We start from the raw sequence: 57671 nt of genomic DNA on the forward strand, positions 1-57671 counted from the left end.
AAACCAACCGCACTTTTCTACTCAATACGCCACCCAAATTTTTTCTAACTTCATTTTATCGGGGTGATAGCGGTAAACATTGATACCGCCGTGAACCGCTTGTCCGGTAACTAAGATATTTGCCTTAGGAGCTGAATCAACACTATTTGCCTTTTCAAAACCATCGGTTGAAATAACCGGCACATTACCGATTTCGACATAACCAATAATCCAAGGACTGCCAACTCTGTATATTGAGGCAATATTCTGACCTGAGCCATCGTGAGGATAGGATTGTTTAAGTTGGATAAAATCCGTATCATTCAAAAATGCGTAAGTGACTGTATTTGAGTTTTCATACAGGGATTTATTTTTAAATTTATCCGGAATCGGAAGTAACTGACTTGTATCATACATTTCTGTTTCAGGGTTATAGATACCACTCTCTGCATTAGCCAATTTCAACCTACGTTGTAAATTACTAACCTCCCACATATAATCTCTTCTATTCTCCCCTCCTCCGACAATCCATTTTTCATCGGGGCTAAATAATGCATCTGAACGCCCACCAAAGCCTCCAAGACGAGCCACCGGTTTTAGCGTTTCTCTATCCCACAAGGTAACGCCATTATAGCTACTTTTTTTATAAACACTGGGTTGAACCGGATCTTCTTTCGGATTGAACTCCACCGCCGAATCGGGAGAGTAAGGTCCATCACTTGTTGCGGTCAAAAAATATTTACCCGACAAATCAAAGTTATAATGCCGCCAAAGTGGGGTATCCGTATAAATCGGTACTATATTCTCCCCATATCCTTTATAAATTTCACCGGTTTGATCGGCGCTCGCATAAAAGGTTCTGTCCGCACTCATAATATGACGGGTGATTTTAAAATGTTTAAAACTTGCTAATTCCCTGCCGTCAATATTCTGAATGTGTACGACATTGTCGCTTTTACTCTGCCACATAAAATCATGACTATTCGGAATAAAATAAGCACTGTCCGTATTCACATCTTCGGCAATCACTTTTTTCTCCCGTTTCTCAATATCCCAAAGGACCAGTTTGGTCTCATACCAAGTTTTGTCCGTTTTCCCCCGATGGGCGCTAATCACATATTTTCCATCACTGGAAACCCCAACCGTTCGTGCCACGCCCGTCTCTGAAATTAAATCCCTCCAATGGAAAACAACATAAATCACAATAAAAAGTACAACAATACCCAGAAACGAAAATGCAATATGTTTATTTTTCATAATTAATACCGCCCGAATTTTGAATATAGTTTGATTTTTTTATCCATGATTTCACGTTTATAACTGTATTCGTAAATCAATGGAAAAAAGTGCGGTTGGTTTTTTCATTAAATTCCCTCACAAACCAACCGCACTTTTCTACTCAATACGCCACCCAAATTTTTTCTAACTTCATTTTATCGGGGTGATAGCGGTAAACATTGATACCGCCGTGATACGCCTGTCCTGTTACTAAAATATGGGCTTTTGGGGCGGAGGCGACACTATTGGATAGCTCGTAGAAGCGAGTTGAAATGGCAGGATCATCACCAATTTCAACAAAGGCCTTTATCCAAGGATCGCCCACCGTATAGAGCGGACTATATTTTTCCCCCCTGCCGTCTCTTGAAGGGGCCAGTCTAAATTCTATAAATTCCGTGTCTGTTACAAAGGCATAAGTCACCGGGTTATTTAACCCAAGCTCAACACCCGGTACGCGTAGAAGATGGCTGTCATCAAAACCGCCTTCTTCTTTCTTTATGCCATATTCGGGGTTAGCCATATTCAAACGGTTGGTTAAATTGGCAGTTTCCCACATATAATGTCTTAAATTTTCGCCCCCCCCGACAATCCATTTTCCATCCGGGCTAAATAACGCATCTGAACGCCCCCCGAATCCAAAAAGTTCAGCTACCGGTTTTAGCGTATTTCTATCCCATAAAACAACACCGTCATAGCTGCTTTTTTTATAAACACTGGGTTGAACCGGATCGGCGATCGGATTCAAGCCTACAACTGCGCCATCCTCACGAGTTCCTCTACCAGATGAGGCTGTTAAAAAATACTTATCCGACAAATCAAAGTTATAATGCCGCCAAAGTGGGGTATCCGTATAAATCGGCACCATATTCTCCCCATACCCTTTAAAAATTTTGCCAGTTTGGTTGGCGCTCGCATAAAAGGTTCTGTCCGCACTCATAATATGACGGGCTATTTCAAAATGTTTAAAACTCTTCAACTCTTTGCCTTCCACATTTTGAATATGTACGATGTTGTCTCTTCCCTGCCACATAAAATCATAACTATCCGGAATAAAATAAGCGGTATTGCTATTCACATTTTCAGCAATCACCTTTTTCTCCCGTTTCTCAATATCCCAAAGTACCAGCTTTGTATCATGCAAAGTTTTTTCCGTTTTCCCCCGATGGGCGCTAATCACATATTTCCCATCGCTTGAGATACTTAATGTCATAACCTCTCCGGTCTCGGAAAGTAAATCCTGCCAGTTGGTAAATAAATAAAACATGCCATAGCCCACTAAAGCAATAATGCCCGCAATCCAGAATTTCTTTTTCATAATTAATACCGCCCGAATTTTGAGTACTCTTGGATTTTTCTCTTCATAATCCATTCCCTGTAGCTATATTTATAAATCGCTCGGAAAACATCATGAATATCAATATCTTTCCATTCCCACTCCCGCATTGCCGAATGGGAAATAAAGTAGTAAAACATTTTTTCATTTCGAATTTCAAATTGACTAAAATAGTCAAGTTTGGTTTGGGGTTGAGCGGCAATGAAATTATCATGCCAACGCGCTTTTTCTTTTGCCGAGACCGAATCCCCCCATTTGTCTTGCCCCAATACGGTTTGCCGATTGCCCCGATGCCCTAAAGCGCCCCGCACCGCTGAACCTTTCCCTTTCCAATTCGATACCACATTATCAATTAACACCTCAATAATATGTTCCAACACCTCTTTCGGAAACCGTCTAAAATGGCTCCAAGGTTTAAGGTAGTTCAGTTCGGCAATCTCACCATGAGCGGCAACCTGTTGCGCCTCCCGCTCAAGCAATTCTCTAATTCTGTAGCGACAATTTGCCACTGACTTGGGCAACTTACGTTGAATATGATAAGGGCTATCGAAAAGGATTGTGTTATGAATCGCCTCACGAAATTGCCCAATCTCCGTTCCCTGATAATAATCCTCAAACGCCCATTTCGGCCCACCGATTGCCCAATATTTCTTCGGATATGCACCACCGAGAATACCTAAAAACTCATCGTCTTCGGATTTTTTATCCCTATCCAATACCCCATCTTCCTGTGAGTACAACACGGTGATATGTTTCGGTACCTTATAGGCATAAGGGAAAATTTCCATCGCAACCGGATTGTAGGCTTTCTTTTTCTCGTAATTATCAAGATTTGTAATGGCATTATCCGCCACCGCCGCTTCCCACATTATCAGGTTATCGATTTTGTCATCATATTCCCTATCAAAATCACCCAACACATTCATCGCAGAAAGCGCCACCCTTGCCCCTAAAGAATGCGTGATAATATTTATTCGGATACCTCTATCAATCAGCTGCCTCAACACCCCCGCCAGCCGTCTGCCCGATTCGTTAGCGTACATTTCCGACCGGAAAAAATTCATATCCGGGTCCACACTGCCCGACCAAGTCACCCCCACAATACGGCTATATTTATCCCATTGGTCAAAATCACTTAACTCATCCTTACCTGAGGCGGCAAGGTTAAGATAGTATTCGACATTCGGTATCCACGCCAATGCCTTAAAACCGTTATAGGTGTCTTCCAGTTCTTCATAACGGTTGCTTAAATAATGTTTGCTGTAAACGGGGCGCTGCTGAAACTTTTTCAGATTGATTACATAAGTCGCTCTGTTTGTTGTTCCAACCACTTCCCCTCGTTTTTCCGAAATTACATCGAATAGCCGTTTCATCAACTTTTCATGTTGATGTAAGAACGGTTTTTGCATCTCTTCAGGATTTAAACGATAACGGTATTGAACCTGTTCGCCAAGCTCTTCATCCGTGGCAAAACGCCCCATATGTCCGAGCGGTACGCTATAGCCATGGATAAATAACGTGGCATAACCGCCGTCATCAAGGATTTGTTGGATTTGTTTTTCGTTTAAATAAACGGTTTCATTCTGCCGTAATCGTAAATTCACCAAAATCGGCGGGGGTAAATATACCGCTTCTACTTTATTTTTATCATTGCTGACTTTCACTTTTAATGGGTCGGCTAGTTGTTTTAACGGTTCTTTTGATAGGCTAAATCCACTATCCGACTGATTTCGGGCTTTTATCAGTACATACCCGTCCGAGGCTTTAAACGGGGTATGTTCGGATTGCTCGGTTAAGTGGCGGTTATCCTTCTTCGTATAGGTTGAAGACGCCGCTTCACCGCCCGATAGCTGCCAAGAGATTTCACCGCAAAGTACGCCGTTATGCACGCTTTCCCCGCTCTCAATCTTAGCCGGATACGCCTTGCCGGAGCGGTCAAACACCGTTACCACAATACCATTCGGCAGCTTACGGTATTCAGCTAAGCTGTCATGATGATAAATCGTTACATCGGTACGACACATATTTGCCGCTTGGTCGATTTGCTCCGGTTGATGGTTTGGCATCATACCATTTAATACGGATTCTACACTAGACATGCTGTGCTCGTTGATTGTAATTGATGATGAATACGCCCTTGTTTTTCGAGTTCGTCAAAGCGCTTTTCTAAATAAAACTGTTTCTCTTGCTCGGTTAAATCGCTCATTAAAATCTCATTCAATTTATTTTCGGGATCCAGATAATTGACCGAATCCCCGTAAATAAGATTTGCCAATGCCAACTGCAAAATACTAATGGTTCCTTTCATATTTCCGGCTTTTGCCAAACGATAAGCATGATTAACCGTTTTTTCTACGATGTCCTGACCATAAGCATTAGCAAATTCGGGGTGTTGCGCCATAATTTCCCCAATAATTCTTTCACGTAATGAGCGATCGTGCAGTTCGATAAAGGCTTCGATTTCAAATTTATCAAATTGTTTTTTTGCTTGTTTCACTGCCGATAAATCAATGTTCGGCACATATTCCACCAATTCGTCACCGTTTTTGATACAAAAAACTTTTTCTATCATATCGCCGTTAAAAAAGGCAGCCAGTTTGCTCGGGTAAGTTTGTAGGCGGTCAAGATACTTTTCTAAGCCCGCCGGGTCAAAAAAGCGCAGGTAGTACCAATGCCCGGTATTATCCTGCAACATCAGCCACTTGCGGAAATGATTAAGCAGCGTGTCGAAATCCGCCGACGAGCGGAAGAACGTGCCGATATTGCATTCACCGTAATTAATGCCTTCGACATGATTGTCTCCGTTACGACAAAACAAACGGGGCAAAACGGGATGATTTTTGGGCAATTCGACTAAATAGGGCGCCGCTTTGGCATAAGTTTCGGCTTTTTCATCTTGAAATAAGCAGGCGTAGCGCAATCTTTCCTGTCGAAACAAATCGGGAAAAATCCAAGCGCTTGCCGCCAAAATAACGGCATAACATTTATCATCGGGTTGCTCATCCCATAAGCAAGACTCAATGACAGACGGTAGTTCAAAGCGGGCAAATGTTGAAACGGCACATTGTTCTTGCCAAGAGGGAATCGCATAAATCTATTTTTTAAGATTGGGCGTATTTGTTTGAGGAAGAAGATCGCGATCAGGATAAAACAAAAAGAGCGGTTGATTTTTCGAGAGTTTTTGAGTTTCCGAATAAAGTATTTCTCTCAACTCTTCATCCGCATGATACTGTGTGTAGGTGTCTAAAGGTAAGATATTGAATGAGAAAGAAAAACGAAGTCGGTGATTCATCTGATAATACTGAATATGACTTTTTGCAATATTCTCATTTTCGCCGAGAACCAAAATCAATACTTTCTCTTGGCTTTTATCTGTAATTTGGAAGGCATCTTGAACCCAAATAGAAAGTGAATTATCGAGCATAAATTGATCCCCAATAGTATAAAAAATCCTCTCCATTATACCGAAAAATAAGTATGTAAAAAGAAGAGTATAAAAAAAGAGCAGTCAAATTGACCGCTCTTTTGCATATTGGTTATTTTCTTGGTAAATAACGAATAGGATCGACAGATTTCCCTTTATAACGAATTTCAAAGTGAAGTTTTACGCTATTGGTACCTGTGCTACCCATTTTGGCAATTTCTTGTCCGGCTCTGATTTCTTGCTGATCGCTAACAAGAATTCTGTCGTTGTGTGCATAGGCACTTAAGAAATCATCGTCGTGTTTGATAATGATGAGGTTACCATAACCGCGCAATGCGTTACCCGCATACACCACCCGACCAGCTGCCGCGGCTTTAACCGATTGTCCGCGAGAACCTGAAATATCAATCCCTTTATTACCGCCGTCAGAGCTTGAGAAACCTTGGATAATATTTCCGTTTGCCGGCCATATCCATCTTGTATTGGACGCAATAGGCGCCACAACATTCGCGTTCACCGGTGTTGTATTTCCCGTTGCAACCGGAGTGGTCGAAGTCGTGTAAGTCGGTGTGGCGGAAGGCACTCCCGCACCCGATTTCACCGGCCCGATAATCGTACCGTCAGAACCAATTTGCGTACCGTTGGCACCCGCTCTATAAGTAACGCTCGGTTCCGTCGGTTTCGCCGGCGCGGCACTTGGATTTACCGGCACTGTCGTCGTTACCGTTTTAGTGACACACTTACCTATTTTTAATGTTTGACCAACACTTAAACTGTAAGGCTCGGACATATTATTCATTGCCGCAAGTTCTTTTACATCCATCCCCGCCAAGTAAGCGATTAAAAACATCGTATCGCCTTTATTGACTTTATAAGTCTCCCCTTTGTACGAGCCTTTTTGAATTTGGCTGTAATCCGGTGCGTTAGTGTTTGGATTGCGCGGCACATTAATAACCGTCGGATTTGTACAATCAGATACCGTTTTAGTTACGGTTTTTGTTTGAGGTTGTATCGGTGTGGCAGGCTGTACCGGTTGATAAGTCGGTTGAAAATTCGGTTGCGGTGTTTGAGTGCCGACAGGTACATTACCTGTTGCATTGGCTCCCATATTATTTGGCATGGTATTTTGTTGAATCTCAGGCTGCCAAGTACCGCCGCCGTGATTATCTACCGGTTGCATGATGCCCGGTGAAAGCGTACCGTCGGCATTTTCAATAGGTGCCTGAGTATTGGACGAACAGGCAGTCAAAATTGCCACACTCAAGGGTAACAATAAAAACGATTTTTTCATTTATTTTTCCTTCTTATTTCATTGTATTCGGCATAGCTTGTCGTTCTATTTCAGGCATAAAACCGCCTTCGGCAATCGCTCCCGTCCCTTCCACAGGTTGCATAATGCCATTCGGTAAGGCATCGGGATCGCTCACTTCAACTTCAGGTGAAGAACACGCAGCTAAAACTACCGACATAGACAACGCAAATAAATATTTATTCATAATATATCCTATTATTTCAAAATAAAGTAAGCCGCTACTGCAAGTGCAACGACCGACCAACCAATAATTTCAATAGATTTACGTAATTTGGCTGCAAATTTTTCTCCGCCCCATGCCGCTAATTTGGCGACAAGCAAGAAACGTGCCGCACGGGAAATAAATGCCGTCAGTACAAACGGGAAAAATACCATTTGCATCACGCCGGCACAAATCGTAAACACTTTATAAGGAATCGGGCTGAAACCTGCAACAAAAACGACGAGTATGCCCCATTGTTCAAACCATTTCATCGCCGTTGCCCAATGATCCCCATAACCCCATTGTTGCATGATACCCTGTACCCAGTCCGTAGCAAAATAACCAACGGCATACCCCACCATACCGCCGAGAACGGAGGCGATTGCAGTATAAAGCGCAAATTTGACCGCACTTTTCGGCTTCGACATCGACATTGGAACCAACATTACATCCGGCGGAACAGGGAAAAAAATCGCTTCAATAAAACTCACCAAACACAGCCAAAACGTTGCAAAACGATGTTTTGACCATTCCATGGTTTTATCATACATTACCCCAAAAATATTCATTCTATTCACCTTTTGATTGTCGTTGAGACAAAACGCCGCATTATTCACGTTCCAGCCAATCTTGTAAAGCCTGAATCGAATGGTGGGCTGTCATATCGGCTTGAATAGGCGTAATCGAAACATAACCGCTTTTTACCGCATGGAAATCCGTACCCTCTTGCTCGTTTTCCGGTAAACCGGCAGGACCAATCCAATAGATCGCTTCACCACGGGGATCTTCTTGTTTAATCACTTCTGCCGCAGAAGAACGATAACCTAAACGGCAAACTTTATAGCCTTTGAGCTCGTCATAAGGTAAATCAGGAACATTAATATTAATAATTTCACGGGGATTGACTAACTGATTATGCAATTTAGGGATTAAATCCGCCACGACCCGAGCTGCCGTTTCATAATGTTGGCGACCGTCTAAGGATACGGCAATTGAAGGTAGCCCCAAATGACGCCCTTCTAATGCCGCCGCCACCGTGCCGGAATAAATCGTATCATCACCCATATTGCAGCCAGCGTTAATGCCCGATACGACCAAATCCACTTGACCGGATAAAAAACCGTTTAATGCCAAATGTACGCAATCTGCCGGCGTTCCGTTAATACAGTAATCGCCGTTATCTAAATGACGAGGACGTAACGGTTCAACCAAAGTTAAGGCACTTGATGCCGCACTTCGATTACGATCCGGCGCAACTATCACCACATCGGCAAACTTGCGTAATTCCGTCGCTAAAACTTGAATGCCTTCCGCGTGAAAACCATCGTCATTACTTAATAAAATTCGCATTATGTTTCCTTATAATTCACTAATTCTCGAATAAGTGCCGTGGCATAGCTGCCTGACGGCAAATAAAAAGAGAGTTTTAATCCTTCCTCAATAAACTGCCATTGGAAATCCTGCGCCCGCATTAACAGCGGACGGCGCGCCGCTTTTATTTTTTCTTGTTTCATCAAAGGTGAAAAGGCATTATGTTGTTCCACAATGGCATTTTCAATATTTGAGCTCACAAGATTTTCTTCCCCGATCAGCGGCGCAGTGAGTAAAATATCCTGCCTATCTAACCGCACTTGTAATGCGGCTAAATCTTCCGACTCATCCGCTTTAAACCAACTGTGCGAACCGTTTAATTGCACAATGTCATTTGGCAAAATTTGTTGGGCAAGCCCCTGCTGAATGCGTGCTGCGACCACTAAATTAAAAATTTCACTCCGTGCGGCAGAAAGGTAAAAGCTGCGTTTTTGGCGATCTTTCACCTTAATTTCGCCTTGCGCCCAACGTAATGCTTGTGTGAGGTTATGACCGTCACGTCCAAAGCGTTGTTCCGTAAAATAATTAGGAAAACCAAAATTTGCCACAAAATTTAGCCGTGCGTTTAATTCATCGCTTTCCAGTACCTCACGCAGCAAAATTTCAAAATAATTACCTTGTAAACTTCCCGTGCGAATTTTGCGATTGTGGCGGGTAACCGCTAAAATCTCTACGCCGTCCAATTCAAATTGAGTAAAATCCGGCGTTTCCTGCCCGGGCATTTGCAAACAGAACCATTGTTCCGTTATCGCTTGACGATCCTTTAAACCGGCATAGCCCATATTACGTACCGATACGCCGGCAAATTTTGCCAGTTTTTCGCCGACAAATAAGGTATTACAACCGGTTTTTCGTACTTTTAACGCCACAAATTCCCCATCCCCCGACATTTCATAGCCAAGGTTTTCCTTCACAACAAAATCGGCACATTTTTGCTTTAAAAGTGCGGTGGATTTTGGCGGCGTTTTTAAGGTGAGGTAAGGGAGTTGTTTAAGCATGGTTTTGATGTGTATTGTTAGGCTCTGCGAGATTTTATGCGACTTTTGTAGATTTATCCACTAAAATAACCGCACTTTTCACGCCAACTAAGGAATTTACTATGACTGATTTTGCCGCACTTCAAGCGGAAACACGGGAAATTATCGCCGATTTATTAAATGACGGTAGTGATCCTTCCGCTCTTTATATCATTGAACATCACGTGTCACACTACGATTTTGATTTATTGGAAAAAATTGCCGTGGATGCGTTTAAAGCCGGCTATGAAGTATCGGAAGCGGAAGAATTTGAAGATGATAATGGAAAAGCCGTTTTCTGTTTTGACATCATCAGCGAAGTGGAATTAAAAGCGGAAATTATTGATGCCCAGCAAAAAGAAATTTTGCCATTAATTGAAAAGCATAAAGGAATTTATGACGGTTGGGGAACCTACTTTGAAGACCCGAATGACGAGGAGGACGAATACGGCAGCGATGGTGAATTTTTTGATGAAGATGAGGTCGAAGAATCGCGTTTACACTAATTTACTGTACTGACCGCATCAATCAAGTGCGGTCACAAAAAACAACGTTTTTTGAACGTTGGCTTTGCCAACGGCGCCAAAGGCGTGAATAAATCACTTTAGTGATTTATGAGTAATTTTTGGAGAAATTTATGAAACTAAAATCCTTCGGTCTCATATTATTAGCTTTACCCTTTAGCACCTCAGTCTTGGCAGAAAATGCCATAGCCCGGCAAACCAATATTGTTTCGTTTAATGCCGAGGCGGAAAAAAGCATTGAACGTGATTTATTAAATGTGCGTTTATTTTATCAAGTTGACGGAAAAGATTTAGCGGACTTAAATAAGACTATTTCAGAGCGTTTAAACAAAGCGGTCGGGATTGTGCAAAAACAAAGTGCGGTGGAAATTAAAGGTAATTCCCGTAATACTTCCGTTCGTTACAATGATGAAGGGAAGAAAACAGGGTGGATCGCCCGTGCCGATCTTGTGTTGGAAAGTAAAGATTTCCAAGCCTTATCGGAGGTACTCAATTCACTTGACGGTATTCTTGCTATTGAAGATGTGAATGCCACTATTTCGCCGGAAAAATTAATGAGCGTAGAAAGCGAATTAACACAGGCCGTTATTGAAAAATTTAAAAATAAAGCGGTATTAATTCAACATTCATTACAAATGAACCGGTATCGGATTCTAAATTTAGACATTTCATCAGTCAATGAATCGGTACCAATCCGTCCTTATGTTTCACCACGTGCCGCTAAAGCGGCAATGTTGTCCTACGAGGCGGCGCCGAATGCTTTTTTAGAAAACGGCAAAGAAGAAGTGCGGGTTCGGGCGACAGCGCAAATTGAACTACTTAAAGATTAATTTTCTATACAATTATTTTTTCTTCTATACAATGGCAACAATTTTCAAACAATAAGGAAACCCTCATGAATGTAGCAAAAAATGTAGTGGTGGGCATTGCTTACCAAGTAAGAACCCAAGACGGCGTATTAGTGGATGAAGCGCCGGCAAATCAACCTTTAGAATATTTACAAGGTCACAATAACTTAGTGATTGGTTTAGAAAAAGCCCTAGAAGGCAAAGCGGTAGGCGATAAATTTGAGGTGCGTGTTCAACCGGAAGAAGGTTACGGCGAGTACAATGAAAATATGGTTCAACGCGTACCGAAAGATGTTTTCCAAGGTGTCGATGAGTTAGTAGTGGGAATGCGCTTCTTAGCCGATACGGATATTGGGCCTGTTCCGGTAGTCATTACCGAGGTGGACGGCGATGAAGTCGTGGTGGACGGTAACCATATGTTAGCCGGCCAAGAACTACATTTCACCGTTGAAGTTGTCAGTACACGCGAAGCTACGTTGGAAGAAATTGCGCACGGCCACGTTCACGGCGCTCACGGCCATCATCATGATAGCGATGAAGAAGGTCACGGCTGCGGTTGCGGCGGTCATCATCATGACCACGATCACGGACACGGCGGTTGTTGTGGCGGTGGTCATAAGCACGATCATCACGGACATGGCGGTTGTGGCTGCGGTGGTCATTAATATTTAACGTAAAAATCCGGAAGACAGAGACGGTTTACAAAAATCCTCAGTATTATGCTTAATTATTAGGGACGCACTGCGTGGCGTCCCTATATACTTTGTGCATTTGCAAAATAATTGCTGAAACTGACCGCTCTTTATAAAAATGCACTACGAGCGAGCCGTTTTCCATTGCTTAATCTGTGCCAATCTCACTTTGCTTTTCCCTTCATTCCCCTTTTCCATAGAAAAACAATAGCTTCTTCCGACTAGATTATCAGGCATTGTTTGCATTGAGGGGAGTTTATCTTCATAGACGGGCTAATTGATAGCCTTTGCCGTAGCCGAGATTTTTCAATAGAGCCCATAAAATAGCCCTTACCTTATTTCGCAAAAGCTTTCGTATTTATATTTTACTTCTTCGTCACCACACTCGGAATTAATTTTTCCGCACCTTTTAATTTACCATACACCTCTTCGCTTAAACCGTGTTTTTTGCCGATGTCGTCTGCGCTATTGAGCGTGACGAAAACCGCACCTTTGCCATCTTCCCAAACTAAGGCTTTAAGCGGGAGATCGATAGCGAGGGTAGGAGCTTTAATCATCATTGGCGTGCCTACGGCAGGCATGCCAAAGATTACCACGCTCGCAAACGGCATCGTTAAACCCGTATCTTTCGCAGCGGCTTGGTGATCGATCACGGTAAAAACCTTCATACCTTTTTCGGTGACGGCATTTTTGATTTTTTCTACCGTTTCCACGGCAGTGTATTCACTTTTGACAGTTTTCATAGAATTGTTCTCTGCATGAGCTACAAATACGGTAGTGATGAAAGGAATCGCTAAAAGTAAGGTTTTGAGTTTCATATTTGCTCCTGTTTGATTGATGAGAATCGCTTACAATTGTAAAAGATTTGCTACTGATTTTTCAGTGGTTGTTTGTAAAACTCGCTGTATATGAAAAAAACATTCCCTCCTATAATAGGATAGTGTAAAAAAGGCAACATTCCGTTGCCTTTTCTTGTTGATTTTTATTCCGTCGCCTCTTTCAAAGGAACTTCCGGATCCGGTTGACCGGTAATTCGATTGCGTAAGTCACGACGAATAATTTCAATCGTCCAGAACCAGAAAATATGACCGACTAATTCGGAAATATGTTCGTATAACGGCCATTCCGCAACCGGAGGCGTTAAATCTAATACCGGGAAAGCAATATAATGTACGCAAATATTTGCGATAATACCCGCCCCGATACCTTGCCAGAATTTGATTTTTGGGAAACGTTCCGCCACTAAGCAGTAACCGATAGCAAACACTAATGAAAAAATGATGTGTGTCACACCAATCCAGTTAAAGGCATGATCTGCAAAAGTGAACGCCGCTTCCGTCGGGTCAATACCTAAATAATCACGTAAGAAAACGTGCGGCGGATTTAAGAAAGCACGCGAACAAATTTGCAATACTTGATCTTGAGTCAAACCCGTGATGTCCACTTTACAAGCCGCGGCAAAGAAATCAATCGGGCTGCGTGGCGGAAACGGATGCTCCGCTCCCCATTTTACAAACGCAGAGATAATACCTGCGATGATACCGACCAAAATCGCCACGCCATAACGGCGGCGATTTGGCGGAGTTTGAGTAAAAATACCTGACATATTTTGCTCCGAAAATGTAAGAAAAAATTAACCGCACTTTTCATTAAATATCACCAAAAAGTGTGGTACAAAATTTCACCGTTTAAATTACCGTACATTCATTTTTGTTATCCCAAAAATAAATCATCAATAATTAATGGCAAAATGTGGTTGCAAATTTTTCACCAATTTAAATAAACAGTCAAGATTTAAAGCTATTTCCTACTCAAAAAAGAGTATTTAAGCCCCAAATTTACCATCTTCTCGCTTTCACTCCATTTTTTGACATCAAAACATCTAATTCAAATTAGTTACAAAAGAGATGAAGATACGCTTAGTAATCTCTGTTATAAAAATGCGCCCGTTACTTTCAAAGTAACGGACGCAGGAATTAATCTTGATTCAGCAAAAATTATAATTTTGCCGCAAGCATCGCCTCTAGTTTCTCTTGATCAACGGCAAATTTACGAATACCTTCAGCCAATTTTTCCACCGCCATTGCATCGCTGTTATGTTGCCAATAAAATTCGGCTTCAGTGAGCGGTTGAGGTTTTGCTTTCACTTCACCTTTGAAGTCAAGTTTACGCTCAAGTGCGGTCGGATTTTCTTGCAATTCTTTGAGTAACGGCGGAGCGATGGTTAAACGATCACATCCGGCTAATTCGATAATCTCACCCACATTACGGAAACTAGCCCCCATCACCACGGTGTTATAACCGTATTCTTTATAGTAATTATAAATTTTGGTAACGGAAATCACGCCCGGATCTTCCGCAGACGCATAGTCTTTTTTATCACTGTTCGCTTTATACCAGTCTAAAATACGCCCTACAAACGGTGAAATTAAATATACTCCCGCTTCGGCACAGGCACGCGCTTGCGCTTCGGAGAATAATAAGGTTAGGTTACAGTTAATCCCCTCTTTTTCTAGAATTTCTGCTGCACGGATACCTTGCCATGTTGAAGCGATTTTAATCAAAATACGATCATTTGAAATACCTGCCGCATTATAAAGAGCGATCAGTTTACGGGCTTTTTCAACGGTGGCTTGTGTGTTGTAAGAAAAACGGGCATCCACTTCTGTCGAAATACGTCCCGGAACAATTTTTAAGATTTCTAAACCAATATTTATCGCTAATTTATCTTCTGCATCAATCAGTTGTTGTGTTTTATCATTGCTTTGTGATTTTGCATAACTCACGGCTTCATCAATTAACGGCGCATATTGCGGTAATGCCGATGCGCTTAAAATTAAAGAAGGATTAGTTGTGGCATCTTGCGGTTGGTATTTTTTGATGGCTTCAATATCGCCGGTATCCGCCACGACCACAGTCATACTACGAAGTGAATCTAATTGAGTTGTCATTTGTCTTCTCCTTATTTTGATCGATGGGCGTTACGATAGCATAAATTGAATTTAAAGTGATAGTAAGAAATCGCAATAGATCGAATAGTTTTACAGGAGAAAAAGAAAGATTTTTAATTTTTTATCAAAACTGTGATCGATATCACCTTTGTTCGGGAATAAAACCTTTACAAATTTAAACATTTAAGATAAACCAATAAATTCAATGATTTTAACAAAAATTAACCCCAAAGGAGTATCTATGCAACATAACCTACTCACCAAATTTGTTTTTTCATCCCTTACTTTAGCCCTTTCCAGCAGCCTTTATGCGGCAAAAGTGCCGACAGGGACGGAACTTGCGCCCGTACAAAATATTGTCATTAATAACGGTTCGGAACTACAAAGTTTCGATCCGCATAAAACCGAAGGAGTACCCGAATCACAAGTTGCCTATCAACTTTTTGAAGGTTTAGTCAGTACCGATCCAAACGGTGAACTGGTACCGGGTGTGGCAGAAAGTTGGGAAAGCTCGCCGGACTATAAAACTTGGACGTTCCATCTTCGCAAAGATGCTAAATGGTCAAACGGTGATCCTGTTACAGCACAAGATTTTGTGTATTCTTGGCGTCGTTTAGTCACCCCTAGTACAGCTTCGCCTTACGCCAGCTTTTTAGATTATATGCAAGTAGTAAATGCGCAAGATATTATTAACGGCAAGAAAAAACCGGAAGAATTAGGCGTGGAAGCCAAAGACGATTACACCTTTGTAGTTTACTCTTCCAATCCCGTACCTTATGCTGCCGGTTTAACCACTCACCAATCTTTATTACCCGTACCGCCAAAAATCATTGAAAAATTTGGCGATGCTTGGGTGAAAAAAGAAAATATTGTGAGCAACGGTGCTTACAAACTAAAAGATCATGTTATCAACGAAAAAATTGAGTTTGAACGTAACCCGCTTTATTGGAATGATAAAGAAACCGTGATCAACACGGCGACTTTCTTAGCAATCGAAAACCCGAGTACCGATGTTTCCCGTTATCGTGCCGGGGACTTAGATATTACCAGCTACGCTCTTCCTCCGGAGCAATTTGCCAAGTTGAAAAAAGAATTGCCCGATCAAGTATTCACTGCCCGCACTTTGGCGACTTATACCTATGAAATCAACAATCTGAAAGCGCCTTTCAATGATAAACGGGTACGCCAGGCCCTAAACTATGCCCTTGATCGTAATGTGATTACGGATAAAGTACTGGCGCAAGGTCAAACACCGACTTACGTTTTCACGCCACCTTATATTGCAGAGGGAGAACAAATCCAACAACCGGCTTATTCCCAAGAGCCAATGGCAAAACGTAACGAAGAGGCGATTAAATTATTGGAAGAAGCGGGTTTCAGCAAATCCAATCCGTTGAAATTTACCATTCTTTACAACACCAACGAGAACCATAAAAAAGTGGCAATCGCTGCCGCTTCTATGTGGAAAGCCAATACCAAAGGCTTAATTGAGGTGAAATTAGAAAACCAAGAATGGAAAACTTACATTGATAGTCGCCGTGCCGGTCGTTACGATGTGGCTCGTGCCGGCTGGAATGCCGATTACAACCAAGCGACAACTTTCGGTAATTATTTCTTATCAACCTCCAGTAACAATACGGCAAAATACGCCAATGCGGAATATGATAAGGCAATGGCGGAATCTTATTTGGCCACCGATGCGAAAGGTCGTGCGCAAGCCTATGCCAAAGCGGAAGCGATTTTGGCGAAAGATTTCGCCATTGTGCCGGTTTACAATTACGTTAATCCGCGCCTGGTAAAACCTTACGTGGGCGGTTATACCGCTAAAGATCCGCAAGATCATATTCTCTTGCGCAATCTTTATATCATTAAACATTAAGAAAAAGTGCGGTTGGAAAAACGATTATTTTTTTGACCGCACTTTTATTTTCTATACAAAAATCTAACCTCCGCTACAAATGGAGGACGCCTAGGAAATATTATTTTGATATTTTTCGGCCGGAGTGATCATGTTCAAATTCATTCTTAAACGTGTGTTGGAAGCGATTCCGACCCTGTTTATTTTAATTACTTTTTCTTTTTTTCTTATGCGTTTGGCACCGGGTAGCCCTTTTACTTCAGAACGTGCCTATCCGCCTGAGGTAATGGCAAACATTGAGGCAAAATATCACCTAAACGAACCGCTTCACAAACAGTATCTGCTCTATTTAGAAAACCTTACTAAAGGGGATTTTGGCCCCTCATTTAAATATAAAGATCAGTCTGTGAACGATTTAATCGGCGCGGCATTTCCGGTGTCCCTTAAACTCGGCAGCATTGCTTTTTTGTTTGCGCTCACGCTTGGTATTTCTGCCGGAACCATCGCCGCATTAAAACAAAACAGTAGGTGGGATTACATTTTGATGAGTATGTCGATGACAGGGGTGATTATGCCTAGTTTTGTATTCGCACCGCTCCTTGTATTGTTTTTTGCTATTTGGCTTGGTTGGTTGCCTGCCGGAGGTTGGAATGAAGGTAGCCTGCCTTATTTAATTTTACCGGTTGCCTCACTCACTATCGGTTATGTAGCGGGGATCGCCCGAATTATGCGTGGTTCAATGATTGAAGTGCTTCATTCCAATTTTATTCGCACCGCCAAAGCCAAAGGGCTTTCTACCCGTCGAATTATTTTAAAACACGCACTGCGCCCTGCACTTTTGCCCGTCATCACTTATCTCGGTCCCGCATTTGTGGGCATTATCACGGGCTCAATGGTGATCGAAAGCGTATTCGGTTTACCGGGTATGGGAAAATTATTTGTAAATGGTGCGCTAAACCGTGATTATTCTTTAGTATTGAGTTTAACCATTCTGGTTGGCTCGCTCACTATTTTGTTTAATATGATTGTCGATATTTTATATGCAGTCATTGACCCGAAAATTCGTTATTAGGAGTGTGCAATGACCCAACCTATTAATCAAAAAAATACCGAATTTGTCGAACAGCTTGCAGAACGTACGAATGAAATGCAGCTTGAAGGACGCAGTCTCTGGCAAGATGCAAAACGCCGTTTCTTCCGCAACAAAGCGGCCGTAACCAGTTTAATTTTATTGGCATTCATTGTGTTATTTATCACTTTTGCACCGCTCTGTTTCCCCTTTACTTATGAAGATACGGATTGGAATATGATGGGCGTTGCTCCAACTACGGAGGGATTGCATTTCTTCGGCACGGACTCATCGGGTCGCGATCTTCTGGTTCGCGTTGCTATTGGCGGACGGGTTTCCCTTATGGTGGGCATTGCCGGTGCGCTAATCTCTGTGATGATCGGGACAATTTATGGGGCGATTTCAGGCTACTTTGGCGGCAAAGTTGATATGGTGATGATGCGTTTCTTAGAAATTCTCAGCTCATTCCCTTTTATGTTTTTTGTAATTTTGCTCGTCACCCTTTTCGGACAGAATATTTTACTCATCTTCATTGCCATTGGTGCGATTGCATGGCTGGGTTTAGCTCGGATTGTACGCGGTCAAACCCTTAGCCTCAAAAATAAAGAATTTGTCGAAGCCGCCATTGTATGCGGTGTACCGCGTCGTCAAATTATTCTCAAACATATTATTCCTAATGTCTTGGGTTTAGTCGCAGTCTATGCCTCTCTTGAAGTACCGGGGCTGATTTTGTTTGAGTCTTTCTTGAGCTTTTTAGGTTTGGGTACACAAGAGCCTATGAGCAGTTGGGGTGCATTATTAAGTGATGGAGCGGCACAAATGGAAGTCACCCCTTGGCTTTTAATTTTCCCCGCATTTTTCCTCTGTTTAACACTATTTTGTTTTAACTTTATCGGCGATGGCTTGCGCGATGCGCTTGATCCGAAAGATCGCTAGGAGAGGTTTATGGAAAAACAATATAAAAATCAACCGCACTTACTGAATGTACAAAACCTCTATGTCAATTTCCATACGCCTGACGGCATTGTCACGGCAGTGAATGATCTCAATTTCACCTTAGACGAAGGACAAACTCTCGGCATTGTAGGGGAATCCGGTTCCGGTAAATCCCAAACTGCTTTTGCCTTAATGGGCTTGCTCGCACCAAACGGGAAAGTTTCCGGTTCGGCCCTATTTAACAGTACGCAACTGCTCAATTTACCGACTGCACAACTAAATAAAATCCGAGCAGAACAAATTGCAATGATTTTCCAAGATCCGATGACATCATTGAACCCCTATATGAAAATAGGTGAGCAATTAATGGAAGTCCTGATATTGCACAAAGGTTACGACAAACAGACGGCACTTAACGAATCGGTGAAAATGTTGGAGGCGGTGAAAATGCCCGAGGCGAAAAAACGTATGGGAATGTATCCGCACGAATTTTCCGGTGGAATGCGCTAACGGGTGATGATTGCCATGGCATTACTTTGCCGCCCGAAATTACTGATCGCCGATGAGCCGACCACGGCCCTTGATGTGACGGTACAGGCTCAAATTATGACTTTGTTAAACGAGCTTAAGCGGGAATTTAACACAGCGATTATTATGATCACCCACGATCTTGGCGTAGTAGCGGGTATTTGCGATCAAGTACTCGTAATGTATGCTGGTCGGACGATGGAATACGGCACGGCGGAACAAATTTTCTATCACCCGACCCATCCGTATTCCCTCGGGCTGATGGAGGCGATTCCTCGTCTTGATGGTAAAAACGAAACGCTCGTGACGATTCCGGGAAATCCGCCAAATTTATTACATTTACCGCCGGGCTGCCCGTTTTCACCCCGTTGTCATTATGCCGGCGAGCAATGTAAAACCGCACCAAAACTCACCGCGCTTTGCAAAGGACATTTACGAAATTGCTGGCTTCCGCCGGAACAATTTGAAGGACAAACCTTATGATTAAAGAGAAAAATTTGTTATTAGAGGTTAAAAATCTGGGCGTATCCTTCAAAATCAAAAATGATAAAGCCCTCTTTTTTGCCAAACCGCAAACCTTAAAGGCAGTAAAAAATGTGTCTTTTCAACTTTATGCCGGTGAAACCTTAGGCGTCGTGGGAGAATCGGGCTGTGGAAAATCCACCCTTGCCCGAGCCATTATTGGCTTAGTGGAAGCGAACGAAGGCGAAATTATTTGGCTGGGAAAAGATTTACGCAAACAATCCCCCAAACAATGGCGCGATACACGCAAAGATATCCAAATGATTTTCCAAGATCCGCTCGCGTCGCTCAATCCCCGAATGAATATTGGTGAAATTATTGCGGAGCCGCTTAAAATTTATCAGCCTCACTTAAACGCAGAACAAGTGAAAGAAAAAGTGCGGGCGATGATGTTAAAAGTGGGTTTATTGCCAAATTTAATCAATCGTTATCCCCATGAGTTTTCCGGGGGACAATGCCAACGTATCGGCATTGCCCGAGCATTAATTATTGAACCGAAAATAATTATTTGCGATGAACCGGTTTCCGCACTGGATGTTTCCATTCAGGCCCAAGTAGTGAATTTATTGAAATCATTACAAGCAGAAATGGGGCTGTCACTTATTTTTATTGCCCATGATCTTGCGGTAGTAAAACATATTTCCGACCGGGTACTTGTAATGTATTTAGGCAATGCCATGGAATTGGGAAGTGACGATGAGGTGTATAATCACACCAAACACCCTTACACTAAAGCGTTGATGTCCGCCGTACCTATTCCCGATCCTAAATTGGAGCGAAATAAAAATATTCAGCTGTTAGAGGGCGATCTTCCCTCACCGATTAATCCGCCTTCAGGTTGTGTATTTCGTACCCGCTGTCCGCTTGCAGACGAAAATTGTCGTTTACAAAAACCCTCCTTTAATAGCGACAACGGGACACATTTTGTGGCGTGTTTAAAAACTTAGCGATAAAAGTGCGGTAGAAAAATCTATTATTTTTTAATTTGTTTTTACCCTAAGACAGAAAATAAAAAAGTTGGCATAAGCCAACTTTTTTATTCTGTTCTAAGATAAATTATTTTTTCAACAAATCACGAATTTCAGTCAGTAATTTTTCTTCGTTTGAGGGTTCCGCCGGGGCCGCTTCAACTGGTTTTTTCAATTTGTTGATCGCTCTTACCATTAAGAAGATTGCAAATGCAATAATGACGAAATCGAAGACGTTTTGAATAAACATACCGTAGTTTAATGTTACTGCCGGAATGTCACCTTTTGCTGGTTCTAAAATAAATTTTAAATCTTTAAAATCTACTCCGCCGGTTAAGATACCCAATACAGGCATCACGACATCACCCACAAGTGAACTTACAATTTTGCCAAACGCACCGCCGATGATTACACCGACAGCCATATCAACAACATTGCCACGCATCGCGAATTCACGAAATTCCTTTATAAAGCTCATAAGTTTTTCCTTTTACTTACAGTTAAAAACATGGCGTATTATATGTTCTTCGGTTAAAAAGTAAACCCTTTAAATAAAGAATGAACTTGGTTGGAATAATTTTTCGATTTCAGAAACCGCTTTTTTATCACCTAAATATACGATGACATGATCACCGTCCCGAATCTCAACATTTTTATGCCCGATAATCACTTCATTATTGCGTAAAATCGCACCGATAATGCAACCGGCAGGCAAACGGATATGACGAATCGTTTTTCCCACGATATTGGAAGTATTCAAATCACCGTGGGCAACAATTTCAATTGCTTCGGAAGCGCCGTGATGTAAGCTCGCTACATTTTTCACATCACCTTTACGCACATACCCCAACAAAGCGGAAATTGTCGCTTGCTGCGGAGAAACGGCAATATCAATCGTGCCGCCTTGAATTAGGCCGATATACGCCATACGCTGAATCAGCACCATGGCTTTTTTCGCCCCTAAGCGTTTTGCCAACAATGCCGACATAATATTGGCTTCATCATCACTACTTAATGATAAAAACACATCAACATTCTCAATATGTTCTTCAAACAACAAATTTTGATCGGAAGCATCACCGTGAAAAACCAAAGTTTTCGCTAATTTTTCCGCTAAGGCTTGCGCACGTTCCGCATTACGCTCAATTAATTTTACCGTACAATGCTCTTCCAATTGTTTTGCTACGCCGGCGGCAATATTTCCCCCACCTACAATCATCACGCGTTTGTAAGGCTTTTCGAGACGTTGTAATTCGCTAATTACCGCTTTAATATGCTCTGTCGCACAAATAAATGTAATTTCATCACCGGCTTCAATAATCGTCGAACCTTGAGGGCGAATTGTTTTGTCACTGCGTAAAATCGAAACAATACGAAATTCAATATGCGGCATATGCTCTTTGAAAGCGGACAAGGCATGCCCCACCAATGCGCCGCCGTAATACGCTTTTACTACCACAACGCTGATACGGTTTTTGGCAAAATGCGCCACTTGCAATGCCCCCGGATAAGCAATCAGACGGGTAATTTCATCCGTCACCAAATTTTCCGGTGAAATCAAATGGCTAATAGGCACATTTTCATCATTGAATAACTTGTCTTTTTCCCGTAAATATTCCGAATTACGAATACGTGCAATACGGGTCGGCGTATTAAATAACGTATAGCCGATTTGGCAAGCCACCATATTGATTTCATCCGACGATGTCACCGCCACCATTAAATCCGCATCTACCGCACCGGCATCACGCAAGATTTTCGGTGAAGCAGGCGAACCCTGCACGACTTTTAAATCATGTTTTTCCTGTAAAGCCTGAAGTCGTGGTGATTCGTTATCCACCAAAGTAATATCATTATCTTCGCTGACCAGACTTTCCGCTAATGTCGTTCCCACTTGTCCGGCACCCAGGATCATTATTTTCATGCCTCGCTCCTTGTTAAGATAAGAGGTTGAATACCGATTTTCACCGAATTTAGACCGCACTTTAACACGTTCACTTGGCGACAGATTTCATCGGTTATTGCATTGGCTTGCGCCATTTTCTCTTCGGTTACCTGTTCATCGATTTTTTGAAATAAAATCGCATCCAATAACCGCTCCGCATGCATACCGTCGCGGCAATAATGTAGCACGCCCGCCTCATCAAATAGGGTTGCCACTTTCGCGATTTTTGTGGTTGCAATACCCAATGCGCCGTCTTCACCGCCTAATTCTCGAAACAACGCATTCTGTGGAAATCCGCCGCAAGCCAAGAAAAAAGCACGGCGAAACACTACATTTCCACCACAGGTCATTCTCATATGCTGCCAGGCAAAATCAAAATTAGGGTGTTCGGCATAACGAACCGCCAACCCTATCGGTTTTAAGGCTAAGCGCACCAACGAAGTATCCGGCTGAAAATGAAAGGTTGCCGCCGCCACTTCCAATGCGCCTTGCTCATAGGCATCATCCGCATCCAAAAAAGCGATTAGTTCGTTAGCAGATTGTAATGCGCCCCAATTTCGTGCCTTTGCGACCCCGCCGTTTTTATTCATTGACTCGACAAAAATCCGCTCCGGATACTGTGCGGCAAAGTAATTCGCCAATGCAAGCGTACCATCGGTCGAGGCATCATCAATCAGCCAAATTTTTCCTAAACAAGGTTGATTCAAAACAGATTCCACCGCCCGTGTTAATGTTTTTTCTACGTTATAGCAAGGAATAATCACATCTATATGAGGAAACATTTTCTCCCCCTTGGTTTATGCCCGTTTACGCAATTTTGCGTAATAAAACCCGTCACCGCCATTTTGTTGCGGAATAAACTGAAAACCGACCGCACTTTTATCATCGGTGAAGGGTAACGCCAGTAATTCGGCATCACGTTGTTCCTCGAGAAAAGCAGCGATTTGCTCACGATTTTCTTCAGCTAAAACGGAACAGGTAGCGTATAATAAAATGCCATTCGGCTTCAATTTCGCCCAAAGGGCTTTTAAGATACTTTTTTGTAATGCCACAAGTTGTACAATGTCCGTTTCTTGGCGTAACCATTTGATATCAGGGTGACGGCGGATAACACCGGTGGCGGAACAGGGCGCATCAAGTAAAATTCGGTCAAATTCCACCGCACTTTGTCCGATTTCCGCCAGCCATTGATCCGGTTTAGTCGCATCACCGCAAACTACAATTGCCCGTTGGTTTAAACGTGCCAAGTTTTCTTCCACCCGGCTCAAACGCTGTGCTTCAATATCCAACGCGATCACTTTGGCTTGCGGAGCAAGTTCTAAAATATGTGTCGTTTTCCCTCCCGGGGCGGCACAAGCATCTAAAATCCACTCATTATTTTTCGGCTCAAGCAAGGTTGCCGCCCATTGTGCGCTGACATCCTGTACCGTTACCGCGCCCTCTACAAAGCGAGGTAATTTTTGCACGGCAATAGGCGAGCTGAGGCGTAGCGCATTGGGATGAATCCCATTTTCTGCCTCAATTTCCGATTCTGCCAATAAAGTGCGGTAATTTTCCGTGCTGTTTTGTTGTGAATTAACCCGTAACCACATTGGCGGTTTTTGATTATTCGCCTCAATGATTTCACGCCAATTCGGATAAGCCTTTTTCAATTTATTGACAAACCATTCCGGATGTAGGGTGTGCCAATGTTTATCCGCTTGTGCCAAAATAGTGTCTTGTTCACGTAAAAAACGACGTAGTACGCCATTCACCAACCCTCTAAAACTATCCGATTTTAACGTTTTTGTTGCATTCACCACCTCATCCACCGCAGCATGTGCAGGGATACGCATATAGAGTAGTTGATACAGCCCGACCAGCAACAAACAATGCACAATGCGGGTTTTGCCTTTGAGCGGTTTATCCACAAGACGTTGGATAATTTGCTCCAAACGAGGCAGCACTCGGCATACGCCAAAACAAATTTCTTGCAGGAGCGGTAGATCTTGTATTTTTACGCTGTTCTGTACGGCAGGAATTAAGCCGGAAAGGGATTTCCCTTCATCAAGCACTTGTAAAATAACCTGTGCGGCAACCGCTCTTGTGGAAAGTGCGGTTGATTTTTCCCGTGTTTTTTTCATCGGCTGATTTTTTCTCGGTTTTTGAGATGAACGTTGAGCTTTCATTAGGCTAGCACCTTACCGACAGGAAACCAATCTGCCCGTCCGTTTAACAAATCTTGCACCGCCATCTGCTTTTTACCTGTCGGTTGTAATTGCAGAATATTCAACACGCCCTCAGCCGTGGCAATTTGAATGCCGGTTTTATCCGCACGTAAAATCATACCCGCCGGTTTATCTTGATGAGCTAACACTTCCGCTTGATACACTTTTAAGGTTTGCGAATTGCCTTCTTGATCTTCCGTGCCGAAATAAGCCATCGGCCACGGGTTGAACGCTCGAATATTACGTTCAAGTTGTGCAGCGGAAAGAGACCAATCCAATTCGGCTTCCTGTTTGGAAAGTTTATCCGCATAATTGCTTTGACTATCATCTTGTTTTTCTGCGCTGAATTTTCCGTTCTCAAGATTATCCAACACATCAATTAATGCCGGCGGAGCAAGTTCGGCGAGTTTATGATAAAGGCTGGTTGATGTTTCCGTTGGCAAAATATCACAATAAACTTTATGTAACATATCGCCGGTGTCTAAACCTTCATCCATTTGCATAATGGTTACACCGGTCTGAACATCGCCCGCCCAAATCGCACGCTGAATCGGTGCGGCACCACGCCAACGCGGCAAAATAGAACCGTGCACATTTAAACAGCCTAAACGCGGTGCGTCCAGAACCGCTTTCGGCAAAATTAAGCCATACGCCACGACCATCATTACATCGGCATTTAATGCCTTTAATTCAAGTTGCGCCTCTTCTTTGCGTAAGGATTTAGGTTGATAAACAGGAATGTTATGTTGCAATGCCAACTGTTTCACCGGACTGGCTTGCAATTTTTTGCCACGACCTGCCGGTTTATCAGGCTGCGTATAAACGGCGATCACATTATGTCGAGAATTGATTAAGGCTTGTAAATGTTGTGCGGCAAAATCAGGCGTGCCTGCAAAGATAATATTGAGTGGTTTCATCATGTTCTGCGTTATGTTTAAGAATATTCCCGATAATACGAAAGAGAAAGTAAAATGCGGTCAAAATTAACCGCATTTTTCGTTATTGTTTTGCCAATTGCTTTTTGTATTTTACTAATTTTTCTTTAATACGTTGGCGTTTAAGAGGAGAAAGATAATCCACAAACAAAATCCCGTTGAGGTGATCAATTTCGTGTTGAATACAAATGGCAAGTAAGCCGTCCGCATTTAAGGTAAATTCGTTACCGTCGCGATCAAGGGCTTTCACCGTCACTTTTTCTTTCCGCGACACAAGCGCACGCACGCCCGGAATGGATAAACAACCTTCTTCAATACCGGTTTCGCCTTCCGACGCCAAAATTTCCGGATTAATTAAGACCAATTGATTTTGTTTATCTCCCTCAATATCAATGGTAATAATACGTTGTAAGATATCCACTTGTGGTGCGGCTAACCCAATGCCTTCCTGTTGATACATGGTATCAAACATATCATCTACAATTTTGCGAATAGTGTCATTGACTTCGGAAACAGGCTCACAAACGACTTTTAAGTGTTCGTCAGGATAAATTAATACATTAAGTGCGGTCATAATTTCTCTTATTTTTTAAATTGCAATTCGTTGCGCGATTGTAGCACAGGAAGCCCTGTCTGTCCTTAATTTGGATGATTGATACAAGTTCCGTTATCCGAACTCCAATTCAACCGCACTTTCGCCCAACATATTGGCTAATTCCGTTAAAATTTCATCGGTCGGGGTAATCGACCACTGAACACCAAGGCGTAACAGCGCTCTGCCTTTTGAGCTTTGATAATACACATTAATCGGTAAGGTTCCGCCGCTAACCGGCTCAAGCATTTGTTTCAGTTGTTTAATAAACACCGGCGTGATTTGTTCGTCCGATAAACTAATGGCAAGCGATTTTGCATAGCGGGAACGGGCTTCATCTAACGTCATCATATCCCGTACGGTCATTTTTAAACCACCGGAAAAATCATCAAAACTCACTTGCCCCGATACCACCACTACCGTGTCTTTTTGCAGTTTTTCGCCAAACTGCTCCAAACTTTCGCCAAATAACGTAATATCTAAACGCCCCGAGCGATCATCTAATGTCGCAATACCCAGTCGATTCCCCTTTTTGGTAATCGCAATGCGCGATGAGACAACTAAGCCGGCTGCCGTACTAATTTGTCCGCGGCGATTCGGTGTCAGTTCTTTTAAACGGGTTGAGCTGTAATGAGAAAGCTCTTTTAAATAACGACTAACTGGATGACTGCTTAAATAAAGCCCTAGGGTTTCACGTTCGCCGTCTAAAATTTGTTTTTCCGTGTAAGGCGGCGTATTGGCATAGGCATTTTCAACTTCTTCATGGCTTTCCGTCAGCACCCCGAACATATCAGACTGCCCCATCGCTTCATCTTTGGCATGCTGATCGGACGCTTTAAGGGCATCTTCCAAATTTTTAGCCAGTGCGGCGCGATGCGGCCCCAATTTATCAAATGCACCGGACATAATCAGGCTTTCAAAGGTGCGCCGATTGATTTTTTTCAAATCGACACGGGCACACAAATCAAATAAATCCTTAAAGAACCCGCCCTCATTTCGTGCGTTAACCAATGCCTCGATCGGGCCTTCTCCCACACCTTTAATCGCACCGATACCATACACGATTTCACCGTTTTCATTCACACTGAAATGATGTTTACCCACATTAATATCTGGTGGGGTAACTTTTAATCCCATACGCAAACATTCATCGTACAAACCAACAATTTTATCGGTATTGTCCATTTCCGATGTCATCACCGCCGCCATAAATTCCGCAGGAAAATGGGTTTTCAGCCAAAGTGTTTGGTAGGAAACCAATGCATAGGCTGCCGAGTGGGATTTATTAAAACCATAACCGGCGAATTTTTCCACCAAATCGAAAATCTTCATGGCAAGTTCACCGTCAACGCCGTTTTTGATCGCGCCTTGTTCAAAGACAGAACGTTGTTTCGCCATTTCTTCCGGTTTTTTCTTACCCATTGCCCGTCGCAATAAATCCGCCCCGCCTAACGTATAGCCTGCAAGAACCTGGGCAATTTGCATTACTTGCTCTTGATACAAAATAATGCCATAGGTAGGCTCTAAAATCGGTTTCAGGCTTTCGTGCTGATAATTCACATCGGGATAAGAAACTTCTTCACGTCCGTGCTTACGATCGATAAAGTTATCCACCATTCCCGATTGCAGCGGGCCGGGGCGGAATAGAGCCACCAACGCAATAATATCTTCAAAACAGTCCGGTTGTAGGCGTTTAATCAAATCTTTCATACCGCGCGATTCCAACTGGAATACGGCTGTCGTTTCGGAGCGTTTGAGCAATTCAAAAGAATCCGGATCATCCAATGGAATTGAAGCAATATCCACCATTGGTTTTCCTTCTCTCGCCATACGTGCATTGACCATATCCAACGCCCATTTGATAATAGTGAGGGTGCGTAATCCCAAGAAGTCAAATTTTACTAAGCCGGCATATTCCACATCATTTTTATCAAAATGGGTAACCGGGTGAAGCCCCTCACTATCACAATAAAGCGGCGCAAAATCGGTAATTAAAGTCGGTGAAATTACCACACCGCCGGCGTGCTTACCGGCATTTCGGGTCACCCCCTCCAGCTTGCGTGCCATATCAATAAGCGCTTGTACTTCTTCATCGGTATCATAAGCTGCTTGTAATTGAGGCTCAACTTCAAAGGCCTTGGCAAGTGTCATTCCCGGATCAAGAGGAATCAATTTAGAAATGCGATCCACAAAACCGTAGGGATGCCCCAATACCCGCCCGACATCGCGAATCACCGCCTTCGCCGCCATCGTACCGAAAGTAATAATTTGTGATACCGCACCACGCCCGTAGGTTTCCGCTACGTGCTCAATCACGCGATCCCGTCCGTCCATACAGAAATCCACGTCAAAATCCGGCATTGATACACGTTCGGGGTTTAAGAAACGTTCAAAAAGTAAATCGAATTCTAAGGGATCGAGATCAGTAATTTTTAACGCATACGCCACCAATGACCCCGCACCGGAACCCCGTCCCGGCCCCACGGGAATATCGTTATCTTTCGACCATTGAATAAACTCCATCACGATCAAAAAGTAACCAGGGAACCCCATTTGGTTAATCACGTCGAGTTCCACTTGCAAACGCTCATCATATTCCGCGCGTTTTTCCGACCGCACTTTTTCATCGGGAAACAAAAACGCCAAGCGTTCTTCCAAGCCCTCTTTCGATTTCATGACCAAATAATCTTCCGTACTCAGCTCTCCCGTTGGAAATTGCGGTAAGAAATATTGACCAAGACGCAAGGTAACACTACAACGCTGTGCGATTAATAGGGTGTTTTCAAGGGCGGAAGGAATATCGGCAAATAACGCACACATTTCCTGTTCGGTACGGAAATACTGCTGTGCGGTGTAAAGTTTAGGGCGTTTGGGATCATCCAACGTATAACCGTCATGAATCGCCACGCGAATTTCATGGGCTTCCGCATCATCCGGCTTTAAAAAGACAACATCATTGGTTGCCACAAGAGGTAAATTTTGAGTCTCCGCAAGGATGCAAGCGGCTTTGATATAACGTTCTTCATCAAGTTTACCGGTTCGCGCTAAAGCCAGATAAAAATGATCAGGAAAAAATTCTTGGTAAAAACCAACCGCACTTTGTGTTTCTAGCGCATTTTCTTTCAATAATTTTTTACCCACATCACCTTTTGTCCCGCCAGATAAAATAATAACGCCCTCACGGTGTTCGATTAACCAATCTTGGTCAATATAGGGCAAATCGTCATAACCCCGTTGGTAAGCCTTCGACAATAGCAATGTGATATTTTTATAGCCCGTATTATTTTTTGCAAGCAAGGTCAGCTCGAATAATTCGTCACCGCATAACTCGCTGCGCACCCGCACATCCGCACCAATAATCGGTTTAATGCCGGCAGACAATGCTTCCCCATAAAAACGTACGACACCACAAAAATTGGTAAAATCCGTCAATGCCATCGCCACCATATTATTTTCTGCACAGGTTTTGACCAAAGGTTTCACCTTGGCAATCCCATCAATCATGGAAAAATCACTGTGTGTACGGAGATGGACGAAACGAGGTTGTATCATTTAGAATCCTTGAAAGTGCAGTTGATTTGAATACGTTTTATGTGCGTGTATTATACGGAAATTTAAGATGAAGGGAAAATAAAGGGCTGAATGACCAATGCCAATTCAGCCCTTTGTTTTATACCTTATTGTTTTTTATACCTCATAATATAGAAAACCGCTTTTGCCATTGTTTTGGACTGATGTGATGTTTGGCTTTAAAGTGTTGGCGGAATGCCGTTGTGGAATGAAAGCCAATTTGGTGAGCAATCTCGTCAATCGTCAATTTGGTACTTTCTAATAATTCCCGCCCTTTTTGGAGGCGGACTTCAATCAGCCATTCGGTGAATGCCATCCCTGTTGCTTGACGAAAATGTCGAGTAAATGTGCTACGACTCATCGTTAATTGCTTGGCTAGTTGATTAATCGAATAGTCTCCTTTTAGGTTAGTTCGTATAATATCTAACCATTCATTGATATTTTCATTAGCAGTTTTACGTGCGATAGGCTGCTCGATAAACTGAGCTTGTCCTCCTTCCCGATGAGGAGGAAGTACTAATAGTCGCGCCAATTGATTCGCAATCTTTACCCCATATTGTCGACGAACAATTGCAAGACAGCAATCCAGCCCTGCTGACGTTCCTGCGGAAGTAATAATATTTTCATCTTCAATATAAATCGCATCGCAATCCAATTTTACTTGTGGGAAACGTTGTCTAAAATCGGCTTCACCTAACCAATGGGTTGTGGCTTTTTTACCATTCAATAATCCGGCATAAGCAAGTGGATATGCGCCATAACACAATCCTACAATCATTGCTCCACGTTTTGCTGCTTGCTGTAATGCTTGTATAACGGCATCAGAGGGGATTTTCAATACATTATCCCAACCGGGGATAACAACAAAATCGGCTTGATCTAACAAACTCAAATCACCGTCAGCCACAATCGTAGCAGGGTAAGATTGTGTAGCCGTTGAGTCTTCCGCCGCAATCTTGACCTTAAATAAAGGAGCTTCCTCAATTTCTGTTGAAAACACCATATAGGGCACAGAAAACTGAAAAAAGTTAAACTGGGGATAAACTACAATTGCAACAGTTGGAATTGACATTTTTTCTCAATCTAATAAATTTGACCTAATCATTTCTATTTTTGAATAATAAGTCAATATTTTTCATTTTATTTCTCTTTCATAATGACTGTATCCCGCATAGGCGATTTAATTCATTCTATTTTTTATAGGAGGACACAAAATGAAATTAAAATCTACTTTTACACTTATGGCGGCAACCTTTGCCACGACAGCTAATGCCGAAATCAGCTATCAGCATATCCGTAATGCAACCGCAAAAATTGAAATGGCAGACAGCACTTTTTTAGTCGATCCATACCTTGCTCCTAAAGGCTCTTATGCAGGTTTTGAAGGGACAATCCATAGTCAGAAACGCAACCCTTTGATTGATATGGCAGAGCCGGTTGAGAAGATATTACAAGGCATCGATGCAGTGATCGTAACTCATACACACGCAGATCATTGGGACGAATATGCACAAAAAGTACTACCTAAAAACTTACCGGTTTTTGTACAAAATGCTGGTGATGCCCAAATTATCCGTTCACAAGGTTTTAAAGATGTTCGCGTAGTCGGTAAAAATACCGAATTTAACAAGGTAAAATTAAGTAAAACCGGTGGACAGCATGGTACGGATCAAATGTATTCTAACCCACAATTTGCCGAACTGGCAGGTGAAGCAATGGGCGTCGTAATGCAAGCAAATGGTGAGAAAACCCTATATATCGTGGGTGATACCATTTGGAATTATGAAGTGGATTTTGCACTCAATCACTATAAACCTGACGTCATTGTCATGAATACGGGTTATGCCCAGATGGAAGGCAACCCAGATAGCATCATTATGGGTAAAGCTGATGTCGCCAAAGCCCGTCAAGTTGCACCAAATGCGAATATTATTACAGTACATATGGATGCAGTAAATCATGCTTCGGTGACTTCAGATGAAATGCGAAAATTTGTGAAGGAAAATAACTTGACAAAAGTTGCCGTACCAAAAGAAAGTGAAATATTGAAATATTAGTGCACGACAAGAAATGAGTTAGACGAATCTATTATCCTCAAATTGAAACTTGTCTGTGTAAATGCGGTTGTAAAATCTTAGAGATTTTCAACCGCTCTTTTATTTAACAGTCTTATTTTCTTGCGAGGGGAGGAACGAACGTTAAACCTAAATCCCAAGGTTGTTCAATCCATGTATTTTGTGGGATATCAATGACATAATCGTCCACTAATTTTGCTCCTGCCGGTTTGGCAAAAACCGTGACAAATTTAGCATTCGGATACATTTCGCGAATCGCACGGGCTGTATTGCCGGTATCCACTAAATCATCTACAACGATAAAACCTTCACCGCCGTTTGGTACTTCCGCAGCGTGTAAAACTTGAAGCTCGCCTTGATTTTTATGATCGTGATAACTGGCGATACAAACGGTTTCTACGTGGCGAATATTGAGTTCGCGTGACAACACGGCTGCCGGAAATAAACCGCCCCGACTCACTGCAATGATACCTTTCCATTGGGAAGCCGGAAGTAAACGCTCTGATAATTTGCGGGCGTGCATTTGGAACATATCCCAAGTCACCACATATTTTTCGCTCATCATTACACCTATATCAATAAATAAAAATTGCGTAAGGATAACCTGAAACAAGGTTTTATGCTATTATTTCGTGAAATTTTTCGTAAAAAGGAGAAAATATGTCTGAAATTACTACCCTACAACCACAATTATTATGGAAATGGTTTGATCAAATTTGTGCTATCCCTCATCCGTCTCATCATGAGGACGAATTGGCAAATCTCATTGTCAATTGGGCGAAAGAAAAACAATTTTTTGTGGAACGTGATGAAGCGGGCAATGTGTTGATTCGTAAACCGGCAACGGCAGGAATGGAAAACCGCATGCCGGTAGCATTGCAAGCCCATTTGGATATGGTGCCGCAAGCCAACGAAGGCAATCCGCACGATTTCACCCAAGATCCAATCCGTCCGTATATTGATGGAGATTGGGTGAAAGCACAAGGTACAACCTTAGGTGCGGACAATGGAATTGGTTTAGCCTCCGCCCTTGCAGTGTTAGAAAGTGATGATGTGGCGCATCCGCCTCTTGAAGTTTTACTCACGATGACCGAAGAAACAGGTATGGATGGTGCATTAAATCTTCGCCGTAATTGGTTACAGTCAGACATTCTCATTAATACGGATACCGAGGAAATCGGTGAAATTTATATCGGTTGTGCCGGCGGCATTAATGCCAATTTGGAACTAACCATAGAACGAGAAACCAACTCTTTTGAGCATTGTGTTCAACTCACGTTAAAAGGCTTGCGCGGTGGGCATTCCGGTTGTGATATTCATACTGGCAGAGCTAACGCGATTAAAGTGTTAGCACGCGTATTAGCAAAACTGACACAAAGTCAACCGCACTTTGATTTAGCGGAAATTCGTGGCGGCTCAATTCGTAATGCAATTCCCCGTGAAGCCGCTGCCGTACTAGCGTTCAATGGTGATCTTAATGCCCTTGAAAGTGCGGTTAAAAATCTTGAAGTTTTACTCAAAGAAGAATTAGCGATTGCCGAACCAAATTTAGCCCTCTTTATTGAACCGACAGCCAAAGCCGAAACCGTATTCACCGCACAAAGCACAAAAACGGTGATTCATTTGTTAAACGCTTTACCAAACGGTGTGATTCGCAATAGTGACGTGATTAAAAACGTAGTGGAAAGCTCGCTCAGTATCGGCGTGTTAAAAACAGAAGGTGATAAGGTGAAAAGCACGATTTTAGTGCGCTCATTGATTGAAAGCGGTAAAGCTTATGTGACCGAGCTATTAAGTTCCGTTGCCGCTTTAGCCGGTGCGAAAACCGAATTCTCCGCCCCGTACCCAGGTTGGAAACCGGTGAACGATTCCGCCATTCTCAACTTAACGAAAAAACATTATACCGAAGTATTAGGCAAAGAGCCTAAAATCAAAGTGATCCACGCAGGTCTTGAATGCGGTTTATTGAAAGAACATTATCCGCATATTGATATGGTGTCTTTAGGCCCTACGATTCGCAACGCTCACTCACCGGATGAGAAAGTACAGATCTCGGCGGTGCAGACTTATTGGGAGGTGTTGGGGAAAGTGTTGGGGGATATTTGAGTAAATAGCTATATCATATAACAAAGTGCGGTTCACTATCCTAAAATTAACCGCACTTATATATCATAGTTTCTTATCTAATTTAAGAAAGTATCCTTTGCCATATTTTCTTATAAATCTTTTCTTTAAAATTGGTTCAATATGAAAGGAGAATGCAAGCTCTCCTTTTAATTTTTTAATTTTATCTTCCTTAAGATACCCTAATAAATAATGTTGTATTTTAGAAGATAATACCCTTTTTTATATCTTCCAATAGAGAGTTTACTATCATTTGATAACCTTATCCCTGTTACATGTCTATTATGAACCTTAGAAAAAAATACTGTTTTTTCTTTATTTAAAGATATATCACCTTGATAAATATCATGAAGAAGACTCTCCACTATTTTCGGTATATTAAATAATATGTTTACAGAATTTGTAGAAAATATAATATCATCAGCATACCTTGTGTAGGTTATACTCATAGAATTACATTTTTCTGATATAGCTTTATCAAAATATTACAAAACAGATAAAAAAACGCTATTTGTTTATTAAAACGACAGTTTTGTAAAGAAAACTATTCAGACCGAGGCTAGAATAATGATTGTTAGTAATCTTAAAAAGGGCTTATAGAGATAGGCTAAAAAATAGAGGCTTAGATAGCCTCTAAATTAAAATGATCAATTAATATTCAGCCCCGTCACTCACCACGAAACTGCAAATAAACCACTTGAGTTTGTAAATATTCCTCCAAGCCGTGTTTGCCGTCTGCACCGCCAATGCCGGATTTTCGCCAGCCGGCGTGGTAGCCTTGCATTGCTTCAAAATTCTCCCGATTGACGTACGTTTCACCAAATTTGAGTCGGGAAATCAGGGTCATTGCGCTATTGAGGTTTTGAGTATAGATAGATGAGGTCAAGCCGTATTCACAATCGTTAGCCAGCGCAATCGCTTCACCAAGCGTCTCGAAAGTCGCCACCGGAATTACCGGCCCAAAAATTTCACTACGCATAATCTCCATTGCATTATGCACGTTATCTATAATCGTCGGTTCAAAATAATAGCCGGTTTGCTCAACCGCTTTTCCACCGAGAACAAGGTTTCCGCCCTGCGCGACGGCATTTTCCACGATTGCCTGAACTTTCTGTAACCCTTTTTCATTCACCAAAGGCCCCATATCAATATCCGTTTTTGCAAGAGGATCGCCGTAACTGACCGCTTGCATTTTCTCAACCAGCTTCGCCAAGAAGGCCGCTTTGACGCTACTCTGCACATACACCCGCTCGGCACAGTTACACACTTGCCCCGAATTAATCACACGGGAATTGACCACCGCCGTTGCCGCCAAGTCCAAATCGGCGTCTGCCAACACAATCGCCGGCGCTTTACCGCCGAGTTCCAAATTCACCTTAATGATATGTTTACTCGCCGCCGCCATCACTTTTTGACCGGTCAGCTGGCTGCCGGTAAACGACACCATTCCGACTTTTTCATTGGAAGAGAGCGCTTCGCCGATTTCATTTCCAAAACCGGTTACGACATTAAAGACGCCCTTAGGCAAGCCGATTTGATGGACAATCTCCGCAAATAGCGCCGCATTATTGGGCGATTCTTCACTCGGTTTAATCACAATCGTATTACCGGTCACCAGCGCGGGCGCCGCTTTGCGGGCAATTAAAAAGAACGGAAAATTCCACGGCAAAATACCGGTTACCACGCCGATAGCTTTTTTATAGAGCAAAATATGTTCATTGCGGCGATCGCTCTGGATAATTTCACCTTCATAACGCCGTGCCCATTCCGCCATATAATCCAAATAATCGGCGGTAAAATTCACTTCTACGGTCGCTAAACTCAGGGTTTTACCCATTTCCGCCGAAATAGTTTCGGCAATTTCGCCCGCTCTGGCACGAATACCGTCAGCTATCCGGTGCAAATATTGGCCACGCTCCACCGCCGGCCACTGCTCCCAATCCGGCTGAGCCTGAGCCGCGGCGTCAATCGCTCGGGTAACGTCGTCCACATTGGCTCTCGGCACTTCGGATAAAATTTGCTCGGTCGCCGGGTTATATACGGCAAAAGTGCGGTTTGAGACCGACGGCACGAATGCCCCGTCAATATACATTTGGTATTGCTTAACCATTTATGACTCCTTTTACATTTGTACTCACGCCGTAAGATTACGCTGAAACCGCACGGTCGAGTATAAAAAGGTGATAAAAAGGTTAATTTTGTTAAAGTTATGTGAACAAAATCACAAAAAATTCGCCTTTCTTTTCTGTCAGAATGCCCGTTTCTGACAAAAAAGCGGTTTATCGGGCAGCGTGGGTATTTTGCACTCTTTCGCAAGCAACCGACCGCTTGTCGCGCTCAATAAAAAACCGATCCGCGATGGATCGGTTTCTTTGTGTTTTCAAGGTTATTTCAATACTTTCCAGCATCGGTAACCGTAAATGCCGATAACCACAAAACAGATTAGCGGCAGATTAGGATCGTCAGAAATTTTTCTAACGCAACCTAAATCTAATCAATAAGTTTGTGTCTAGCGAAACGCCCAACAAAGCCAAAAGACTTCTTTATACGCTAAAGAGTTATCAAATTTTAAGAAAGGGAGAAGGTACACTTCTTTTACTTTATCCAAAACTCCCTCTTCACCAACTTCCACAACGTCATCAACACAAGCGATCCTATCATTAAATTAGAAAAAATAAAGGCAAACATGGCAATGCCGGATAGGACATTATGATGATAAAAAACAACCGCACTATTTGCCATGGATGCCAATCCGAATGAGAATGCCCATAAGCCGATATTTAAGCCTTTCTCTATAATCCAAGGGAAAATACGTAACAAAAAGAACAGCTGTAAAAAGCCATAACCCCACAAGATTTTGACGAAAATATCCACTTCCCCTTGATTAACCGCTAAATAGGCGGATGCACCGACAAATGACGGAGCGAGAATAATTCCCATCGTGGCACGGAAAGGCGGCTCTAAGGAAGAAATACGTAAATGCTGGAGCAATACCGGCTCAAAAATAATCCACGAGATGAAACCTGCGCCGAAAAATAGGTAGCCAAGATCATGATACCCGAGTAAAGCAAGTGAGCTTGCACTGGTGAAATTCGCAGCCACAGAGGGTAAATAAAAAGGCGGGCGCGTTGATTTTTGCTCAAACACACCGCCTTTCCAAAGTTCACTGATTCTCAAAGAAGAAAACAATAATTGAGTAATCGTACCAAGCCAAATCATCACTTCCGCAATAACAGGATTCCAGCGATAAGCAATATCTCCGATTAGCATAGTTGTAATGGGAATTAATGCAATAAAAGAAAAGCGAACGGGACAGTGATATTCTTCTCTCACTTCGTGGAAGTAATAACGTAATTTATAACCATACATGGCAATAAAGAGCGACCAGACAAAGATAGCCGTAATGCCGATTACATCACTAATAGTTTGTACCCAAGGGAAGAAATTCTCCAAATGCCACCATGCCAAGGATAGCGCCGCTAATCCGAGAGGAATACCAAAATAGCCGGTAGGTAAAGGGAAAGGTTTTGTTGTATTCATTAAATCATCCTCATAAAAATCGTTGAGTAAGTCTAACAATAAATAGTATGGTTTCTTAAAATCTCAAATTCTTGTAAAAAAATGACCGCACTTTAAATTCCCATTGCTAAGTCATTAATCCGATCATCATCAACAAAAAAGCCCCTTTCGGGGCTTTTTTATCTACCTTGCAAAATTAATCTTCCATTTCGGAATTTAATAATGCCGCTAGGCTTTGCGTTGCATCGTCAGCGATAAATTCAAATTCCGCTTCGATATCCGCATCGCTTGCAAAAGCAGAGATAGGTTGTTCAATTGCTTCCACCGCTAATTCAGCTGCTTTTTGGCGGTTTTTAATGCGGTTTTGGTGATAGGCAAAACCGGTACCAGCCGGAATCAAGCGACCAACGATAACGTTTTCTTTCAAACCACGTAATTCATCACGTTTACCTGCCACCGCCGCTTCGGTCAGAACACGCGTAGTTTCTTGGAATGAAGCCGCAGAGATGAAGGATTCCGTCGCAAGAGACGCTTTGGTGATACCCAATAATTCGCGCTCAAATTCAACCGGTGGTTTGCCTTCCGCTTCACGTTTACGGTTTACGATTTTCACGCGTGCCACTTCTACCTGCTCTCCTTCTAGGAACTCAGAGTCGTAAGCATTTGTGACAATCGCTTTACGCAACATCTGGCGAACGATAACTTCAATGTGTTTATCATTGATTTTTACCCCTTGTAAGCGGTAAACATCTTGAACTTCGTTCACAATGTATTCGGTTACGGCACGTATGCCACGTAAACGCAAAATATCGTGTGGTGTTTCCGCACCATCGGAGATCACATCACCACGTTGTACCATTTCACCTTCAAATACGTTGAGCTGACGCCATTTCGGAATCATTTCTTCGTACACTTCACCTTCAGTCGGCGTGATTAATAAGCGACGCTTACCTTTGGTTTCTTTACCGAAGGATACAATACCAGAAATCTCCGCCAAAATTGCCGGCTCTTTCGGTTTACGGGCTTCAAACAAGTCTGCAACGCGCGGAAGACCGCCGGTAATATCCTTCGTTCCCACAGATTCTTGCGGAATACGGGCTAAAGGTTCGCCCACTTTCACCGCTGCACCATCGTCTAAACTTACGATTGCTTTACCCGGTAAGAAGTATTGTGCAATAACATCGGTTTCCGGTAAGAAAACGTCATTACCGTTTGCGTCAACCAATTTAATGGTTGGACGCAAATCTTTACCCGCCGTTGCACGTTCACCCACATCTTGTACCACAATGGAGGATAAACCGGTTAATTCATCGGTTTGGCGTGTTACGGTTAAGCCGTCCACGATATCCACAAATTTTACGAAACCGGTCACTTCAGATATAACCGGCATGGTATGAGGATCCCAGTTCGCGACGGTTTCACCCGCCGTTACTTCTTGACCGTCCCCTTTACTTAATACCGCACCATAAGGCACTTTATAGTGTTCTTTGGTTCGACCGAATGCGTCAGTAACGGTTAATTCCGTATTACGGGAAGTTAACACTAATTTACCTTCATCATTCGTTACAAATTTCGCATTGGCTAAGTGTAATGTACCGGTATTTTTCGCTTGTACGCTGGATTCTTTCGCTGCCGCAGACGCCGCACCACCGATATGGAACGTACGCATGGTTAACTGCGTTCCCGGTTCACCGATAGATTGCGCCGCAATAACGCCTACCGCTTCACCTTGATTGATTAAGTGACCGCGCGCTAAGTCACGACCGTAGCATTTAGCACAGACGCCATAATTGGTATCACAGGTTACCACAGAGCGTACTTTCACACTATCTACCGAATTTGCATCTAACACATCACACAGTTTTTCATCTAATAACGTATTACGTGCAATTAAGACTTCTTCCGTTCCCGGTTTATAGATATCTTCCGCAGCTACACGACCTAATACTAACTCGCGAAGTGGGACTTTTTCATAGCCACCCTCAATTAATGGGGTCATCACTAGGCCTTCATGCGTACCACAGTCATCCTCAATGATCACTAAGTCTTGTGCTACATCAACTAAACGACGGGTCAAATAACCGGAGTTTGCCGTTTTCAATGCAGTATCCGCCAAACCTTTACGCGCACCGTGGGTTGAAATAAAGTACTGAAGTACGTTCAACCCTTCACGGAAGTTCGCAGTGATTGGCGTTTCAATAATCGAACCGTCCGGACGCGCCATCAAACCACGCATACCCGCCAGCTGACGAATCTGTGCCGCAGAACCACGCGCACCGGAATCCGCCATCATAAAAATACTATTAAACGATGCTTGTTTTTCCGGTTTACCTTCACGGTTCAGCACTTCTTCCGTAGAAAGATTTTCCATCATCGCTTTTGCAACACGTTCGTTCGCAGCAGCCCAAATATCAATCACTTTATTGTAACGTTCGCCCGCTGTAACAAGACCGGATTGGAATTGCTCTTGGATTTCCGCTACTTCGTCTTCCGCCGCCGAAATAATTTCATATTTCTTCTCAGGGATTACCATGTCATCAATACCGACAGATGAGCCGGAACGAGCCGCATAAGCAAAACCAGTATACATAATCTGGTCGGCAAACATCACCGATTCTTTTAAGCCTAAACGACGGTATGCTTCATTAATTAATTTAGAGATCGCTTTTTTGCCTAATGTTTGATTAAACAACGCATAAGGCATACCTTTCGGAGCAATCATCCATAAAATCGCACGGCCAATCGTTGTATCCGTTAATGTTGTTACGGCATCAAGTTCACCAGCTTCATTTTTTACATATTCGGTGATCCGCACTTTTACACGAGAATGCAATTCTGCCTGACCGGTAGAATAAGCTCTTTCCGCCTCACGCGGATCCTGCAATAACATTCCTTCGCCTTTACCGTTCACTTTTTCTCGGGTCATATAATAAAGCCCCAATACAACGTCTTGTGACGGTACGATGATAGGATCACCGTTCGCAGGTGAAAGAACGTTATTGGTTGACATCATCAACGCACGGGCTTCTAATTGAGCCTCAAGGGTTAATGGAACGTGAACCGCCATTTGGTCACCGTCGAAGTCCGCATTGAACGCCGCACACACGAGCGGATGTAATTGAATCGCTTTACCTTCGATTAAGATTGGTTCAAACGCTTGAATACCCAAACGGTGAAGTGTTGGAGCACGGTTCAACAGAATCGGATGTTCGCGAATCACTTCTGCAAGAATATCCCAAACAATCGCCTCTTCACGCTCAACCATTTTCTTCGCTGCTTTAATGGTTGTGGCATAACCGCGACTTTCCAATTTCGCATAGATAAACGGACGGAATAATTCCAATGCCATTTTCTTCGGTAAACCGCATTGATGTAGGTGTAAATACGGACCTACGGTGATTACGGAACGGCCCGAATAGTCAACACGTTTACCTAATAGGTTTTGACGGAAACGACCTTGTTTACCCTTAATCATATCCGCTAAGGATTTTAACGGGCGACGATTAGAACCGGTAATTGCACGACCGCGACGACCGTTATCCAATAACGCATCGACCGATTCTTGTAACATCCGTTTTTCATTACGCACGATAATATCTGGCGCAATAAGATCCAATAAACGTTTTAAACGGTTGTTACGGTTAATTACTCGACGGTATAAATCGTTCAAATCGGAGGTCGCAAAACGTCCGCCGTCTAACGGTACTAACGGACGAAGATCCGGTGGGAGTACGGGTAATACGGTCATCACCATCCATTCCGGTTTATTGCCGGATTGAATAAATGCTTCTAACAATTTTAGACGTTTAGTAATTTTCTTACGTTTTGTTTCAGAATTGGTTTCCTGTAACTCTTCACGTAATTTTTCGCATTCCACATCAAGATCCATACCTTTTAATAGATCTTGGATCGCTTCCGCCCCCATTTTTGCTTCAAATTCGTCTTGCCAACGATCTTCGGCATCAAGATATTGTTCTTCCGTTAATAATTGACCGCGCTCTAAATCCGTCATGCCCGGTTCGGTGACGATGTACATTTCAAAATAAAGTACGCGTTCAATGTCACGCAACGGCATATCCAATAATAAACCGATACGGGACGGAAGGGATTTTAAAAACCAAATATGTGCAACCGGTGAGGCTAATTCAATATGCCCCATGCGTTCGCGGCGAACTTTGGTTTGGGTGACTTCAACGCCACATTTTTCACAAATAACGCCCCGGTGTTTCAAACGTTTATATTTACCGCATAAACATTCGTAATCTTTTACCGGCCCGAAAATACGTGCACAGAAAAGACCGTCACGCTCAGGCTTGAAGGTGCGATAATTAATGGTTTCCGGTTTTTTCACTTCACCAAATGACCAAGAACGGATCATATCCGGTGAGGCTAACCCAATTTTAATCACATCAAAATCTTCGCTGGTTTTTGACTGTGCTTTTAAAAACTTAACTAAGTCTTTCACAAATATTCTCCTGTCGGAGTTAAAGGTTTAAAGTGCGGTTAAAAATTACCGAGAATTTTGACCGCACTTCGGCGATTTCATTTTTCTTTCCTTCCCCATCATTTGGAGAAAGAAAGTTTCCTAATTACTCTTCGTCTAACTCGATATTTAAACCAAGCGAACGGATTTCTTTCATAATTACGTTGAAAGATTCCGGCGTACCCGGATCCATTTGTTGGTTGCCGCTGACGATGTTTTTATACATCTTCGTACGACCGTTCACGTCATCGGATTTCACGGTTAACATTTCTTGTAAAGTATAAGCTGCGCCGTATGCCTCAAGCGCCCATACTTCCATCTCACCGAAACGTTGTCCCCCGAATTGCGCTTTACCGCCTAACGGTTGTTGCGTAACGAGACTGTAAGAACCGGTTGAACGGGCATGCATTTTGTCATCAACCAAGTGGTTCAACTTGAGCATATACATATAACCCACGGTTACCGGACGCTCAAATTTTTCTCCGGTACGCCCATCGTATAGGATAATTTGACCGGAAGTCGGTAAACCGCCGAGTTTTAATAACTCCTTGATTTCCGTTTCGTCCGCACCATCGAACACAGGTGTCGCAACCGGTAAACCTTTACGTAGATTGTCAGCCAAACGCAGCACTTCTTCATCGGTGAAAGTGCTTAAATCCACTTTTTGTGAACCTTGCCCTAAATCATAGGCTTTTTGCATATAGTTACGTAATTTTTCCACTTCTTGTTTTTGTTTGAGCATGGCATTGATTTGATCACCAATACCTTTCGCCGCCAAACCTAAGTGGGTTTCAAGAATCTGCCCGATATTCATACGGGACGGAACGCCCAGCGGGTTTAACACAATCTCAACCGGCTGACCGTTTTCATCGTATGGCATATCTTCCACAGGGTTGATTTTTGAGATAACCCCTTTGTTCCCGTGGCGACCCGCCATTTTATCACCCGGCTGGATTTGACGTTTCACCGCCAGATAAACTTTCACCACTTTCAATACGCCCGGTGCAAGATCGTCACCTTTGATGATTTTCTTACGTTTCGCTTCTAGTTTATGTTCAAACTCTTTGCGAAGTTCTTCGTATTGCTCGGCAAGCTGTTCCAACTGATTTTGTTTATCTTCATCCGCAATGGTTTGTTCTAACCATTTAGTACGATCCAACTTATCTAATTGTGCCGTATTTACACCGCCTGCGATAAGAAGATTACGAACCCGTGCAAATAAACCGGCTTCTAAGATTTCCAACTCATCGGAAAGGTCTTTCTTCGCCTCTTTTAATTGCATTTCTTCAATTTCTAGCGCACGTTTGTCTTTTTCTACGCCATCACGGGTAAATACTTGTACGTCTATAACGGTACCGCTGACGCTATTTGGTACGCGCAATGAAGAATCTTTCACATCAGAGGCTTTTTCACCGAAAATCGCACGCAACAATTTTTCTTCCGGCGTTAATTGAGTTTCACCTTTCGGGGTGACTTTACCCACTAAGATGTCGCCGCCTTTTACTTCCGCCCCGACATAAACGATACCGGACTCATCCAATTTGCTGAGTGCGGATTCACCCACATTCGGAATATCGGCGGTAATTTCTTCTGCGCCTAATTTCGTATCGCGAGCCACACAAGAAAGCTCTTGAATATGAATCGTCGTGAAACGATCTTGTTGAACGACACGTTCAGAAACTAGCATAGAGTCTTCAAAGTTATAACCATTCCACGGCATAAACGCCACACGAATATTTTGACCTAACGCCAGTTCCCCTAAATCGGTTGAAGGACCATCGGCCAAGACTTCACCGCGATTAATCGGATCGCCTAAATTCACACAAGGAATTTGGTTGATACAGGTATTTTGATTAGAACGGGTGTATTTGATTAGGTTATAAATATCAATACCCGCTTCACCTGCTACGGTTTCATCTTCATTGACTTTAATTACGATACGTGAAGCATCCACATATTGAACGGTACCTCCACGCTTAGCAACAACCGCTACCCCGGAATCAAGCGCAATTGGTTTTTCCATGCCCGTTCCCACCAACGGTTTATCCGCCCGCAAAGTCGGAACCGCCTGACGTTGCATGTTTGCCCCCATCAAGGCACGGTTCGCATCATCATGCTCAAGGAATGGAATCAACGCCGCCGCAACAGACACCACTTGCTGTGTTGAAACGTCCATATAGTGGATGTCTTCCGGTTTATATAAACCGGACTCACCACGCTCACCACGCGCCGTAACAAAAGCATCGGTAAAACGATTGTTTTCATCGAGATTTGAGTTTGCCTGTGCAATGATATAATTTGCTTCATCAATTGCCGATAAATATTCGATTTCTTCCGTTACTTGACCATCAATAACTTTACGATACGGGGTTTCTAAGAAACCGTAGTCATTAGTACGGGCAAATGCAGAAAGGGAGTTGATCAAACCAATGTTCGGACCTTCCGGCGTTTCGATTGGACACAAACGACCATAATGGGTGTTATGTACGTCACGCACCTCAAAACCAGCACGTTCACGTGTTAAACCGCCCGGACCTAACGCAGAAATACGGCGTTTATGAGTCACTTCCGACAATGGATTGTTCTGATCCATAAATTGTGAAAGTTGTGAAGAACCAAAGAATTCTTTCACTGCTGCAGAAATCGGTTTCGGATTAATTAGGTCTTGTGGCGTAATCGCATCTAAATCGCCTAAAGATAAGCGCTCTTTGACCGCTCTTTCCACCCGCACTAAACCGATGCGGAATTGGTTTTCAGCCATTTCACCGACAGAACGAATACGACGATTCCCTAAGTGGTCAATGTCATCCACTTCACCACGACCGTTACGGATATCAATGAGTTTTTCCATAACACGAATAATATCTTCGTTGCTTAAAATTCCCGTACCTTCACCTTCAGGAACACCCAAAGAGCGGTTAAATTTCATACGACCTACTGCCGATAAATCATAACGTTCCGCAGAGAAAAATAAGTTATGGAATAAGGCTTCCGATGATTCCGGTGTCGGTGGTTCGCCCGGACGCATCATACGATAAATTTCGTAAAGCGCACTGGTTTTATCGTAGGTTGGATCAACACGTAGGGTTTCTGAAATATAAGGACCGTAGTCCAAGTCATTGGTGAACAAGGTTTCGATGACGTTGTAGCCGGCTTGCGCTAATTTCGCTAAGACTTCTAAAGAAAGCTCACCGTTTGCCGGACAAATAATTTCACCGGACTCCAAATCGACATAATCTTTTGCTACCACTTTGCCTACAATATATTCGGTAGGCACAACAACTTGGCTTACATTATCTTTCTCTAACGCTTTAATGTGACGGGCAGTAATACGACGGCCACGCTCGACATAGACTTTACCGTTCGCTTCAATATCAAATGACGCCGTTTCACCACGTAAACGATCGGGCACTAGGGTCATTAATAATTTATTATCAACGATTTCAAAGGTTACTTTATCAAAGAATAAATTTAAAATTTCTTCGGTGGTGTACCCTAATGCACGAAGAATAATGGTTGCCGGTAACTTACGACGACGGTCAATACGTGCATAAAGATTATCTTTCGGATCAAATTCAAAATCCAACCAAGAACCGCGATAAGGAATAATACGTGCGTTATAAAGCACTTTACCCGACGAATGGGTTTTACCTTTATCGGAATCAAAGAACACGCCCGGGCTACGGTGTAATTGTGAAACGATAACACGCTCGGTACCATTGATGACAAAAGTACCGTTATCCGTCATTAATGGGATTTCCCCCATATACACTTCATTTTCTTTAATATCTTTAACGGCGCGTGAAGATGACTCTTTATCGTAACTTACAAGACGTAATTTAACACGTAAACCAGCAGCGTAAGTCGAACCACGAATTTGGCACTCACGTACATCAAATTCCGGTTCTTCTAAACGGTAGTCGACATATTGTAATTCGGTATAACCATTGTTGCTAACAATTGGAAAGACTGAACGGAAAGCAGCTTCTAAACTTTGCTGACCTTCAGGATCTTTTTGAATAAATTTATCAAACGAATCTAATTGAATAGTTAATAAATAAGGTACATTTAAAACTTGCGGACGTTTGCCGAAGTCTTTACGAATTCGTTTTTTCTCAGAATAGGAGAGACCCATTGGTTGGTTTTCCTCTATCAATTTTAGTGAGACTGAGCTGATACAAGAAAAAGTGCGGTCAATTTTGACCGGATTTTAACTCATATCAAGGTATGGACACCGTTTTCAGGAACCGCACTCTGAACCTTACTTCTGTAGTGGGCTACTCAAATTAAAACGTCTATAATTAACTTGAGTGGGAAACAGATAAGATTAAACGGAAAATTATTATCTGTTTTTTGTGCCTATTTTGATAGCACAAAATGGCTGATGGTAACCCACCAGCCATTAAGCCTGAGAAACAGGGCATAAGAGAATCAAAAATTATTTGATTTCTACTTTTGCACCGGCTTCTTCTAATTCTTTCTTAAGCGCTTCAGCTTCTTCTTTAGAGATGCCTTCTTTTAACGCTGCAGGTGCAGATTCAACTAAGTCTTTAGCTTCTTTTAAGCCTAAACCTGTTGCACCGCGTACTGCTTTGATTACTGCTACTTTATTTGCACCAGCTTCAGCAAGTACTACGTCGAATTCAGTTTTCTCTTCAGCTGCCGCCGCACCGCCAGCTGCAGGTGCTGCCGCTACCGCTGCCGCTGCTGAAACGCCGAATTTTTCTTCCATCGCTGCGATTAATTCAACGATTTCTGTTACAGTTTTAGAAGCAATCGCTTCAATGATTTGTTCGTTAGTTAATGACATAACAATCAATTCCTAAAATAAATAAAGTTAAATGAAGTAAAAAACGCTTAGAAATTAAGCCGCTTCTTGTAATTTGTCGCGTAATGCTGCAAAAGTGCGGGCAAGTTTGCCTGCTGCCGCTTCTTTCATTGTGCCCATTAAACGTGCAATTGCTTCTTCGTAAGTTGGTAATGTTGCTAAGAATTCAACATCCTGAATCTTACCTTCAAAGGCGGCACCTTTAATTTCAAACTTATCGTTTGCTTTAGCAAACTCTTTGAACAAACGCGCAGCTGCGCCCGGGTGTTCATTAGAGAACGCGATAAGTGTTGGACCTACAAACGTATCTTTTAAGCATTCGTAATCTGTGCCTTCAACCGCACGGCGTAATAAAGTATTACGAACCACACGCATTGTTACACCCGATTCACGAGCCGCTTTACGTAATTCAGTCATTTTCTCAACAGTCACACCGCGTGAATCCGCGATAACCGCTGAAAGTGCACCTTTGGCTGCTTCATTTACTTCAGCAACAATTGCTTGTTTGTCTTGAAGATTTAATGCCATTGGCTTTTAGCTCCTGAATACACTCCGATTTCTCGGAATTAATTTACCTAATCTAAGATTAGGACGACTTCGGTGCCCAGAAGCAAGAAAAATTCTTATTCTGTACACCATCTACGTAGGATGATTAAGATTGCTCCCCTACGGTCTTGGACGGGGCTTGAATAGGTCAAGCACCAACCAGAAATTGGGTTATAGCCTAAAGCCATAACAAAGGTGCAAGATTATAAGGTGAATCCTTTTTCTTGTAAAGCTATTTGGCGAAAAAAGATCCAAAACTACACCTTATATTATTTTCTTACTGCGATAGCTTCGATTTCCAGCCCCACATCTTTTGGTAAACGTGCCACTTCTACACAAGAGCGGGCAGGAAAAGTCGGATGATTATTCTCTTTAAAGAAACGCTCATACTCCGCATTCACCACGGCAAAATCATTTAAATCTTTCACGAATACGGTGGTTTTTACAATATCCGCTACGCTTAAACCGGCTTGCTCCACGATAGCTTTTACATTTTCTAAAGATTGGCGGGCTTGTGCCACAATATCGGTCGGTACTTCACCCGTTGCCGGATTCACCGGAATTTGACCTGAAGTCAAAACCAAATTCCCTAAATCTACCGCCTGAACATAAGGGCCAATTGCCGCAGGGGCTTTCTCGGTATGAATAATTTTTGTCATAGTCTGTTCTCCTTTCCTTGCTTTTCATAGAGAAAAATGCGGTGAAATCAACCGCACTTTTTATTAATCAATTTCTTTCAACACATCATCAGAAAGCTCTTTCTGCGAACCTTCTTTTACTTTTCCGTCATTGACTTTAAATTCCAAATTTTGGAAATAAGCTTCACGGAAAGTGACATAAGGATCTTGCGCTTGATTTAACAATTCCGTATTATCCAAATTCTTCGCACGGGAGTCCAATACTTGAACACCATATTTAACCAGTGAAAAAGGACCGTCCACCGCCCACTCCCAGAACGGATACATATAGGCGGCATCCACAATTGCACCGGTTAATTGACGCGGGGTTGTCGCATTATAAAGCGGCAGTACCATATAGGCACCGGCATCAACCCCATAACTCCCTAATGTTTCACCAAATCCGCGTTGTTCATAGACTTGTAATTCTTTGCTCGCACTGGCGAAATCAAATAAACCGCCGATACCGAATACGGTATTAATCCAAAAACGATTAAAATGCACAAAGGCTTTTTTAGGCTCGCCTTCAATCATACGGTTTACAAAACTCACCGGTTCATCCAAATTATTCGCAACGTTAGTAAGCCCTTTTGTTAGCGGTTTAGGTAAATAATCACGCCAACCTTTTGCCGCCGGTTCTAACACGTAGCGATCCACTACTTTATAGTTAAAATCCCACATTGTGCGGTTAAACCCTTCCATTGGATCATTACGCTCTCCATTTGGCTTGGTTGCACAGCCGGTTAATACCATCGCACCCAAAAGTGCGGTCAATATTAGTTGTTTTTTCATAAAATATCCTTTGAGCAAAAACCTCATTCCGAAGATAATTTAGGGCGAGCCTACGCCTACAAACTATAGGCTTTAATATACGGCAATTTACCTTTTTTCAACATATCTTGAATACCGCTTTGGTGATCATTGGTGCCTAAACCGCGTAATTCAAAGATCACGCCGATACTGTTATCATACAGCACTTCATCTTGCCCTTGATTTTGACGGCTGGTGACATAGCGTCTCGCCCCGACACCTATCGCCCAGCAACAGCTGTTATACTGCACGCCAAGATACTGTTCTACCGGTTTTTTCAGAGCTAAGTCTTGATAATATTTTCCGACCACCGCCCAATTGTCCGTCACTTCCCAAGCTGCGACCAAGCCTAATTGTTTAATATCTTGATTATAGGCATTGGCGGATCGCCCTAAGTTTTGGTCTATATAAGCTTGGCTCGCATAACGATAATTTAACTGAATTAAATTATTTCTTTCCGGATTATATTCAATACTGGTATTGACTAATGAGGTTTTCTTCAACTGGGTATCATATTGATAGCTACCATGCCAGTTCCAATTATCATTGAGTTTCCAATTTGATTCCAACGCCCAAGAGGAAGAAGAACGCTGCGTACTGTTTGCCGGATTGCTGTCAATTCGGGAATCGGTTAAGTGATAAGTTTGTCCGACAGAGAAATTGAAACGTTCTTTTGAATGTCTGTCATAAAAACGGGTTGTCCCCCCCAAAGTCACTTGGTTGGCCGAAGCAATACGGTCTAACCCGCTATAACGGCGATCACGGAATAAAGAATAATAATCTTGTTGAACCAACGAGGAATCATAGCCATACCCCAAATAATCATTGGTACGGCTTGAGCCGATATTGCTTTGATTGCGATACGGGCGATATAAATACTGCACGCGCGGTTCAAAGGTTTGCGTATAATCTTTTAAAAATGTGGTATCCCGTGCTAAAACGGTCTGTAAATCCACTTTAATTTGTGGAATAACCCGATTTACCCGGCTTTCCACCTCTTCTGCACCAGCTCCTTTTCCTTTTTTCTGTTGGTAATGGGTGGCATAAAGTTTAGTTTCAATATTCAAGCTACCGTATTTATTCGACATTGCCGTGGCTAAACTAGGCTCAAGGTGAAAACGCCAAGCCGTTGGCATAAGGCTACTATCATTATCAAAACGTACTGCCTGTGAGAATAACTTAAAGTCTAACCAACCATTCGCTAAATCATTTTTATAATAGTTAAAATCAATTTGCGGCATTGCACGATAAGGCCCGATATCCACCTCATCAAAGATTTGGAATTGGCGTGCAGAAATGGCGAAATTGTAATTTGGCTGGTAATAAGCAATACGTGCATATTGGTTGGCATAACCGTCCGTGCTACTCCCATAGTCGGAAGTAAAATCCGTGAAATAGCGTTTATCGCTTACTCGCGTATAGTCGATATTCAAACGCCAATTTTCAAGAAAAGATGAGCTATGGTTCCAATAAAACAAATGACGTTTACGATTATCGCCATAATATTCACGATAGCGATCACGCGCTAAATACTCGCCGGCAATTTTGCCTTCTCCAACCGGCGTTAAATAGCGGAATTCACCGTTTAATTGCCAACCTCGGTGCGACATATATTTTGGTATAACGGTCACATCATAATTCGGTGCTATATTCCAATAAATCGGTTGGGAATACCAATAACCGTCACGGCTAGAACTTCCTACATTCGGCATTAACAAACCCGAACGGCGGCGATCACCGATAGGGAGTTGCAAATATGGCGTATAAAATACCGGCACCCCCAGTATCTTAAAACGTGCATGCCACATTTCCGCATATTCTTCTTTAATGTACTGACGAATTTCCGAAGCATCCACCGCCCATGCGTTATCATTCGGTAAACAGGAAGTAAAGGTGGCATTTTTCATCACACGGGTATTATTGCGCAATTCAATTTCCTGTGCTTTCCCCCGGCCTTGACGTCCTACCAATTGATAATCGGCTTCCGTCACATTACCGTCTTTCGAGTCTAAATTAAAATCCGCATTTTGCCCCAACATATTGATTTGATCGTCTTTATAATCAAATCCGCCACGCACATAAGCGAAACGCTGCAATGCCGTCCCTTCACCGATTTGCTTTACCTCTACGGAATGGGCTATCAAACGTCGATTACCTTGCTTTAAATCGGCGTTGCCTTTATAAATCGCATTCGTTGGTTGATTAATTTCCGCATCATCCGCTTCAATATAAACGGGTAAATCATTCGGATTCCCCGATACCACCTCACCGGAAAACGTTGGCACGCCCAGCAAACATTGCGAGCGTAAATCCGCCAAAGCCGTTTGGCTATAAAGTGCGGTCAAAATAGAAAGCGAAATTAAAGTATATTTTTTATTCATAATTTAATTCTTTTTATCGATAAAATCCGAGCGATTATACTGGAAGATCATTTACAACGACAATCATTTATATGGTCATTGACTAATCCCATTGATTGCATAAAGGCATAACAAGTGGTTTCACCTACAAATACAAAACCGTGTTTTTTCAGTGCTTTTGACATCGCTTTGGATATCTCGGTTCTAGTCGGTATAACGGATAAATCCGGCACATCATTCACAATCGGTTCGTGATTGACGAACGACCAAATAAAATCACTAAAATTTTCACCGCACTTTTCCATCGCCAAATAAGCATTAGCATTTTTAACAATGGCTTCCAATTTAGCACGATGGCGAATCAGCCCCGTATTTTGCATACAGGCATCAATATCAAGTGCGGTCATTTTTGCTACCTTTTCAGGGTCAAATTGATGAAATGCCGCCCGATACGCCTCACGTTTTTTTAACACCGTAATCCACGATAAGCCAGCCTGTTGCCCTTCTAAACAAATTTTCTCGAATAATTTTTGGCTGTCAAATTCCGGCTTACCCCATTCATTATCGTGATAAGCAATATAAATCGGCAAATCTCCCGCCCACGAACATCTTGTCATAGGATCCTCTCTTTGAGTTCGCTATAAACCTTCGCAAAATTCGGCATCACTCCACGCCATAAACGGAATGAATGTGCCGCTTGCGCCACTAACATCCCAAACCCGTCATTCACATTTACCAAACCTAAACTTTTACAAAAAGTAATAAACGGCGTATCCGCTCCTTTGGCGTATTGCATATCATAAAAGGCGTACCCCAATTTAAGAATATCCGCCGAGACAGGCGCGGTATTTCCACTTAACCCTGCGGAAGTTGCGTTGATAATCAGATCATAAGGTTGAACAGGAATCTTATCTATCGCCACCGCTTGAATCTCGCCGTAAGGTTGAAATTTATCAATCAAGGCTTGGGCTTTCACCAAAGTGCGGTTGGCTAGTACGATAGTTTGTCGGGCTTGCAATAGGGGGAACAATACGCCTTGAGTTGCGCCACCGGCGCCTAAAATTAAAATACGCTGATTCGGTTTTATCCAATTTAAACGTTCTAAATCCGTCACCAAACCGATCCCATCCGTGTTATCGGCATAAAGCCTACCGTCTTCTAATTTCTTCAGCGTATTACAAGCTTCCGCAAGTTTTGCCTGTTCGCTATGTTCATCGGCAAGCCGATAAGCTCGGGCTTTAAAAGGCGCAGTCACATTACAGCCTTTTGCTCCCTGAGAGAAAAATGTGACAAGCTGTTGCTCAAAGGTATCAAGATCACCTAATTTTGCCTCATAGATCATCGCTTGTTGGGTTTCTGCCGCAAATTTGCCTTGAATCAACGGCGATAAACTTTGTGAAATGGGATTGCCCCACACCGCATAGTAATCCATATCTTATCCTTGTCTAAACAATTGGTTAGTCATCAAATCACGAATCTCAGAAGGATTTTTCGCTTTGCCTACCGCTAAATCTAAGACAGGAAAATCCTCGCCAAATTGCGACCGCACTTCCTCCCCTGTCCGACAGGGCGGCGCACCGGTTAAATTTGCACTCGTTGAAGTCAATGCAAAACCTGCTGATTCGCATAACGCTTTTACCTCCGAATGATCACTTAAACGCACCGCAATTGTGTTAAATTTTCCGGTAAGCAAGGGGGAAACATCCGATTTTGCCGGTACAACCCAAGTAATTGGGCGATCATAACGGGCTGTAAGCCTTGCCATTTGCGTTTCCGTCACCGCTGAAAGATCAATAAAAGGCTGTAAAAATGTCAAAGTCGGCGCAATCAAAATTAATCCTTTTTCCATAGGACGTTGTTTTAAATCGAGTAATTTTCTGACCGCACTTTCACTTAACGGATTGCACCCCAAACCAAATACCGCTTCGGTAGGGTAGGCGACAACTTGATCTTGTAATAAACAGGCGACAATTTGTTGTAAAGTCATTTGGAAATCTCAAAAATATGGCGGCAGGTTTTATTTGCACATTGCATCTGTTGTCCTTTTTCATTTTCACTTTTTAATAACGCGAGAGAAAAACCGCATTGCGGGCAAAGCGTTTCATAGGGCTTAGCCGGTAAGGAAAATTTGCAATGAGGAAAATTATCGCAGCCATAAAATGTTTTCCCCTGTCGCCCACGGCGGGCGACTAGATGCCCCTTTTGACATTGCGGGCAAGCGATTTTTTCTGCCGGTTTTTGTTCTTCGTGTACGACAAAATCACATTGCGGATAATCACTACAACCGATAAACATGCCGAACGCACCTTGTTTCAACTGTAATGGATTAGCGCATTGCGGACAAGCTTCATCCAGTTCTTTCAATACTTTATATTCCATACGATGCAGAGGGTGTAAATAATCGCATTGCGGATAGCCACTACAACCAAGAAACAACCCTTTTTTGCCCTGTTTAATTTGCAAAGTCAAACCGCACTTCGGGCAATACTCTTCTTGTTTTGTATGATGAAAAAGGGATTCAACCATAATCACTCCGTATTCGATAATATTTCTTCCAATGTCTCTTGCGCCTCCATCCAACCCGTCTCCACGGTCTCCAAAGCTTTTTTGGTCTGCACTTGTTGCGCCAAAAGTGCGGTCAATTTTTCTTTATTTTCTACACTATAAAGTGCTGAATCCGCAAGGCTGTTTTCAATTTCCGCCAGCTGCCCGGCCAATGTATTCATTTTTTCTTCCAATTGCGTGATTTTTTTCCGGAGCGGAGCGGTTTGTTGGCGCAATTCAGCTTCCCGGCGTTTTTGTTCTTTGCGACTTTGATTGGAATGGGCACTTTCTGTCGATGTATTTTCTTCTACTGATTTTGTAGAAACTTGGCTATTTTGTTCCGTCAACCATTTTTGATAATCCTCTAAATCGCCTTTAAACGGTTCGACTTGTTTGTCATGTACCAAGTAGAATTCTTCCACTGTATTACGTAGCAAATGGCGATCGTGCGACACTACGACCAACGATCCTTCATAATCTACCAACGCTTCCGTTAAAGCTTGGCGCATATCAAGATCTAAATGATTGGTCGGTTCATCCAATAACAGCAAATTCGGGCGTTGCCATACAATCAAGGCCAAAACCAAACGTGCTTTTTCGCCACCAGAAAAAAAGGAAACGGGCTGATTTACTTTATCACCGTGAAAAGCAAAACTACCGAGATAATCACGCAGTTGTTGCTCTGTTTGCTCCGCTGCGAGTTTTTGCATATGCCACAAAGCGGATTCTTCCGCACGGAGAGTATCAAGTTGATGTTGAGCAAAATACCCCAATTGCACACCTTTAGCGAGCTGTATCGTACCGGAAAGTGCGGTAAGCTCTTGCGCCAAAAGTTTAATCAAAGTGGATTTTCCCGCCCCATTCTTACCCAGCAATCCTATGCGGGAACCCGGCACAAGATTGAGTTTAATTTTACGCAAAATTTCAACCGCACTTTCCCCTTTACCATAACCGGCACTAGCTTGTTCAATCATCACCAAAGGATTGGGCAACGAAACGGGAGGACGAAAGGTAAATGTAAAGGGATTATCCGCATAAGCCGGTGCAATTAACTCCATTCTCTGCAAGGCTTTCACACGGCTTTGTGCTTGTTTTGCTTTGGTAGCTTTAGCTTTAAAGCGATCAATATAGCTTTGCAGATGGGCAATTTTTTGTTGTTGCTGGCGATACATTGCCGCTTGTTGAGCAAGTTTAGTCGCACGCTGGATTTCAAAAGAAGAATAATCCCCGGTATATTCGTTTAGCTTTTGGTGTTCTATATGCAAAATTTTATTCACGATAGGATCAAGAAAATCACGGTCGTGGGAAATCAATACTAACGTTCCTTGATAATTCACCAGCCAGCGTTCAAGCCAGATGACAGCATCTAGGTCTAAGTGGTTAGTGGGTTCATCAAGCAATAATAAATCTGACGGACAAAGCAACGCCTGTGCCAAATTCAATCTCATTCGCCAACCGCCGGAGAAAGATTTTACACTATGCGTAGTCTCAGCCTGTGTAAAACCTAATCCGTGTAGCAGCGCTTCCGCACGGGATCGGATTGTCCAAGCATTGATCGCATCCAACCTGTCATGAATATGTGCAATGGCATTACCATCATTGCACTCACTCGCTTGAGTAAGTTCTGACTGTAAACGGCAATATTCTCGATCCCCTTGAATCACATAGTCCAAAGCGGAAATTTCTAATGCCGGCGTTTCCTGATTCACCCATGATATAGCCCAATTCGATGGGTAAGTAACGTCTCCGCCTTCCGCCTGAAGTTCTTTTTTTAATAAGGCAAATAGCGAAGATTTACCAGAACCGTTTTTTCCCACTAAGCCTACTTTTTGTTTTGGATTAATGGTTGCCGTAGCATTTTCAAGTAATTCTGTTTGCCCGCGTTTTAAGGAAATATTACTAAATACAATCATTTCTCTAAGATATGTCTAAAATTTTGGCTATTTTGCAACATTGTGAGAAAAACACAAAATTTGTTTTGATTCTTTCATTTTACAAAAAGGGAAATATACCTCCGTTGAGGCAAAGGACAAGTGATACTGAATGGGGGACAACCCCAAATCAAGGCAATAAAAAATCTGCACCTTAATCTGTCGGCGTTTACCAACATTTAGGTGCAGATTAAATTAATGATGTTTTATTAAGTTAAGAAACTTAATGACTTCACCGAGTAGAGATTACCACTGGTAACCTACCCCCACGCCACCGGAATAGTGACCTGCAGAGTTAGCCGTACCAGTTAATTTCAAGATAACCTTACCGTTATCGCTGGCTCTTGAATAACCTACGGCAACCGCTGACGCACCGCTATATCCGCCTGCGGCTGCGGCTACCATTGATTTACCCGGACTCATTACTTGTGGTAATGAAGAAGCGGCTGCGGCATTTGCACCAATTCCACGAACGCGTTTATCTAACTTGTCAACACGATTGTTCACATTATAGATATCGCCGCGAACTTGGTTTAATTGGTTCATATTCACAGCGTCAGTGCCTTTCACACCATTTGCCACATTACTAATGACTTTGTTACCGGCATTGATACCACCAGCCGTCACACTCGGTCCGCCTTTAATCGTTAAACCGTCATTGTTAACGGTGGTATTACCGATATTCACACTACCGTTATTTCCTAAAGTGATATTTTCGGCTAATTTCACTTTTAGGCTACCGCCTTCGTTGACAACGCCAATGTTATTATCGGTTAATGTACCTTTTGCACCACCTGTGATATTCAAGGTTTCATTTAACTTTTTATTGATAACCTCACCGTTATCGCCTTTGAACTTCAAGCCGTCATTTAAGGTGGCTACTTCTTCAACGTCGCCATTCGGTTTTTTGTAAACAATGCGCGTTTTACTTTCGCCGTTTTTACCGTCATTACCGTCCAGACCTTTAGCACCGTCTTTCACAGAAAGATTAGCTGATACGCCGTCTTTACCGTCTGCGCCTTTCGGGCCGGTTAAGCCGATTGAGCCGTCTTTGCCGTTAATCACAACAGATGATCCATCTTTACCGTTTACACCGATTGAACCATCAACACCGTCTTTACCCGGCTGACCATTTTGACCTGGTTTGCCTTTTTCACCGATAACTAAGTTGTTACCCGTTGAAATTTCGTAACCGTTATCGATCTGTTTAACAACAATGTTATTACCTTGATTTAGGTTGAAAACTTCATTGTTATTGATACGTTTATCGGTTGCAGTATCTTGGCCGTTAGTTGCCAAATTAAAGCCGGTATTGTTCATCGCCGTATATAACTGACCGCCATTGATCGCATCTTTACTGGTCGGGGTAATATCTCCATCTTTTACATTAGAGATTTTCTTGTCGCCTGCATTAACACCATTATTTGTGATAGAAGGACCGTCTTTAATTGTCACACCATCATTATTAACGGTGGTGTTACCCATAGTAAGATTCCCTTCTTTCAATGTGGTATTACCAAGGGTAATGCTACCGTCTTTCGTCAAATTAAGATCTTTGTTCAAACTTACTGCAAAGTCTTTACCACCGGATGCATTTGTACCGTTTGGTGTCACTTTCACATTGGTATCACCTGCGGTAACACTTTCTTCTTTTGCAAGCTGTGCTTTCGCTTCATCCGATAAGTCCACGGCATAATCAGTAACATTGTTGCCT

At 42.6% G+C, this 57671-nt stretch carries 47 protein-coding genes and 1 pseudogene (1 of these 48 running past the window's edge); 10 read left to right on the plus strand and 38 right to left on the minus strand.

The features are described 5' to 3' along the window. Window positions 1–21: 21 nt before the first annotated feature. From BKL51_RS01165 to truD, 10 genes are all read right to left on the minus strand, one after another. Window positions 22–1236 (minus strand): WD40 repeat domain-containing protein, encoded by a 1215-nt coding sequence (locus tag BKL51_RS01165; RefSeq protein ID WP_077464930.1) that lies wholly within the window; start codon window positions 1234–1236, stop codon window positions 22–24. Between the two features lie 142 nt (window positions 1237–1378). Further along, the gene (locus BKL51_RS01170; RefSeq protein WP_077464971.1) at window positions 1379–2572 is read right to left on the minus strand and encodes a WD40 repeat domain-containing protein; all 1194 of its coding nucleotides are present in this window, start codon (window positions 2570–2572) and stop codon (window positions 1379–1381) included. Window positions 2573–2574: 2 nt separating this feature from the next. After that, complete coding sequence (locus BKL51_RS01175; protein ID WP_077464970.1) at window positions 2575–4659, minus strand: alpha/beta hydrolase; 2085 nt, start codon at window positions 4657–4659, stop codon at window positions 2575–2577. A 17-nt stretch (window positions 4660–4676) separates the two neighbouring features. Then, window positions 4677–5684 carry a DUF4123 domain-containing protein gene (locus BKL51_RS01180; RefSeq protein ID WP_369801900.1) on the minus strand — a complete coding sequence of 336 codons (1008 nt, stop codon included), beginning with the start codon at window positions 5682–5684 and terminating at the stop codon, window positions 4677–4679. Then, window positions 5685–6014, minus strand: a complete 330-nt coding sequence (locus BKL51_RS12025) for a hypothetical protein (RefSeq protein ID WP_233127069.1) — start codon at window positions 6012–6014, stop codon at window positions 5685–5687. Window positions 6015–6126: 112 nt separating this feature from the next. Then, window positions 6127–7305 (minus strand): murein hydrolase activator NlpD, encoded by a 1179-nt coding sequence (nlpD, locus tag BKL51_RS01185; protein WP_077464931.1) that lies wholly within the window; start codon window positions 7303–7305, stop codon window positions 6127–6129. A gap of 13 nt (window positions 7306–7318) precedes the next feature. After that, complete coding sequence (locus BKL51_RS01190) at window positions 7319–7510, minus strand: hypothetical protein (protein ID WP_077464932.1); 192 nt, start codon at window positions 7508–7510, stop codon at window positions 7319–7321. An 11-nt stretch (window positions 7511–7521) separates the two neighbouring features. Next, window positions 7522–8097 carry a YqaA family protein gene (locus tag BKL51_RS01195; RefSeq protein WP_077464933.1) on the minus strand — a complete coding sequence of 192 codons (576 nt, stop codon included), beginning with the start codon at window positions 8095–8097 and terminating at the stop codon, window positions 7522–7524. A 40-nt stretch (window positions 8098–8137) separates the two neighbouring features. Next, window positions 8138–8878, minus strand: coding sequence for a 5'/3'-nucleotidase SurE (gene surE / locus BKL51_RS01200; RefSeq protein WP_077464934.1), 741 nt, complete (start codon window positions 8876–8878; stop codon window positions 8138–8140). Beyond that, entirely contained in the window at window positions 8878–9897 is a 1020-nt protein-coding gene (truD, locus tag BKL51_RS01205) for a tRNA pseudouridine(13) synthase TruD (RefSeq protein WP_077464935.1), read from the minus strand. The genes surE and truD overlap by 1 nt, the downstream gene beginning before the upstream one ends. Before the next feature lie 101 nt (window positions 9898–9998). Between truD and rraB the strand changes: the two genes are divergently transcribed. The 3 genes from rraB (at window position 9999) to slyD (ending at window position 11952) form a co-directional block, all read left to right on the plus strand. Then, window positions 9999–10421, plus strand: a complete 423-nt coding sequence (rraB, locus tag BKL51_RS01210) for a ribonuclease E inhibitor RraB (RefSeq protein ID WP_077464936.1) — start codon at window positions 9999–10001, stop codon at window positions 10419–10421. Between the two features lie 131 nt (window positions 10422–10552). Beyond that, entirely contained in the window at window positions 10553–11269 is a 717-nt protein-coding gene (locus BKL51_RS01215) for an SIMPL domain-containing protein (RefSeq protein WP_077464937.1), read from the plus strand. A gap of 65 nt (window positions 11270–11334) precedes the next feature. Further along, on the plus strand, window positions 11335–11952 hold the full coding sequence (slyD, locus tag BKL51_RS01220) for a peptidylprolyl isomerase (protein ID WP_077464938.1): 618 nt from the start codon (window positions 11335–11337) through the stop codon (window positions 11950–11952). Window positions 11953–12344: 392 nt separating this feature from the next. Here the strand turns inward: slyD and BKL51_RS01230 are convergent, their stop codons facing one another. From BKL51_RS01230 to tal, 3 genes are all read right to left on the minus strand, one after another. Next, on the minus strand, window positions 12345–12797 hold the full coding sequence (locus BKL51_RS01230; protein ID WP_077464939.1) for a DUF302 domain-containing protein: 453 nt from the start codon (window positions 12795–12797) through the stop codon (window positions 12345–12347). Window positions 12798–12961: 164 nt separating this feature from the next. After that, window positions 12962–13585, minus strand: coding sequence for a DUF1440 domain-containing protein (locus BKL51_RS01235; protein WP_077464940.1), 624 nt, complete (start codon window positions 13583–13585; stop codon window positions 12962–12964). 391 nt (window positions 13586–13976) lie between these two features. Then, window positions 13977–14930 carry a transaldolase gene (gene tal, locus BKL51_RS01240; RefSeq protein WP_077464941.1) on the minus strand — a complete coding sequence of 318 codons (954 nt, stop codon included), beginning with the start codon at window positions 14928–14930 and terminating at the stop codon, window positions 13977–13979. Window positions 14931–15171: 241 nt separating this feature from the next. Between tal and BKL51_RS01245 the strand changes: the two genes are divergently transcribed. From BKL51_RS01245 to oppF, 5 genes and pseudogenes are all read left to right on the plus strand, one after another. Continuing rightward, a complete protein-coding gene (locus BKL51_RS01245; protein WP_077464942.1) occupies window positions 15172–16809 on the plus strand; it encodes an ABC transporter substrate-binding protein in 1638 nt (545 codons plus the stop codon). Between the two features lie 130 nt (window positions 16810–16939). Then, on the plus strand, window positions 16940–17860 hold the full coding sequence (gene oppB, locus BKL51_RS01250; protein ID WP_077464943.1) for an oligopeptide ABC transporter permease OppB: 921 nt from the start codon (window positions 16940–16942) through the stop codon (window positions 17858–17860). A gap of 9 nt (window positions 17861–17869) precedes the next feature. Next, window positions 17870–18793 carry an oligopeptide ABC transporter permease OppC gene (gene oppC, locus BKL51_RS01255; protein WP_077464944.1) on the plus strand — a complete coding sequence of 308 codons (924 nt, stop codon included), beginning with the start codon at window positions 17870–17872 and terminating at the stop codon, window positions 18791–18793. Between the two features lie 9 nt (window positions 18794–18802). Continuing rightward, window positions 18803–19804, plus strand: a pseudogene (locus BKL51_RS01260) (ABC transporter ATP-binding protein). After that, complete coding sequence (gene oppF, locus BKL51_RS01265) at window positions 19801–20790, plus strand: murein tripeptide/oligopeptide ABC transporter ATP binding protein OppF (protein ID WP_077464945.1); 990 nt, start codon at window positions 19801–19803, stop codon at window positions 20788–20790. The pseudogene BKL51_RS01260 and the gene oppF overlap by 4 nt, the downstream one beginning before the upstream one ends. A 109-nt stretch (window positions 20791–20899) precedes the next feature. Here the strand turns inward: oppF and mscL are convergent, their stop codons facing one another. The 8 genes from mscL to BKL51_RS01305 all read right to left on the minus strand — a co-directional run bounded on the left by mscL (window position 20900) and on the right by BKL51_RS01305 (window position 31132). Next, complete coding sequence (gene mscL / locus BKL51_RS01270; RefSeq protein ID WP_077464946.1) at window positions 20900–21289, minus strand: large-conductance mechanosensitive channel protein MscL; 390 nt, start codon at window positions 21287–21289, stop codon at window positions 20900–20902. A gap of 69 nt (window positions 21290–21358) precedes the next feature. Then, window positions 21359–22735 (minus strand): Trk system potassium transporter TrkA, encoded by a 1377-nt coding sequence (trkA, locus tag BKL51_RS01275; protein ID WP_077464947.1) that lies wholly within the window; start codon window positions 22733–22735, stop codon window positions 21359–21361. Further along, on the minus strand, window positions 22732–23538 hold the full coding sequence (locus BKL51_RS01280; protein ID WP_077464948.1) for a glycosyltransferase family A protein: 807 nt from the start codon (window positions 23536–23538) through the stop codon (window positions 22732–22734). Before BKL51_RS01280 ends, trkA begins: the two co-directional genes overlap by 4 nt. Before the next feature lie 15 nt (window positions 23539–23553). Then, window positions 23554–24924, minus strand: a complete 1371-nt coding sequence (gene rsmB, locus BKL51_RS01285; protein WP_077464949.1) for a 16S rRNA (cytosine(967)-C(5))-methyltransferase RsmB — start codon at window positions 24922–24924, stop codon at window positions 23554–23556. Continuing rightward, the gene (fmt, locus tag BKL51_RS01290) at window positions 24924–25880 is read right to left on the minus strand and encodes a methionyl-tRNA formyltransferase (protein WP_077464950.1); all 957 of its coding nucleotides are present in this window, start codon (window positions 25878–25880) and stop codon (window positions 24924–24926) included. Before fmt ends, rsmB begins: the two co-directional genes overlap by 1 nt. Before the next feature lie 82 nt (window positions 25881–25962). Further along, entirely contained in the window at window positions 25963–26472 is a 510-nt protein-coding gene (gene def / locus BKL51_RS01295) for a peptide deformylase (RefSeq protein WP_077464951.1), read from the minus strand. Between the two features lie 93 nt (window positions 26473–26565). Then, entirely contained in the window at window positions 26566–30042 is a 3477-nt protein-coding gene (dnaE, locus tag BKL51_RS01300) for a DNA polymerase III subunit alpha (protein WP_077464952.1), read from the minus strand. Between the two features lie 142 nt (window positions 30043–30184). Beyond that, a complete protein-coding gene (locus BKL51_RS01305; RefSeq protein WP_077464953.1) occupies window positions 30185–31132 on the minus strand; it encodes a GlxA family transcriptional regulator in 948 nt (315 codons plus the stop codon). Window positions 31133–31274: 142 nt separating this feature from the next. On the opposite strand from BKL51_RS01305, the gene BKL51_RS01310 reads away from it, so the two are divergent. Continuing rightward, window positions 31275–32117, plus strand: a complete 843-nt coding sequence (locus tag BKL51_RS01310) for an MBL fold metallo-hydrolase (protein ID WP_077464954.1) — start codon at window positions 31275–31277, stop codon at window positions 32115–32117. A 112-nt stretch (window positions 32118–32229) separates the two neighbouring features. On the opposite strand, the gene gpt is transcribed toward BKL51_RS01310, so the two are convergent. Beyond that, window positions 32230–32697 carry a xanthine phosphoribosyltransferase gene (gpt, locus tag BKL51_RS01315; protein ID WP_077464955.1) on the minus strand — a complete coding sequence of 156 codons (468 nt, stop codon included), beginning with the start codon at window positions 32695–32697 and terminating at the stop codon, window positions 32230–32232. 98 nt (window positions 32698–32795) lie between these two features. Between gpt and pepD the strand changes: the two genes are divergently transcribed. After that, complete coding sequence (pepD, locus tag BKL51_RS01320; RefSeq protein WP_077464956.1) at window positions 32796–34241, plus strand: beta-Ala-His dipeptidase; 1446 nt, start codon at window positions 32796–32798, stop codon at window positions 34239–34241. 200 nt (window positions 34242–34441) lie between these two features. On the opposite strand, the gene BKL51_RS12310 is transcribed toward pepD, so the two are convergent. The 16 genes from BKL51_RS12310 to BKL51_RS01400 form a co-directional block, all read right to left on the minus strand. After that, on the minus strand, window positions 34442–34729 hold the full coding sequence (locus BKL51_RS12310; RefSeq protein WP_369801901.1) for a reverse transcriptase domain-containing protein: 288 nt from the start codon (window positions 34727–34729) through the stop codon (window positions 34442–34444). Between the two features lie 197 nt (window positions 34730–34926). Further along, a complete protein-coding gene (gene aldA / locus BKL51_RS01330; protein ID WP_077464958.1) occupies window positions 34927–36369 on the minus strand; it encodes an aldehyde dehydrogenase in 1443 nt (480 codons plus the stop codon). Between the two features lie 485 nt (window positions 36370–36854). Next, a complete protein-coding gene (gene tehA, locus BKL51_RS01335) occupies window positions 36855–37799 on the minus strand; it encodes a dicarboxylate transporter/tellurite-resistance protein TehA (RefSeq protein WP_077464959.1) in 945 nt (314 codons plus the stop codon). A 175-nt stretch (window positions 37800–37974) separates the two neighbouring features. Next, window positions 37975–42243 (minus strand): DNA-directed RNA polymerase subunit beta', encoded by a 4269-nt coding sequence (gene rpoC, locus BKL51_RS01340; RefSeq protein ID WP_077464960.1) that lies wholly within the window; start codon window positions 42241–42243, stop codon window positions 37975–37977. 124 nt (window positions 42244–42367) lie between these two features. After that, the gene (gene rpoB / locus BKL51_RS01345; RefSeq protein ID WP_077464961.1) at window positions 42368–46396 is read right to left on the minus strand and encodes a DNA-directed RNA polymerase subunit beta; all 4029 of its coding nucleotides are present in this window, start codon (window positions 46394–46396) and stop codon (window positions 42368–42370) included. A 303-nt stretch (window positions 46397–46699) separates the two neighbouring features. Further along, entirely contained in the window at window positions 46700–47071 is a 372-nt protein-coding gene (gene rplL, locus BKL51_RS01350) for a 50S ribosomal protein L7/L12 (protein WP_059368645.1), read from the minus strand. A gap of 54 nt (window positions 47072–47125) precedes the next feature. Beyond that, window positions 47126–47617 carry a 50S ribosomal protein L10 gene (rplJ, locus tag BKL51_RS01355; protein WP_059368646.1) on the minus strand — a complete coding sequence of 164 codons (492 nt, stop codon included), beginning with the start codon at window positions 47615–47617 and terminating at the stop codon, window positions 47126–47128. Between the two features lie 287 nt (window positions 47618–47904). Further along, window positions 47905–48294, minus strand: coding sequence for a RidA family protein (locus BKL51_RS01360; protein WP_026215482.1), 390 nt, complete (start codon window positions 48292–48294; stop codon window positions 47905–47907). A gap of 63 nt (window positions 48295–48357) precedes the next feature. After that, on the minus strand, window positions 48358–49104 hold the full coding sequence (locus tag BKL51_RS01365) for a VacJ family lipoprotein (RefSeq protein ID WP_077464962.1): 747 nt from the start codon (window positions 49102–49104) through the stop codon (window positions 48358–48360). Between the two features lie 56 nt (window positions 49105–49160). After that, the gene (lptD, locus tag BKL51_RS01370; RefSeq protein ID WP_077464963.1) at window positions 49161–51503 is read right to left on the minus strand and encodes an LPS assembly protein LptD; all 2343 of its coding nucleotides are present in this window, start codon (window positions 51501–51503) and stop codon (window positions 49161–49163) included. A gap of 47 nt (window positions 51504–51550) precedes the next feature. Then, window positions 51551–52099 carry a DNA-3-methyladenine glycosylase I gene (locus BKL51_RS01375; protein ID WP_077464964.1) on the minus strand — a complete coding sequence of 183 codons (549 nt, stop codon included), beginning with the start codon at window positions 52097–52099 and terminating at the stop codon, window positions 51551–51553. After that, on the minus strand, window positions 52096–52914 hold the full coding sequence (gene aroE / locus BKL51_RS01380) for a shikimate dehydrogenase (RefSeq protein WP_077464965.1): 819 nt from the start codon (window positions 52912–52914) through the stop codon (window positions 52096–52098). Before aroE ends, BKL51_RS01375 begins: the two co-directional genes overlap by 4 nt. A 3-nt stretch (window positions 52915–52917) precedes the next feature. After that, entirely contained in the window at window positions 52918–53469 is a 552-nt protein-coding gene (locus BKL51_RS01385) for a Sua5/YciO/YrdC/YwlC family protein (RefSeq protein WP_077464966.1), read from the minus strand. Then, complete coding sequence (locus tag BKL51_RS01390; protein ID WP_077464967.1) at window positions 53466–54008, minus strand: type I DNA topoisomerase; 543 nt, start codon at window positions 54006–54008, stop codon at window positions 53466–53468. The genes BKL51_RS01385 and BKL51_RS01390 overlap by 4 nt, the downstream gene beginning before the upstream one ends. Window positions 54009–54010: 2 nt before the next feature. Then, window positions 54011–55939 carry an ABC transporter ATP-binding protein gene (locus tag BKL51_RS01395; RefSeq protein WP_077464968.1) on the minus strand — a complete coding sequence of 643 codons (1929 nt, stop codon included), beginning with the start codon at window positions 55937–55939 and terminating at the stop codon, window positions 54011–54013. Between the two features lie 264 nt (window positions 55940–56203). Continuing rightward, on the minus strand, window positions 56204–57671 hold part of the coding region annotated (locus tag BKL51_RS01400) for a YadA family autotransporter adhesin (protein WP_198930097.1) (this coding region is incomplete at its 5' end). The annotated region continues 1201 nt past the right edge of the window; 1468 of 2669 annotated nt are visible.

This window comes from Rodentibacter sp. Ppn85, from assembly GCF_001999335.1.
Taxonomy (GTDB): domain Bacteria; phylum Pseudomonadota; class Gammaproteobacteria; order Enterobacterales; family Pasteurellaceae; genus Rodentibacter.

Excerpts from the sequence above, each read along its gene's own strand:
- BKL51_RS01165 (WP_077464930.1), bottom strand. The coding sequence starts at position 1,236 with ATGAAAAATAAACATATTGCATTTTCGTTTCTGGGTATTGTTGTACTT.
- BKL51_RS01170 (WP_077464971.1), bottom strand. The coding sequence starts at position 2,572 with ATGAAAAAGAAATTCTGGATTGCGGGCATTATTGCTTTAGTGGGCTAT.
- BKL51_RS01175 (WP_077464970.1), bottom strand. The coding sequence starts at position 4,659 with ATGATGCCAAACCATCAACCGGAGCAAATCGACCAAGCGGCAAATATG.
- BKL51_RS12025 (WP_233127069.1), bottom strand. The coding sequence starts at position 6,014 with ATGCTCGATAATTCACTTTCTATTTGGGTTCAAGATGCCTTCCAAATT.
- nlpD (WP_077464931.1), bottom strand. The coding sequence starts at position 7,305 with ATGAAAAAATCGTTTTTATTGTTACCCTTGAGTGTGGCAATTTTGACT.
- BKL51_RS01190 (WP_077464932.1), bottom strand. The coding sequence starts at position 7,510 with ATGAATAAATATTTATTTGCGTTGTCTATGTCGGTAGTTTTAGCTGCG.
- BKL51_RS01195 (WP_077464933.1), bottom strand. The coding sequence starts at position 8,097 with ATGAATATTTTTGGGGTAATGTATGATAAAACCATGGAATGGTCAAAA.
- surE (WP_077464934.1), bottom strand. The coding sequence starts at position 8,878 with ATGCGAATTTTATTAAGTAATGACGATGGTTTTCACGCGGAAGGCATT.
- truD (WP_077464935.1), bottom strand. The coding sequence starts at position 9,897 with ATGCTTAAACAACTCCCTTACCTCACCTTAAAAACGCCGCCAAAATCC.
- rraB (WP_077464936.1), top strand. The coding sequence starts at position 9,999 with ATGACTGATTTTGCCGCACTTCAAGCGGAAACACGGGAAATTATCGCC.
- BKL51_RS01215 (WP_077464937.1), top strand. The coding sequence starts at position 10,553 with ATGAAACTAAAATCCTTCGGTCTCATATTATTAGCTTTACCCTTTAGC.
- slyD (WP_077464938.1), top strand. The coding sequence starts at position 11,335 with ATGAATGTAGCAAAAAATGTAGTGGTGGGCATTGCTTACCAAGTAAGA.
- BKL51_RS01230 (WP_077464939.1), bottom strand. The coding sequence starts at position 12,797 with ATGAAACTCAAAACCTTACTTTTAGCGATTCCTTTCATCACTACCGTA.
- BKL51_RS01235 (WP_077464940.1), bottom strand. The coding sequence starts at position 13,585 with ATGTCAGGTATTTTTACTCAAACTCCGCCAAATCGCCGCCGTTATGGC.
- tal (WP_077464941.1), bottom strand. The coding sequence starts at position 14,930 with ATGACAACTCAATTAGATTCACTTCGTAGTATGACTGTGGTCGTGGCG.
- BKL51_RS01245 (WP_077464942.1), top strand. The coding sequence starts at position 15,172 with ATGCAACATAACCTACTCACCAAATTTGTTTTTTCATCCCTTACTTTA.
- oppB (WP_077464943.1), top strand. The coding sequence starts at position 16,940 with ATGTTCAAATTCATTCTTAAACGTGTGTTGGAAGCGATTCCGACCCTG.
- oppC (WP_077464944.1), top strand. The coding sequence starts at position 17,870 with ATGACCCAACCTATTAATCAAAAAAATACCGAATTTGTCGAACAGCTT.
- oppF (WP_077464945.1), top strand. The coding sequence starts at position 19,801 with ATGATTAAAGAGAAAAATTTGTTATTAGAGGTTAAAAATCTGGGCGTA.
- mscL (WP_077464946.1), bottom strand. The coding sequence starts at position 21,289 with ATGAGCTTTATAAAGGAATTTCGTGAATTCGCGATGCGTGGCAATGTT.
- trkA (WP_077464947.1), bottom strand. The coding sequence starts at position 22,735 with ATGAAAATAATGATCCTGGGTGCCGGACAAGTGGGAACGACATTAGCG.
- BKL51_RS01280 (WP_077464948.1), bottom strand. The coding sequence starts at position 23,538 with ATGTTTCCTCATATAGATGTGATTATTCCTTGCTATAACGTAGAAAAA.
- rsmB (WP_077464949.1), bottom strand. The coding sequence starts at position 24,924 with ATGAAAGCTCAACGTTCATCTCAAAAACCGAGAAAAAATCAGCCGATG.
- fmt (WP_077464950.1), bottom strand. The coding sequence starts at position 25,880 with ATGAAACCACTCAATATTATCTTTGCAGGCACGCCTGATTTTGCCGCA.
- def (WP_077464951.1), bottom strand. The coding sequence starts at position 26,472 with ATGACCGCACTTAATGTATTAATTTATCCTGACGAACACTTAAAAGTC.
- dnaE (WP_077464952.1), bottom strand. The coding sequence starts at position 30,042 with ATGATACAACCTCGTTTCGTCCATCTCCGTACACACAGTGATTTTTCC.
- BKL51_RS01305 (WP_077464953.1), bottom strand. The coding sequence starts at position 31,132 with ATGTCAATTCCAACTGTTGCAATTGTAGTTTATCCCCAGTTTAACTTT.
- BKL51_RS01310 (WP_077464954.1), top strand. The coding sequence starts at position 31,275 with ATGAAATTAAAATCTACTTTTACACTTATGGCGGCAACCTTTGCCACG.
- gpt (WP_077464955.1), bottom strand. The coding sequence starts at position 32,697 with ATGAGCGAAAAATATGTGGTGACTTGGGATATGTTCCAAATGCACGCC.
- pepD (WP_077464956.1), top strand. The coding sequence starts at position 32,796 with ATGTCTGAAATTACTACCCTACAACCACAATTATTATGGAAATGGTTT.
- aldA (WP_077464958.1), bottom strand. The coding sequence starts at position 36,369 with ATGGTTAAGCAATACCAAATGTATATTGACGGGGCATTCGTGCCGTCG.
- tehA (WP_077464959.1), bottom strand. The coding sequence starts at position 37,799 with ATGAATACAACAAAACCTTTCCCTTTACCTACCGGCTATTTTGGTATT.
- rpoB (WP_077464961.1), bottom strand. The coding sequence starts at position 46,396 with ATGGGTCTCTCCTATTCTGAGAAAAAACGAATTCGTAAAGACTTCGGC.
- rplL (WP_059368645.1), bottom strand. The coding sequence starts at position 47,071 with ATGTCATTAACTAACGAACAAATCATTGAAGCGATTGCTTCTAAAACT.
- rplJ (WP_059368646.1), bottom strand. The coding sequence starts at position 47,617 with ATGGCATTAAATCTTCAAGACAAACAAGCAATTGTTGCTGAAGTAAAT.
- BKL51_RS01360 (WP_026215482.1), bottom strand. The coding sequence starts at position 48,294 with ATGACAAAAATTATTCATACCGAGAAAGCCCCTGCGGCAATTGGCCCT.
- BKL51_RS01365 (WP_077464962.1), bottom strand. The coding sequence starts at position 49,104 with ATGAAAAAACAACTAATATTGACCGCACTTTTGGGTGCGATGGTATTA.
- lptD (WP_077464963.1), bottom strand. The coding sequence starts at position 51,503 with ATGAATAAAAAATATACTTTAATTTCGCTTTCTATTTTGACCGCACTT.
- BKL51_RS01375 (WP_077464964.1), bottom strand. The coding sequence starts at position 52,099 with ATGACAAGATGTTCGTGGGCGGGAGATTTGCCGATTTATATTGCTTAT.
- aroE (WP_077464965.1), bottom strand. The coding sequence starts at position 52,914 with ATGGATTACTATGCGGTGTGGGGCAATCCCATTTCACAAAGTTTATCG.
- BKL51_RS01385 (WP_077464966.1), bottom strand. The coding sequence starts at position 53,469 with ATGACTTTACAACAAATTGTCGCCTGTTTATTACAAGATCAAGTTGTC.
- BKL51_RS01390 (WP_077464967.1), bottom strand. The coding sequence starts at position 54,008 with ATGGTTGAATCCCTTTTTCATCATACAAAACAAGAAGAGTATTGCCCG.
- BKL51_RS01395 (WP_077464968.1), bottom strand. The coding sequence starts at position 55,939 with ATGATTGTATTTAGTAATATTTCCTTAAAACGCGGGCAAACAGAATTA.